The sequence below is a fragment of the Parvimonas parva genome, assembly GCF_016552165.1.
Classification (GTDB): Bacteria; Bacillota; Clostridia; order Tissierellales; family Peptoniphilaceae; genus Parvimonas; species Parvimonas parva.
Genome location: NZ_JACVDA010000014.1, coordinates 1 through 56,053, shown reverse-complemented (window position 1 = coordinate 56,053; position 56,053 = coordinate 1). Strand labels below are relative to the sequence as shown.

Sequence of the window (56,053 nt, the reverse complement as noted above, 5' to 3'; positions counted from 1 at the left end):
TTAGCAAATATGATGAGTAAATTAGGTAGAAAGAGACCTAATTTTTTAATTTTCAGAGAAATTTATATAAAATTTAAAATTTTAATAAATTCTAAAGTAATTTTTAACTAAAAACAAAAATACATAAAAAAAGCACAGACAAAATCAATGCTTTGTCTGCACTCTGAAGCAAGGTACTGCAATACCTTGCTTTTTATTTATTTTTTTTTCAACTATTGACTTTTAATTAAAATTTTATTATACTGTATATAGTTAAGTTTTAAAAAAATTAGAATTGTTAAATAATTTTAATTATTGACAATGAGGTTTTCCTTATAAAAAGAACAAGTTTTTGCCCACCTTGTTCTTTTTATATGTTGACTTTTTTTGTTTTTGTGGTATACTTTAAGTAAGATATATCGGATAGGAGACATGTTGACCGATTTTACTTAGAAATGCAAAAAGCAAGGTATTGGTACTACCTTGCTTTTTATTTATTTTTTGAGTTCTCTAATTAGTGTTATTAGTAACGCTATTAAAATTATTAACTCAAAAGGAGACATGAAATCACCTCCTTTTCTTAAAAATGCTACTTAATTATACATAAATTTATACTAAAATTCAATTAATTTGGTTGCAAATATTAACTTTTTTGTTTTATTTTTTCTTTTAAACTATTGACTTTTAATTAAAAGTTTATTATACTGTACATAGTTAAGTTTCAAAAAAATTAGAATTATTAAATAATTTTAATTATTGACAATGAGGTTTTCCTTATAAAAAGAACAAGTTTTTGCCCACCTTGTTCTTTTTTTATGTTGACTTTTTTTGTTTTTGTGGTATAATCGTTTTAGAGATTAATCTTGTCCGGGGACAAAAACCATCTAAAAATGAGACTAAAAAAGCAAGGTATTGCAGTACCTTGCTTTTTGTTTTTTATTCCTTGATTGCTTTGACTAAAACAGTCAATACAACAAGGAATGTTAAAAACTCTTCCGGAGACATTTTACCACCTCCTTCCTTGAGACCTTTTATATTATACTATCTACTATATAATTTATCAAATATAACAAAACATACTATATATGGTATGTTTTTTAATTTATATCATATTTAATCATTCTTATTATAAGAACGAAAAACAAGCATACTTTTTATTTTGTGTATGCTTGATATTTAATATAAAAAAACCTCACACTTTTGTGCAAGGTTTGTCTATATCTCTCTATTGTTTTTATAAAAATTTTTATTTATCTCTAAATTTTTTATTAAAGAATATTCTAATATTTTTTCTTTTCTTTTAGATATTACTAATTTTAAAAAATTCTTATGTAAATTAGTAATACAAGGTATATCGTCTATTATTTTGTTAATCTTATCAATATTAATACATTTTAATATATTTTTTAACTCTAAATACATAGTTCTATCATTATAGGTAGATAGAAAACTGAAATAATTTATTTTTTGATTTTCTAATTTTATTGCAGAATTTGGAAAAATATATATTCTTTTTTCAAGTTCTTCAGAATCTGCAATAACTTTTTTCATTAAGTCTTCATTTATTTTAGGATATAAACAAGAACCACAATCATATATTGGAGCTATTTGTTTTATTCTTAAATCTTCATTTATCAAAAATCCCCAATTACCATTGTGTCTATCAAAATTTCCAATTAAAGCGTCAACAATAAACATTCTCCAGAAAAATTTTAGTAAAATTTTTGTATCTACTATTTTCTGTTCTTTTATTGTTGATAATATATCAACTAATTCAGTTCCGTATCCATTATGTGAACTACTTATTATTGTGTTCTTTAAAAATGAAAATTCTTTTAAGGAAAATCCGTTTTTTTCAAAATCTTTACAAGCTACTACTATTTTATTATTAAAAGTTCCCAAAATAACATCTTGCACTTTAAATCCTAATTCTTTAAATACTTTACACCCTATATACTCACTTATACAACTATTAGTATAGCTCATATCCGGTAGTTTCATAGCTGATGAAGGAAATTTTATCATATAATTTTCGTTATTATACTTTATACAAATTTTCTTTCCGTTTCCTCCACCATACATCCTAAAACTATTAACTTCACAATTACTAAAATCTATCATAATTTTCTCCTAATAAAGATATTTAGCTCTTAAATATTCAGCTACTTCATTAGTAATTTTAAAATCCCAAAGTTGAGAATTTATCTCCCCATAAAGTTCGCACCAGTAACAATCTAATAAGCTACTATTTTCTTTCTTAGCCTTTTTATATTCATCTATATAAAAAATTAAAGTCTCCGGTAACTTTTTTTCATCATATAAATTTATCATAATAATCACATCCTAATATTAATTTAAAATTACCTTTATTTTATTATATCACATTATTATAAAAAAACAATATTAAGTATGCTTTTTATTTTGTGTATGCTTATTTTTTATAAATGTTGACTTTTTTTGTTTTTGTGGTATACTTTAAGTAAGATATATCGGTTTAGAGGTCATACCGAATTTCGTCAAGAAAAAAGCAAGGTACTGCTGATACCTTGCTTTTAATTTTTATTTCTTAATTTCTTTAATCAAAATGATTAGCAAAACCAAGAAAATGAAAATTTCTTTAGAGGTCATAAATTCACCTCCTTTCGCCAAGAACGTATATATTATAAACTAATTTCTGGTTTTAGTAAATAAAAAATAAGTATACTTTTTATTTTGTGTACGCTTATTTTTTTGAAAACAAAAATGAGAAGCTATAACACTTCTCATAATTTACTTGTATAAAATATTATATCAAAATAAAAAGTTTATATTTTGATTGTATCAAACTTCTAATATTTTCCCTTTATTTTTTGTCCTTCTTTCATCCATTCCATAAATAGCATATTTATATATAAAATTTTGCAATGCTACCTTTCTATCATTAGTATAATAATCACTTAATAATTCATTAAATTCTTTAATTTTTTCGATAGGTATAGATATTATTCCTTTACCATTTTTTATCAATTCTTTATTTGCAATTATCATTGCTGTCCTTTTATTTCCATCCCAAAATAATTGACTTTTCATAAGCCACATCATTAATGTTATTGCTCTTTCTGTAACTGATTCTACTTCTTTGATTTTTTGTAATTCATACTCTACTTGTCCTTTATCCGGGATTGGTGGAATATAATCAGTACCTGATATACCAACAGTTCCATTTCTTAAAACTCCCCATTCTAATGCTTCATCTTTACCTACTTCATTATGTATTTTCTTTATATATTCTAAATCTATTTCTTCTTCTATACTTGAAAACACAATTTGCCAAGCGTGTTTTAAATTTAGTATAGTATTAACATCAGATATATTTGCTTTATCTAAGTATGCTTTCTCATAAATAGCATAAGTTTCAGGAAATGTTATATTTATTCCTTCTAGATTTGCACTTTTCCATATTATATCTATAATCATTCTTTTAGCGATAAAAATATTTTCTTTCAAACTCATATTGTATTTATCATTCATATTTTTTATCCTCCATCATATCCTAATATTAATTTAAAATTATCTTTATTTTATTATATCACATTATTATAAAAAACAATATTAAGCATACTTTTTATTTTGTGTAAACTCTATTTTTTTTAAAAATAAAAGTTAGATATGTATAATCTAACTTTCATTTTTTTCTAAAATTTCCGAAATACATAAATTTAAATTAGTTTTACGTTTTAAAGAATTACTATCTTCTTTTATATAAGACCAAGATTCTTTAAAATTTCCTTTATAAGAAAAATCTGAATTAAAAATAAATTCTTTAAAACTGTCTATATCATCTGAATATTTTTTTGCAAATTCATAAGATAATTTTTCTTTTTCATCATCAGAAATATTTAATTTATTAAATAAAACATGGTCTAAATTACAAGACATATAAACCACTTTATACTTTATTTCTCCACAGATTTTTTCTAAATTACAAATAGTATCTAAATTTTCTCTTTTTCTAATATTACGTTCAATTATATCATCTACATTTTTTGTAATTATATTATTTGGCGAATATTCTACTTTGTTTAAATTAGTATTAGAACAAATATATTCATTAGAAACATAAGCCCCATCCATATCTACTATATGAATAATTTCCTTAAAATCTGATTTTTTAAAATATGATTTACTAATACTCTTATTTATTAAATCTCCAAGTTTCTTTTTTATATTTCTTGAATTTACTTTATTATCTGCTGTAATATCTCCACGAACAACTTCTATGTGTATTTCATCATTTAAAAAAAGCTCTTCAAAAATAGATTTTAAAGATATTTCATCAGAAATTCCTTCTACAATTACAAAAATTACTTGTCTTTTATTCATATATATCACCAGCTTTCAAAAATGCTAATGATATTTTTCCACTTTTAGTTGGTTTATAAATTTCTTCTTTCTGACCTCCTAATACAATATTATTAAAATACACATTTCTAAGATTATTATTTTCTTTTATATTTGAAAAACGAATATATCTGTTTTTAGGATTTGTTGTAGTAAAAGCTATAAATCTTTTATCTAATACTTCTAAAGGTCTTAAATTATGAGACGTAAATATTAATTGACCTTTTCCCTTTTCAGCAATAATTTTCAAAAGTTCTCCAAGTAGATATTCAAATATTCCTGAATCTAATTCATCTATAGCAACAGTTATAGATGAGTCATTATAAACAGCAATTAATAGTTGTAAAACGGATATTATTTTTTTTATCCCTTCTGATTCACATTTTAAAGGTATTTCTTTGCCATTACTACAAGATACTAATTCTACTTTTGTTCCTGATTCTCCGTCATTTAATAATGCTGAACCTAAACTTTTCATAGATATAGTAATACCCGGTATAATATTTTCTAAAACTATATTCAAACTTTTAATAATTTCCTCAAAAAAATCAAAAAGTTCATTAGGTATAATGTTTGTATTCTCAAGAGATAAAGGAATTTGTCCACAAATACCTTTAGTTGCACAACCATATCTAAAATATAACGGCAACATTTTTGAGCTAATCATTCCAGTATCTTTTGTCTTTATAACAAATAAACTAGAATTAGCATAATGAATTAAATATTTTAGTAATTCATATATCATTAAATATTCTTCATTTTTATTTTTATCATATAATACTTCTAATTTATTTATAAAATTTCGAGAAAAAATAAATGATGTTGAAGAGCTTTTAGCTACTCCCTTGTCTATTAGTAATTCTTTTTTCAATTCTTTATTTTTCCCAAATAATGAATTGTATTTAGTTGATGGTACAAAAACATCATCAGTTATAGTATCTATAACTTTACACATAGGCTTTTTTAATCCATCTTTCTCAAACGAACAACTTAAAACTTCATCATATACAACAACTTTTTTTGTTTTTTGTTCTAATTCTTTTAAATTTCCATTTAGGATTTCTTCTTTACGGATTTTAAATTCATATTTAGCATAGTATTTCCCATAATCTCCATCTAATTCAAAAGAATATTTTAATTGTGCATATTTTTCGTCAATATTTATTGAATCACAAAACTCATTTGAAACTGAATATCCACATAATATGGATTTTAATAATTCTATTGAATCAATTAATGCTGTTTTACCAGAACCGTTTTGTCCATATAATCCAAGTATGCTTGATTTATATAAATCTCCCGAATTTTTTAAATTAATATTTCCATATACAACATTCTTGAAATTTTCTATTGTAATTTCCCTCAATCTAAATTTAAAATCTTTCATATTAATCCCCCTTAAATTATATCAAATATTATCATATTTATTCAAAAAAGTCAATATATTTTTAAAAAATATACATTTTGTTCCGTTTATTGGTTTAGTAAAAATATTTTTATATTTTTTGTGTATGCTCTTTTAAAAGTGTTTACTTTTTATTTTGTTTTTGATATAATATATTTAAAGTATACTCTTTATTTTGTGTATACTTTAAAATATTTATTAGGAGATTTTTATGTTTGAAAAAAAAGATAGAAAAAATATAATAGAAAGATATGAATCTGAAAAATATATTATTAATAAAACCAAAAATACAAATAATATAAAAAAAAGAAGTATTTCTATTTATGAAGAAAATTTAGAAAAATTAATTAGTATAAATAACTATAAAGAATTTAATATGATTAAAAATGGATTTGAAATTCCGAACTTTAAAAAAACATTAGGATATATTTTTGATAATTTTGACTATGATTTAAAGATAGAATCAATAATTAACACTTGTCAAAATTCAAAGATGATTACTTTATATTTAGATAATGATACTATTAAAAATATTGAACATTTTGCTAATATAAATAATATTTTTAAAGGAGCAAAAAATATAAATATAAATCTTGCTTGTAATTATATAATAAAATATTTTAGTATTAAGGAGAATTAATATGGAACTTGTTTTAATTATGTTATTTATTCCTACTATATTAGCTATTGGATTAGCTATAGTTAAATTTGGTTTTTTCTTTTCTTTACTAATAACTGTAGGTTTTGATATTTGCTTTATATTTGTAGGTAGCATTGCTGTAATAGACCCTTATATGGGTAAGATTGCTGGTGGAAAATTTGGAAACGGATTGCTAAATATTATTTTTGCAATAATAGTTTTATGTATTTACTTTGTTTTATTATTCTTTTTAAGAGATAGTAAAAAACTAAAACCACTATTTTATGCCTGGAATTTAGGATTATCTGTATATGGTGGATATTATTTGTATGAAATAATAATGTATTGTTTATTAAAAGTTTTAGGAGCTAATGCTACAACAACAGTAATTCCTATTTTTAAATGGACTATATTAAATAAAGGAATATATTATTTTCTAATTCTTATAGTTAGTGGAATAATTATGAATTTAAGATTATCTTTTCTTTCTCAAGTTGATGAAAAAGAAGAAACTGAAGATGAAGAAATACAAAACTATAATGATAAAAATAATACTTATGTTACTTTTAAAAAAAGCAAGTAGATTTTACTCTATTTGCTTTTCTTAATTTATATATTTTTAATATATCATTTGTATCTTTTACATCTTTAATTTTGTAAATTTTAGAAGAAATATCTTTTATTATAAAATTTTTATCTAAAGTTTCTAAATTTTTAGAAATTCTTTTTGTTGCTTCCATACCTGGTTCATCATTATCTAAACACAAATTTATTACAATATTATTTAAATTACGTTCATTTATAAAATTAATCAATCCACTATCAGATAAGCCACTTAACGCTATATATGTATGTTTTTTTCCAAATAATTCATACATAGAAATAGAATCTATTTCCCCTTCAGTAATTACTAAACTAGAATTATTATTTTCTATAAAAAAAGGATATTTTTTAGATGAACCTGAAACTGTTGAAAATTCCTTATCAATTAAAGAACGTCTTTGAATATTTTTAACTTTACCATCTAAATTTTTACCAATAAAACACATATTATGATTAATATCTTCATAAATAATTTTTCTACTTATTAAATCAAATATGACTGATTTATTTATCTTTCTGATATTATGTAAATAATCTATCATCTTGTCCGAATTAACATTATGTTTGGGAAATTTTAAAAATTTACGTTCTTCTATAGTATCATTTTTTAAATGTTCAAAATCATTATTTAAAATGATATTTTCTTTTTTCAAAAATTCAATAGCTGTTTTAAAATCACAATTTAATGTATTCATAACTAAATTATAAATATTTCCACCTTCTTTTTGAGAATATCTATAATAACTATCTGTATGTTCAAAAAAAATTAAACTATCATGAACTTTATCTCTATAAACTCTACCACAACGAATAGGAGTATATCCTAATCTTTTAGCAACTTCTAATATCATAAATTATTCCTCCTATCTATATCTTATCAATTTTTTAATTATAAAAATTTAAAAATTATACATTTTTACACTTTATCTTTTTATTTTGTGCATACTCTTTTAAAAGTGTTTATTTTTTCTATCAATTTTGTTATAATTATAATATATTAAAAAGGAGTTTTAATAATGAAAAATTTCAATTTTTATATAACACATGAACATTATAATAAAATTTTAAATGTAAGTAAAAAATATGATTTTTTTAGAAAAATAAACAATATAATAATTCCGGATATTACTAAAAGTTTAAAATTTATAATATTAAATTGTAATAATATATCTATAGATGAATTAGATTTAAATATTTTTAAAATGATAAAATACAAACGTCTAGATAAAGAGAAAAATATTCACATATCTTTATCTAATGATGAATTAAAATTAATAGATAAATTTGCTAAAAAATTTGGATTTTTAAAATCAAATAACAATACTAACTACTACAAATGTATAAATGCTATGTTAGAATTAGGAGATTATTAATATGTGGAGAGAACCAAAAGAAGGTTATAATAAAGATGGAAAAGCTAGATATTGCGAACGTGTAAAAGACCCACTAACTGGAAAAGATGTTGTAAAGTCTCAAACTATAAAAAAAGATACTCCTCAAGGAAGAAAAGAAGCAATATATAAGTTAAATAAAAAAATTGAATCTGTTTTAAAAAATGATATTCAAAAGAAATCAATAAGTTTTTTTGAATTATGTGATTTATATTTAAATTATAAAAAGAAATTAATAACTACAACTGATGTAGATACAAAAAGTCATATAGGAAAAATAACGGAGCAAAGATATATTGTATTAAAAACATTTGTTAAAAAGGTAAAAGAATATACTTTTGATTTTCCAATAAATAATTTTAATTATATTATATACAATAAATTAATAGAATGTGATAAAATAAGCATTTCACATCATTCTATTATAAATCAAATAATTAATTTTGCTTACAAACAAGAACTAATAAAATCCAAAGCTTTTTTAATTTCATATAAAACAGGAATAAAAGATGTAAAAGATAAGTATTTAGAATATGATGAATTGTTAGAACTTATGAATTTAAATTTACCAAAAGATATTGAATTAAGTATAAATATTTTGTTAGAAACAGGAATTAGAATAGGTGAATTTATAGCCTTAGATATAGATGATATAAAAGCTGAAAAGTATAATGATAGGATAATATATTCAATAAGCATAACAAAAACTTACTCAAAAACATTAAAAAAATAGTTAATAATACAAAAAATAAAAAATCAAGAGAAATTGGTATAAATGAAAAAACATATAATAATTTAATGTTATTTTTTTCCTTAACAAATAAAACTAAACATGATTTAAATTATGGATATGGATATTACCATATATATAGAGAATTAAAAAAAATAAAATTAAGTACAGGTAAAAAAATAACACCCCATATATTTAGGCATACTTGTGCTTCTATTCTTGCTGAGAAAGGAATGTCTTTACAATCTATTTCAAATAGACTTGGAGATACATCAGAAGTTATAGAAAAAATTTATATACATGTAACAAAATCAAGAAAAAATAAAGAAATAATTTTATATAATGATATTAGTATAGTATAGATATTACTAGTTAAACTAGTAGTATCTATATTTAATTTTATTAAACAAAAAGTGGCTAAGATATAAACTTTGCCACTTTTTTGCCATTTTTATTATTCAAATATTAAATAAATATTGATTTTTCAATATTTATTTAATTATTTTTCTACTCCCATTCGATTGTTGCTGGTGGTTTGCTTGTTATGTCATATACGATTCTGTTGATGTGTCCTACTTCGTTTACTATTCTTACTGAAACTCTGTCTAGTACTTCGTATGGGATTCTTGCCCAATCGGCTGTCATAAAGTCGGTTGTTGTAACCCCTCTTAGGGCTAGTGTATAATCGTAAGTTCTAAAGTCTCCCATTACTCCAACTGTTCTGTTATTTGTTATAACAGCGAAATATTGGCTTATATTTTTGTCTTCTCCGGCTTTTGCAATTTCTTCTCTGAAGATTGCATCTGCCTCTCTTAAGATTTCTAATTTTTCTTCTGTTACTTCGCCCATTACTCTTATTCCAAGTCCTGGACCAGGGAATGGTTGTCTATAAACTAAATATTCAGGCATTTTAAGTTCAAGTCCTAATCTTCTTACTTCATCTTTGAATAAATCTCTTAACGGTTCGATTAAGTCTTTAAAATCTACTACGTCAGGAAGTCCTCCTACGTTATGATGTGATTTTATAACTTTTGCATCGCCAAGTCCTGATTCTATTACGTCAGGGTAAATTGTTCCTTGTCCTAAGTAGTCAACTGCTCCAATTTTCTTTGCTTCATCTTCGAATACTCTAATAAATTCTTCTCCGATTATTTTTCTTTTTTGTTCAGGGTCAGTAACGCCTTTTAATTTACCTAAAAATCTATCTTTAGCATTTACTCTAACAAAATTTAGTTCTTCATTTTTGAAGGCTTCTTCTACTTCATCACCTTCATTTTTTCTCATAAGTCCTGTATCTACGAAAACACAAGTCAGTTGATTTCCTATAGCTTTTGACAATAAGCTGGCACAAACTGAAGAATCTACTCCACCTGAAAGAGCTAACAATACTTTTTTATCTCCAACTGTTTGTCTTATTTTTAATATTTGTTCATTCATAAAGTTTTGCATTGTCCAATCGCCACTTGCATTACATATATCATATAAGAAAGATTTTATCAGTTCTTTTCCTTCTTCTGAATGATTTACTTCCGGATGATATTGAACTGCATAAATTTTCTTTTCTTCATTTTCTATTCCGGCATAAGGACAAGTAGATGTATGTTGAATACAATCAAATCCTTCTGGTAGTTTTACAACTTGGTCTTGATGACTCATCCAAACTATTGTTTCATTTTTCATACTTGAAACTAATTTTGAATTTTTATCTTTTATACATAAAGTTTTTCCAAATTCTTTTTTATCTGCTTTTTCTACAACTCCACCAAAAGTTCGAGATATTAATTGCATTCCATAACATAATCCTAAAATAGGTATATTAAGTTCAAAAATTTCTTTTTCAATTTTTGGTGCATTTTCCTCATAAACACTATTTGGACCACCTGTAAAAATTATTCCGATAGGTTTTTTATTTTTTACTTCGTTAACAGCCTTGTTATAAGGTATAACTTCACAATATACATTTAAATCTCTTACTCTTCTAGCTATTAACTGATTATATTGTCCACCAAAATCAACTACAAGAACTAATTCATTTTTCATCTAATACTCTCCTTAAATATATTTAATAATATTATATAATATTAACACAAAAAGGTAAATATCATTTCAAATAAAATTAATTAAAAAAGGAAGCTTTCGCTTCCTTCTAATAAAATCATTTATTTTACTTCTGTTGGTACTGTAACTTTACCTTCAGCAATACTCTTCTTTAATTCTTCAATTTTTTGTTTTAATTCATTAGGAATCTTGATTTTTAATTGGTCTTCTTTTCCGTAAGCAACGTCAACACCATTAGTCTTTAATGAAAATTCGATAGTTTCTCCACCTCTGAATTTTCCTTCAGCTAATTCTTTACCAACACTCTTAATGGCTTCATTTACTTTTTTGATTGTAGAAGCTATAACATATTCAGGAGCTAAGTAAGATTGGTCTCTATCTACACCAAATACGAATTTTTGATTTTCTTTTGCTGATTCAATAACACCATTACCAGTACCACCAGCTGCGTGGAAAATCATATCAACTCCAGATGTGTACATACTGTTAGCAATTGCTTTACCTTTTGTAGCATCTCCGAAACTTTCAGCATATTGAGCAACAACTTCTACTGTTTTTTTGTTATCTTTTGCTGCAAGTTCAACACCTGCTCTAAAACCAGCTTCAAATTTTTTGATTAATGGAGAAGTAACTCCACCAACAAATCCAACTTTGTTTGAAGTAGTTAATGTTCCAGCGATATATCCAACTAAGAATGAGTTTTCATTATCCGCAAAAATTGTTCCGATAAGATTCTTTGGAGTGTTTTCAAAAGCTGAGTCAATAATTACATATTTTTGGTCTGGGTTAGCTTTTGCTGCAGCTTCCATATCTTTTGCTAATGCAAAACCGATACCTGCAATTAAATCATTTTTAGAATCAAGTAAAGTTTCTAAGTTTCCTTTGTAATCAGATGCTTGTTTACTTTCAACATAGCTAATAGTAGCTAATCCTTCTTTTTCTAAATCTTTTAAGCCTTCATAAGCAGATTGGTTGAAAGATTGGTCATTAACACCACCAGTATCAGTTACCATAGCATACTTAATTTTCTTTCCAGTATTTTCTTTCTTTTCTTCTGTTTTTGTTTCTTTTTTTCCTTCAGGTTTAGAAGAACAACCTGTTAAAATCATAGCACCAACTAAAAGCGCTGCGAAAGTCTTTTTGAATTTCATACGAAACCTCCTAAATTATTTAATCTATTACATTATATATCAAAATAATTAAATTTTCAATACTTTTTGGCTAATCTCCAACTAAATTTCCACCATTTCCTGAATTATCATCATTTTTTTTATCAGACTGTAGATTTTCTCCAGATTCTGTTTTATTATCAATATATTGACCAACTATATCTCTAACAATAGGTCCACAAAATGCACCTGCTCCTCCTTGAAAAATTACTGTTGCTATTGCAATTTCAGGATTATTATATGGAGCAAAAGAAACTGTCCAAGCATAGTTATCGTAAAGTTGTCCTGTAACAGGATTGACTCCACTCTTTTGTGCAGTTCCTGTCTTTGTACCAATTTCTATTGGCAATTCTCTAAAAATTTTAGCATTTTCAGAAGTCTTTGATGCCATATTCATTCCTTCTAAAATATATTTTAAATTTCTAGGATTAAAACTTGATTTTTCAGTTTCAGGGTTATTTTGAAATGAAGTTATTTTGTTATCATAGCTAACAATTTTTTCAATTACAGAAGTTTTTAACTTTTGTCCACCATTTGCAATCATCGCCATATATCTTGCCATTTGTATAGGAGTATATGCATTTTGTCCTTGTCCGATTACAGTATTTAGTGAGTCTGCATTAGACCAAGATGCTTGATTTAAATAGTCAAACTTTATCATATCTGCTAAAGATACTTTTGAATTTGCAACAGGTTCTTCAGCATTTAATTGCATTTCTTTTAATCTGTTAATAACCTCTGTTCTTGATGGAACTTTTTCTTCTTCAGTCCAATTTACAATTGTATCAATTATTTTAGCAAAATCATAATCATCTTTATTTTTTCCAGCTAAAATATATTTTTCAATTTCTTTTTCCAATCTTTGTTTAAGCATAATTTTTGTTAAAGATTTTTTTGTATTTGAATCAGGAATAACACCCTTACTTTCTCTTGGAATGTTTATTTCAATTCCAGTTCTTTCTCCAAGTCCTAATTCACTAACAGTTTTAACCAAATCTTCAATCTCAACTTTAACACCCGTCTTCTTATTTGACTTAGGGTCTTTTCCTAAAGCTAAGGCATAAAAATAATAGTTACAACTATCTCTTAAAGCTGTTCTAAGATTTTCATTTCCATGAACTTGTTTATATTGATTCCATATCCAACAACCAAACTTTGTATCACCAACGTCCATTACACCTTGACAATTAATATTTTCACTTGGGTCCAATCCCTTTTCAAGCGCTGACAATGAAGTGGCTAATTTAAAAGTAGAACCTGGTTGTGAAACACTTTGTGTTGCAATATTATACAATGGTCTTGGCGCTAAAAAATCTCTAGGGTCTTCAGGAAATAAACTTATCCAATCACTATTAGAAATCCCTGTTACAAAAAGATTTGGGTCATAAGCAGGATAACTTGCAAGAGCTAAAACTTTTCCAGTCTTAACATCAAGCACAACTACTGCACCACTTGTTGCATTAGGATAGCTTTGATGAGGAGTATAACTTCCCCACTTGCTTTTATATTCACTAGCACCTCTAATTGATTCCAAAGTACGCTTTAAAGATTCTTCTGCAGTTTTTTGTAAATTTAAATCTAAAGATAAATATACATTTTTTCCTGGAACTGCTGAAGTTTCAGAAATAGTTTCTGTTCTATTTCCTCTGTTATCAACCATAACCTTTTTAAAGCCATCTTTTCCTTTTAAAGAAACTTCTTGACTTTCCTCTACTCCTGTCTTACCTATAAAGCTATCAGAAGAATATCCTTTTTCTTTATTATACTTTTCAATTTCATCTTGTTGAGAAATTTTTCCAATATATCCCAATATATGAGACGCTAACTCTCCATTAGGATAATATCTTATCGGTTCCATTGAAACAGTAATACCGTTATTATTTGCAAATTTTTCTTTTATGTTAGATATACAAGGCTCAGATATTCCATAAGTAAGAGTAATTGGAATATATGCCTTATCTCCTTGCAACTCAACCTTTCTACTCAATACCAAATAACTATATGCACTATAATCATTCAATTCTTCTATTGAATAAAGTTTCTTTAAAAGTGTAAATAAACTTTCAGCAGTATAATCATCTTTTATTTGGTATCTATTTTTTATATCTTTTTTGTTAATATTATATACATAATCAAAATCTTTTTTAGTAATAGAAATTTTTAAAATAATATTATTTTCTGTATTTACTTCCTGAGCAACAAATTTTATATCATCGGATAGAACAAAATCATAAAGTAGATTATTTTCTTCTGCAATGGAAATAAGATATGTTAAAGGTTCAACATCTTTATTTCCCTCATTTTTGTAAGAAAATTGAACTTTTTCTCTATCATTTTCATCTTTAACTAAAGTGTATTCAACATTTGCATTAAGTTTTTTTTCTTCTAATTTTTTAAGCAAAATTTCGGCAGGAATTATTTTTTTCCCGTCTTTATCAACTTTTACATAAGACAACAACTTATCCAAAGTAAATTTTCTAACCATATTATAAAAATCATCTTTAGCACTTGTTTCCAATGTAACCTTAGAATTTTGTTTATTTAATTCAGCTTTTATCAATAAAAAGTTATAATTATTCAAGTCTTCTAAAGGACTTAATTCAATATTTCCTAAAAGATTTTTACTTTTCAATTCATCAAAAATCAATTTTCTTGAAAGAGGTTGTTCTAAAATCTTTCTTAGAATTGACTTATCATCTTTTATTAAATCTGCAATATGTGAATATATCCCTTTTGAAAGGTCTTTATCTTTTGCATATTCATCGTATTCTTTTCCTTTAGTAAAAGCAATTTCTCCACTATCAACATCAAAAAAATCACTTGGAACATATATTCCTTTAAGTTGCAAATCTCTTATAACATTTTTTATTATATAGTATGAAAAATTTGAAGAGGAACTTTTTTCTATTTTCAATTTCAAAATATCTTCAACTAATTTATTTTCCATAATTATATCTAAAACTTTTTCTTTTGGAGTTTTTAATTCAGTAAAATAATCAACTTTTGAAGAATATACAAAGTAATTAATCCCTATAAAATAATCATCGGTATCCCAACTTGCGCCATCTTTATTAAGTATAGTTATTAATTCATCAACCTTTTTAATCTTTTCTTCTTTAGTTAATCTATTAAATTCATCTTTTAAAATCTGAACGGCAGGACTTGTCTTAACCCCTGCTAACAAATTTCCATTTTTATCATAAATATTTCCCCTTGGAGCTGTTATTTTAACATCTTTAAGTCTGTTGTTATCAGCCTTATTTCTATAATCATCTCCAGTTATAATTGTTAAATGAAATAATTTTATAACAAGTAATGACATCAAAAGAAATAGAACAGAATAAACTATTTTATATCTTAATTGTCTATCTTTAATTTTTTCTAATTTATTTTTATCAAAAATTTTCATAAACTTACCTACTAAAATCTAAATTTTTTCTTTTTAAACATCTTCTTCAAAGTATAATGACATACCAAGTACAATAAAACATTTAAAATCAATTCAATAATTATCGACCCTTTTAAATACTTTACAAGAGCAGAAGATGATGAACTTTCCAAGAACATATAAATTATTGTATTCATAACCCAATAAAATAAAGTTGCTACAACTGTAATTATAGAGCCGGAACGTATATCTCCTTTGTTTATGGAGTCCTCACTATATCCAACTATAAAACCTATAATGTAGTATATAAGAGCTCTTACACCTATTATTCTTGAAAATAAAATATCTTCAAAAAATCCAAGTACAATTCCGGAATATCCAGCAGAATAAGAACCAAAATTCATAGCTATTGCAACTACAAGAGCCAAACTTAGATTAGCCTTAGAGTTAAATATACTAAAATTAGGTAATATTGCTGTTTGTATCATTATACTTGCAAAAAACATTAACACAACCTTTAATCTATTCATTACTACCACCATTTCCTTTTAATACAAAAACTCTAAATAAAGTTGTAAAATCAACAGGAGATTTAACACTAATTTTCTTTTCAAGATTATTATCTGAAGACTTAACTTCTGTAACCTCTCCTATATATAAATCTCTGGGAAAAATTCCACCTCTACCTGAAGTAACTAACCTATCACCAACAACAACGTCAGCATCAGACTTATACATAAAACCTGAAAGAAGATTGTTTTCTTGTCCACTTATAGCTCCATAAGATTGACTTCTAACTATATTAAATGAAATATTACTTGTAGAGTCAACTAAACTTGAAACCTTGCTCCAATTATATCCAACTTCTATTACCTTACCAACAACAGCTTTAATATAAGTATTTTCTTTATCTCCAGCAGTTCCTTGAACGATAATATCTCCGACTTTTACGCCGTCTTTACTTCCCTTATTTATATTAAATCTTATGAATAAATTATTGTTATCTAATGCAATAACATTAGCACTTATAAGACTTTCCTTATTTTGTAAATATAAATTATATTCATTTTTCAAAAAATCTTCTTTGGCTATTATATTTTCCATATTAATATTTTTTTCTTTAAGTTCTGCATTTTCAATCTTCAATTTTTCATTTTCTTCTCTAATAGATTTAGAGCCGAAAATATTTGTAAAAACTTCTTTAGAACTTGCTATTGAAGAATAAACTAATCTTGAAACAGAACTTGTAACTGTTCCAATTGCATTTTCTCCAATATTCATAATAGAAGAAGTAGCACTGAAAAAAATTATAGAACTTAAAATTATAACAGTCATAAAAAAAGAAATTTTCTTTTTACGGGACTTAATATTTCTAAATCTATTCATTATTCTTTCTCCTATTGTTTTTAATCTTAATCTTATTAATCAATTTACTAGCACCTTCGCATGTGCAAGTTAATGGATTTTCAACAACATTTACAGCTATCCCTATTTCATTTTCCAAATATTCAACACAACCGTTAATCTTAGAACAGCCCCCTGTTAAAAAGATTCCATTTCTTAAAATATTACCTGTCATTGAAGGTGGTGTCTTTTCTAATATTACTTTTATTGCATCTGTAACTGCATTAAAAAGCGGGAATAGTGATGAAGTTATATCTTTTCCATAGATTATTGCATTTCTAGGCATACCACTATTTATATCTCTACCAAATATAGAAAGATTATTTGTGATATTACTTGTAATAAATGATGCCAAATTTATTTTTATATATTCTGCCGTTTCCTTGTCAATCATCAAATCATATTTGTTTTTAACGATATTTACAATATCATAATCAATTGAATCTCCACCAATATCAACAAATTTAGAGGCAACAACTCCTCCAAGACTTACCAAAGAAACATCAACAGTTCCCCCACCGATATTAACTACAATACTACCTGAAGGCTCCAAAACAGGAAGTCCCATTCCAACAGCTGATGCAACTGCAGTTGCTATAAATTCAACACTTCTCGCTCCGGAATAAATTACACAATCTTCTATCGCTCTTTTATCCACTTCGGAAATTCCACTTGATATTGTAATATAAACCTTAGGATTAAAAATTGAAAAACTTGATTTTGCTTTTTTAAATAAATTTGTCAACATTACCTGAGCAATTTCAAAATTTATAATTTTACCTCCCTTTATAGGTGCCAATGTTATTATATTATCTGGAGTTTTTCCCTCCATACTTTTTGCTTTTTCTCCAACGGCAACAATCTCATAATTATTTAAATCAACTGCAACAACAGAAGGCTCAATAATCTTACCGTCTTTTTTATTTGAGTATATTAAAGTATTAGACGTTCCTAAATCTAAGGCTAAATCTTCCCCAAAAATCCACGAAAAACTCATTTTTTCTACCTCTCTTAATTCATTATTCCTTTTTCTCTTAAACTAATATATTTATTGTATCCAATTATAATATGGTCTAACAATTTTATTCCAACTAAATTTCCAACTTCTTGTAATCTTTTAGTAATTTCTATATCCTGCATACTTGGTGTCGGGTCTCCACTTGGATGATTGTGCAAACAAATAATACTATTTGCACTATATTTTAAAGCATATTTAAAAACTTCTCTAGGATGAACGATAGATGAATTTAAATCACCTTTTGAAATTTCGTCCCAAGAAATTATTTTATTCTTTGTATCCAACAGAAGAACATAAAAATGCTCCTTCATTTCATCTCTTAATATATTCATAAAAATATCTGCAACACTCTTAGGTGATCCGACTGAAAAATTATCAACACACTCTCTAATATTTATTCTCTTAGAAAGCTCCAATGCAGAAATTATTGAACAAGCTTTAGATAATCCGATACCTTCTATTTCCATCAAATCATCTATTGCAATTTCACTTATCCTATGAAATTTACTCATATATTGCCACAATTTTTTTGAAAGTGTTAAAACATCTTCGTTTCTTGAACCACTTCCAAGTAAAATTGCTATAAGCTCATATTCACTCAATTTATCAGCACCAAATTTGTATAACTTTTCTCTGGGCTTATCATTATCATTTAAATCTTTTATTGAAGTAGTAAATATTTCAACATCTCTATATCCAATATTTTTTACACTATTTACTTCTTTTATCGTTTTATCTTCTAAAGATATATTTTCTTCTATAGATTTTTTTTCAAAGATTTTATTATTTTCAACATTATCATTATAATTTTTATCTAAATAAATCTGTAATTCTTTTAAAAAATCATCATAATCATTATTTGACATAATTACCTCTTAAAATTTTATACATATAATTAGCAAGAATACCAACTAAAATTCCTGTAAATATCCCTATTATTCCTAAAAACGGAATAAAATTAACTAAAGTTTTTGTATTTAAAAGTATCATTGAAATTAATATTTGAACCATTATATGAGAAACTGACCCTAAAACACTAACTCCCACTAAACTTAAAAATTTACTACAAAACTTATTTACTATATACATAACAACTATACTGGCAAACCCTGCTGAAAAATTATATATAAAACTTATTGGATTTCCTAGAATAATTACCAGTAAAATCGCCTTTAAAAATGAAATAAAAAATGTTTCTTTAAAACCAAAAATTAAAATCGCATTTATGATTATAACATTTGATAAACCCAATCGAACATTAGGAATAGGTATTGGAATATAATATTCTAAAAGAGATACAATTAAAGCAACAGAAACAAATAACGAAATCAACATAGTCTTTTTAGCACTCATTAGTTTACCACGTCCAAATCATTATTTTGTCTTGATTTTATCTGTATAACAAGTCTATTTGGCATACAGATAATAGCTTGTCCAACTTTACTAATTTTTCCAAACTTAACATCAAGTTTATCAGGACAGCTTGCCTCAATAACCCTGACTCCGTCTTTATCAACTTCTAAAATATTAAGTCCAAAAGACGTTCTTATCGGATAAATATTTTTTTTATTTCCAAAAGTTATTTGCTTAATCTCTTCTCCATTCACTTGAACACTTATATATTTATCTTCTGTCGATACAAAACTCTTGTTTATATAAACAAAAGAAAAACAAAAAATAACAAGTAAAGTAAATATTAAAATAAAATCTCCCTTTTTCATACACACTTCTCCATTTTTATTCAACTTTAATTTTATCAAAAAATTATTTATTTTTCAATGTTTTATAAATTTTTTCAAAAAAATAAAGCCCTAAGGCTTTATAAAAATTAATTAACTGAAGTAATGAAATGTCCCTTAAAGGCATTTGGAGAATTTATTCTATTTGAATTTTTTAGATAATCAATACATTCTTTTAAAATTTCATAAACCGTTTCGCTATCTTCATAAGTAAAATCAAGTCTTACCCTATCAATACCCAAGTCAAAAATCTCTTTCATATCTTCTCTCAAATCAAGAGGAATGTGATTTCTTATTTCCGTTCTACAAAAAATATCTTGAAAAAGTCTAAATTCTCTATTTTCCATATCTTTCAAAGCATAATCACTTCTTGCACATTCAGCACAACGTCTATCTTTATGGCAATCTTTTGTCAAAACTCCCATTGCACAATATTCTGTAAGCATTGACCTTGTATGTCCATATACAATCATATCTATGTTAATATTTTTTTCTTTTAAGTTTTCAACTAAATTTTTTATTTCAAATTTATTTATCTCCTGAGAAATGGTTATATCCTCTGCATTAAAATATTTTTCAAAAAATCTTACAGAATAAGAGTTATATATATTAAAATATGTATCTATATTAAATTTTTCAGTACCAAAATTTGATTCAAAAAAGTTTTTTGAACCCCAAGTTGATATTTGAACTTTTTTCAAAATTTCCCTATTTATTTTCGATAAATATTTTTTTACAGTATCATACTCTTCATTTCTGATGACACCTAAAGCACTATAAATTAAATCTATACCTTTACTTTTTAGTCTATCATAATACTTTTCAATCAAACTAAAATCTTCGGTATAAATTTCTTTTACATATTCTAATATGCTACAATCTTCTAAAAGATTATCAATCTGAGAATTTTTATGCACCTTTAAAGTAATTTTTCCATTATCAACTTTTTTTGTTTTTGAAGATGATAAATCATTAGAGGAACATATAATTCTTTCTTTTGAAAAATCTAATTTTTCTTTTTCATATTTTTCTATTGCACATCTTCTAAGATTATTCAAAACGGAAACAGGAACAAAAGCATTTTCATCGACAAAAACATTTTTGAAAATAAAATTAAAAGGAGTTTTGCCAGTTTTAGATAATTTTTCCAAAACACTTTTAATTTCAATTTTTTTATTATTTGACTTTTCGATTATTTCATCAGAATAAACTTCAAAATTTTCTAAAGTAAATTTTGCTTTTTCTCCAACAGAAATAAAAATTTCACAATTTAAGTCAATTTTTTTATTCTCGATTCCTTCTCTAAAAGATTTATTAGCATCATCAACCAATGACTTGTCGGAAGTTTTATAAACTATTGTCTTAGGCTTTACACTTTTAATAAAATCAATTTCTATAATATCTCCGGAAACTCCAAAGTCAAAAATTTCTCCATTTTTGATTATTCTACCAATATTTCCTCCACCTAAATTGATTCCATCTCCCTTAGACAATTTACTACATAATTTTATTTTTAATTTATTTTTCTTTTGATTGAAACTTAAAACCTCTCCAACCTTTACACCTATATTATTGGGTTTATCTAAATTAATTATATCCGAGCCATTTTTACTCATAAGATAACCTGAAGTGAATTTTCTATTAAAAATAGCCTCTAAATCATCTTTTAATTCTTTTTTGTTCGTTGTAACTTTATTTTCAATGTAATTATCTATTGCTTTTCTATATCTTGAAGTAACAACTGCAACATATTCAGGTCTTTTCATTCTTCCTTCAATCTTTAAAGACTTAACACCTGTATCCAAAATTTTTTCGATATTATCAATACTGCACAAATCTTTTGGACTTAAAAGATAATTTCCATTTACATCAATAATTTTTCCAGTTGTTTTATTTATTAACTTGTAGCTTTGCCTACAAGGTTGAGCACAACGTCCTCTATTTCCTGAACGTTCCCCAAGCATAGAACTCATAAGGCATTGTCCTGAGTAACTGACACAAATTGCCCCATGAATGAAAACTTCAATATCTATATCTACATTATCACAAATTTCCTTAATTTCTTCTACACTTAACTCTCTTGCAACAACAACTCTATCAAAACCTACTTTTTTCAATTCTAAAACATCATTTAAAGAATGAGTGGATATTTGAGTTGATGCGTGAAATTCCATATTTGGATAACGACTTCTTAAAAGACTTGCCATTCCAATATCAGAAAGAATTATTGCACTAACTCCAATTTTATATAAAAAATCTGTATAAAAAATTAATTCTTCAATTTCACTTTCCTTTACAGAAGTATTAACCGTAACAAAAATATTTACATTTCTAAGACTTGCATATCTTACAGCCTCTATCAATTCATCATTATCAAAATTTGTTGCAGAGGCTCTTGCCCCAAAACTGCTACCACCTAAGTAAATAGCATCTGCACCATTTTGAATTCCTGCTTTCAAAGCCTCCATAGACCCGGCAGGAGACAAAAGTTCAAATTTTTGCATAAATTCTCCTTAAACATAGGACCTCCACCCTTCCACGATGCTTTGCATCGGGTGGGTGCCCGGAAACCTTGTTATTTCATAATAAGAACTCCACCCTTCCACGATGCTTTGCATCGGGTGGGTGCCCGGAAACCTTGTTGTTTCACAATAACAAAGGCTACCGAAGTAGCCTACTTAATATATTTATTATATCATTATATTTCAAAATTGTCTAATGAATTACCATATCTTAATTCTTTTCTTAAGTCTTGCATAACATTATCCATTTTTTCAAGTTCAATAAGTAATTGTTTTTCTTTTTCTGTTGTTTCATGAATCGCAACTATTGCTCCATTATTTATTACAATTCTCTTATCGGCAATTAATGCAAGTATAGGGTCATGTGTTGCCATTAAAACTATTTTATTTTCACTAACCAACAAATCTAATGCTTTTTTTCTGTCGATACCAGCATTTTCGATTTCATCAATCAAAACAATTGGTGATGAGCTTAAAATTGCAGTATCAGCAATCATAAGCGCTCTTGATTGTCCACCACTCAAAGAGGTAATCGGCGTTGAAAGGTCAAATTTTTCTCCTGCAAGTTTATTTGCCTCTGTAATTATTTTATTTATAACTTCTTCTTCATTTTCAACCATTCTGCTCTTTGCATGAAGTTCTATAAATTCATAAGCAGTTAAGTCCATAACAAAATTCATATTTTGAGAAAGTTGTGAAACTAATTTGTTATTTGCGCTTAATCTCCATTTTTTATCTGCATCTTTTCCATTAATTAAAATTTTTCTATTTGTTGGAGTATCCCTATCTGCGACCCATTCAATATCCCCTAAAAGTCTTGACTTTCCACTTCCGGTAGGTCCCACGATTGAAATTATTTCAGACTTATTTACTTGTAGTTCATCGTAATTTTCTTTATTGCCAAATTTATCTGTCCCTGCAAGTAAAGTTATCGAATTAACTTCATTATCTTCAACTCCAAGGAAATTTTTCATCTGCTCAATATAAATTTCTAAAGATTCACAAAGCAAATTTTCATCTATTGCAAGCTCCTCTTTTTCTTCTTCTGAAAAAGAATTTAAAAATTCTACAAAAGATAAATCAAAAACATTTGAAATATCAAAATTATTTTCTTCAAAAAACACTTCAGCAAAAGGATATTTTTCAATTAATTTACCAATTTTTAAATTACGCATTTTTATCCTCCAACTTCATCTTTTTAATATTTCCCATTTGATATTTTGCTCCTATTTTCTTTTCTCCTAAACAATAAGAACAAAGAGCTGTCGGCATAGCAAATTTTAATTCCATACCATTTACCGTATTGATTGATTTACTTTCATCATATAACAATGTACTTAACTCAAAAGTTCCCTGTCCTGTAAGTCCGTTTATATTCATTACAATGGCGCTTGGATTAACAGATGCAACTCTTGAAGAAAAAACTTCTCTTTCAGCTTGTGAAACAATATCCCCCTTTGTAATAACTACATAATCTGCACTTTTTAACATCGGCCCTATCTTTTTAGGTGTATTTATTCCTGATAAATTATCTATAACACATACAGCTTTTATATCTTTAATGTAGGGAGAACATCTATTACAAAGTCCTGCTGACTCTGTAATTAAAATATCCAATTCATTATTAACGCCCCATTGAACAACCTCTTCTATGTTTGAAACAAAGAAATGGTCAGGACACAAAGCACCGGATAATCCCTTTCTAACTAAAATATTATTTTTTTTATATATTAAATCATCATCTGTATATAAACAGTCAAACTTTACAACTCCCGCTTTAATACCTCTTTTTTTCAAATTTTCAATTGTCTTAACTATAACACTGGTCTTTCCTGATGAAGGAGGACCGGAAACTACTACCAAATTCATATAAACCTCTATTTTAAAATTTCTTCATTAAAAATCTTTTCTGATTCTTTCATAACCTTCACTATATCATTGTTATGGATATAGTCCCAACCACAGAACATAAATTTAAAATTTTCATCTAACATATTGTCAACACCAAAAATTGTTGTAGGGAATTTTCCATTTGAAGAAAGTAATTTTCCAACATTTTCATCTCTAAAAAATTCAACAACTTTTTGTGCTTTTTCGTTATCTTTCTTAGCCATTACAAATATCGGACTGATAATTGAACCATCTTTTGGCCATACAACTTTAAGAGCTGAACTTCTTGATACCATTTGCGTAAAGAAATATGGAGTTATACTAACTATCGGATTATTTTTTGAATCTCCTTTTTTCTTAACCATTTCAGCAGGGTGTAAACTTTTTTTATAAACTCTGGCAAGAGCCTTTATTCCTTCAACTCCCCATTTTGAATAAATTGTTACAACTAATGCATTAAACATATCTAAATCAGCTAAAGGAATTGCAACACTATCTGTATAATCTCCACTAAAAAGTAAATTTTCCCAAGAAGTTGGAACTTCTTTACCATTTAAATTATTTTCGTTTACTAAAAATACACAAGGCACTACTCCAACAATATTGTAAATATTTTTAGGGTCTCTCAAACAAATTTCTTCATTATCAAAATCTTTATTCATTTTCTTATTTTCAATATAAAATTTTTCTTCTTCAAAAAATTTACCGAATTTCTCTTTATCGAAGAATAATTCAAAACCGGCTGAAATCATAATATCAGAAACTTTATCAATATCGCCTGAATTAATATCATTTTCAATCCAATCAACACCTAAATTAGCAGATTTTAATTCATAACCTATATTTATTCCTTTAGTTTTTTCTTCCTCAACAAATTTGTCAAAAGCCTCTAAAATAGGAATTTTCAACGGACAAGGTAAAACCCCTTTAACAATGACATCACCTGTAATTTCTTTTTCTTCTTCTAAAGATTTGTCAACTGAAGTATGCTCATCATTTAAAAATAAATCTAATTTTTCTTCAAAAGCAGATTTATTTATTCCTCTAACCTTTAAAGCCATATTTAAAGAAACCATTTTTCCCATTGTTTTCAACATTTTTTCATTTTTTAATTGGTCAAAACCATTATTTATAAAAAACTGTAAAAGTTTTTCATTTCCATTTAAAATATTATATAATTTATCATCAAAATTTATTTTACTCATAATTACCTCCTAACAATATATTAATTTTATAATAATTTTCAAAATATTTCTGTTGCAAATGCAATAAAATAAAAGAAAAAGAAAAAACTAGAATAAAATTCTAGTTTAGTTTCTATCTTCTTATATTTATTTTTTTACCTTTAAAGTAAACATTTTTTAAATACAAAACTCCTACAACTTCAGCAATACCTAACACAATAAGCGCATAATTAGTATAAGATTTTGCCTCTTTTTTACTAATTCCTTTAACATAGCTTTCTTTATGAACTAAATTTGTTATAAGCTCAACAGGTGCTTTTGTTAATGTAATCTCTGAACCGTTTTTAGTATTTTTATACTTTGTATTTGAATTTATAATAAATTTATAATCATCATTTCCAACAAATGTATATTTAAAATTTTTAAAATTATCAAAAGTTGAAAAAGGAGATGCTTCTAAATTTAATTTCATAATATTCACATCATTTACAGTAGTAAGAGTTGCAGAAATTGGATAATTAATATTTAACTTTTTCTCAACTTTCGGCTCAATAGGAAATTCAAAAGTCGCAACAATTTGTTTATCAGAAGACGGCTTTAAAATTCCTAAAGTATCATAACCACTTCCACCCAAAATTTTATCAAAATTTTCAACAAAGATTTCATATAAATTATCTTCAGAAAATCTTTGACGAACATTTTCAGGAACTTCACCTAAAAATATATTTTTCAAAAAGTCCTTAACATTGACTGACGATTTTTCAATATTTTCTTTATATCCTGAATTTATTTCCTTTTCGCCTAAAAATATTTTAGTCGTTATATTTACATCATCACCTATTGTATATAAAATAGGTGTTTTACTTTTTCCACTTAGTTCATGAGTTAATACTATGGTCTTATTATTTTTATTTTCATCAATTTTTATATCTTTACCACCTGACAAAAATAACTTTGTCTTATCTATGGAATATTTTATAGTAATTTCATATTTTAAATTGTCAACCTTATCTGCCTCTAAGTTAAATTTTCTAAGAGTTCCAACATCTTCTTTTTTAAAATTAACCGGTTCATAAATTGGTGAGTCAATATTTGAAATAATTTCTTTATAAAACTCACTTCCCGTAGGAGATTTAAACTTATCATTTAAAAACTTAAATGAATATGGAACATCTGCCCCGTCCAATTTAATTGAAAAATTACTCAACTTTTCAATACTACTACTAAAAGTTATTCCCATTTTTAAAGTAGAATTTCCCTTGTTTGTACTCTTTAAATTATAATTAGCTTTATACATTCCGTCTATTTTATTTTCATTAGCCGTTGATTTTGAAAAATCTATCGTAGATTCTCCGGTTAATTCTAAGTTTTTTGTATCGGATAAATTAAAAGGTTCATATATTCTATAATTATCTGTCAAATTATTTTCTTCTGCTCTAACCTTATATGTACTTCCAAGCAAAAAACTACATAATGTTAATGTGAGTAAAAATTTATTTTTCATAATTTCCTCCAGTGTATATATAAATCATTATATCATTTTGTGATATTATTGTAAAGTTTTTACACACAAAAAAATCACAGACATTTTATCTGTGATTTTTAAACATTATTTTAATTCTATTGTATATGTTTGTTTAATATTACTATCTACTGCAATATTAACCGTACAGAACTTACTAGCAAGTTCAATTACTTTATTAATTTCCTCTACACTTGCTTTTGTCTTTAAAGAATATTTTGTTCTTATTTCTGAATACTCTTGATTTTTAAATGGAGTATCACCAATATTATCTGTATTTATCACATCAGCCTCAACTTCTATGCTCAAATCTTCAAAATCAATTTTATAATATTTTGCAGATTTTGAAAAAGTTAAAACCTTACAACCTGCAAGAGCACCCATAAACATAGCACCCGGAGTCATATATCCGGAATTTACTTCTTTACATTTTGTACTATGAGTTACAATCTCTTGTCCGTTGTTAGATAAAATCATTTCTCCATTTTTTTCAAGTTTTATACTACAAATCATAATTAGAATAATTTTAATATATTACCGATAAATACTCCATAGTAGTTACCAATAACATATCCTAAAATACCAACTAACATTGCAGGTACAACTAATTGATTCCAACCTCTTGCGATTGCAAGTGCAGCAGCAGTTGTTGGTCCACCTATATTAGCATTTGAAGCAATACAAACTTCTTCGATTGAATATCTGAAAATCTTACCAAAAATAAATGAAATAATCATATTTATAACTACGATAATAACGCAGAATACTAATAACCATGGAGCTTTCTTTAAGATAATTTCAATTGATGCAGGTGCCCCAATTGCTCCAAAGAAAATGTGAATTAAGAATGTTCCTATTTCTTCAGCTCCGGAAACTTTAGTTAAAAACTTAGTATAAGTTGCTAAAATAACTGTAATTGTAGTCATTAATAAATATTTACTTCCTAACAAACCAAAGAATAAATCCATAAAGAATTTCATGGCTGTTCCCATTTCTTTAGTATCAGGTTTAAAACTTGAAATATAATTACCTAATTCTGTTGAAATTGCAACGATTACAAATGCAATAGAAATAACTTTGGCAACATCTAATAAAGAAACGTCTTTTTTAGCCCAGAATTGAGCAGCTTTATTTTCACCAGCAGTACCTAATTTTTCCATTTCATCTTCATAAGGGTGAGAATAATGTTTTCTAAAGAATTTCATTGTAGGAATAATTGTTAAACTTACAAAGTAAATTCCCATAAACAAGTTATCAGCTACAACTGCAGAACCTAATAAACCTTTATCATCTAGTGGGAATGCATCTGCCATAGCAGTTAAATTAAGACTTCCTCCTGTATAAGTACCAACCATCATTGCACTTAATTTATAAAGTTCAGGAATAAAATTCCTTAATAAGAAAAACGCAACGAATGCACCAGCGATTGTACCAAGACCACTAAGTAAATAAATTCCTAATACTTTACCAGATTCTTTCCAAACCTTCTTTAAATCGGCTTTGAAAAGCAACATAGGAATAGCAAGTGGAACTACCCAACCCCATACTATATCATATGCCTTTGTGTCTTCTGCCGGAATAATTTTCGCATTTGATAAAACCATTGTAAAAGCTAAAGCTAAAATACAACCTGTGATTTTACCTGCCCAGCTATAAGTTTGTTCAAGATAAATACTGAATGCTGCTATTGCACATAGAATAGCTAATAATACTAAAGTGTTATCTATCTTGATAAGTGACCAATATTTTTGTTTTGCCACTTCTTGAGCGAATAAACTCATAAAAAATACCTCCTTAAAAATATATGGAATGCTTTTCACATTCTTCTACATTATATACCTATTTGTTTTATTTGTCAAATCTTACTTTTTAACATTATCTTTCAATTTTAAGACATATAATATTCTATATGAAGTTTTACGTATATCTTTAAAAGTTTCAAAGTCAATAATTTCTAAAATTTCATATCCACATTTTTCAATTAATTCAGATATATCATTTTCCGAGTGTATATATTGTCTTTGCCTTTCTGTTATTCTTTCATAAGTATTTTTTTCGTTTTTTACAAAAAAGTCTATTTCAAAGTCTATATATTTTTTATATAAATAATTTCTCCAAGTATAAAAAACATTATCTTCTTCAACAACAAAAGTATTATCTGCTAAATATTCTTTTAGTTTGTATTCTGAATTTACATCAAACATTAAAATTGAATCTTCAGTCATTTGTTTTTTAGAATTTTGTAAAAACATTTCAATTTCATCTAAAGATTTTATATAATTTAAAACATCAAAAAAGCAACATATCAAATCATATTTTTTATTTGATACAAAAGTTCTAATATCTCCTTTTAAAATATTAACATTTTCATAATCAACCAATTTGTCATAAGCAATAGATAACATATTGTCAGAAATATCAAATCCGTCAACGGAGATTTTTTTTTCTAAAAATTTTTCAGTTAAATTTCCACTACCCATTCCACATTCTAAAATATTTTTCACTTTTACATTATGCTTATCACATATTTGGATAACATTAGAGGCAAGTAGATTGTAATCCACTTGCCTTTTCATAAGTTCATCATAAATATAAGAAAATTTATCGTACATATTAGTCCTCATAAGAAAAAATGTATGGAATATTTCTATACTTATCTCCGTAATTAAGTCCATATCCAACTATAAACCAATCTTCGATTTCATATCCAAAATAATCAGGTACTATATCTACTTCCCTTCTGCAAGGTTTGTCCAACATAACACAAGTTTTAACACTATTCGGTTTTTTAGTCAAAATATATTCCCTAACATTTTTTAAAGTATTTCCTGAATCCATAATATCATCTACAAGAAGGACATCTTTTCCTTCAATATTCTCTCTAATATCTGAAATAATATTAACTGTACCACTTGAAATTTCGGAATTTTCATAAGAAGAAGTTGTTAGAAAATCAACCACAATAGGTCTATCTATCTCTCTAACTAAATCTGCAAGAAATACAAAACTACCTCTTAAAAGTCCAATAGCAACAAGTTCTTTTCCCTCATAGTCTTTTGTAATTTGTTTTCCAAGTTCTTTTACTTTACTTGCAATTTCTTCTCTTGTAAATCTAGTAACCTCTCTTTTGTTCATCAAAATAGTCCTCCTTTGGAATTTTTTTATTATTTTTTTCAAATTCGAGTTTTTTCTTTTCAGAGTCTTTAATTTCTTTTAAAATTATTAATATTTTATTTAAAGTGTATTGAATACTAACGAGTATTACAATCAAAAATGTCATAAATATAACATTAAAATCTATATTCATAAAATCACCTAATTATTCTTTATTTTTTCAATACTTGATTTTATTTCATCATATATATTTTGATACTTTTTAAGTTTTTCCTTTTCTTCATTTACAACTTTTTCAGGAGCATTATTTACAAATTTTTCATTTGAAAGTTTAGAAGATGCTCTTTTTATTTCAGATTCATATTTTTGTAAATCAGCATTTAGTTTTTCCAATTCTTTTTCATAATCTACAAGCCCGTCTAAAGGAATATAAATCTTTTGATTATTACAAATTACAACCATAGAGTTTGCAATTTCTTCATCTTTATCCATTACTATAACTTTAGAACAAGATGCTAAAAATCTATATAAATGTTCTAAAGAATTAGTGTATTCTTTAGTAAGTTCATTACTTGAAACAAAATATAAATCAGATTTCTTTGAAGGTGGAATGTTCTTTTCACTTCTCTTATTTCTAATTGCAGTAACAGTTTCGATTAAATTTTCAATTTCTGTTTCTTCTTGTATAAACATACTATTTTCATCATATACAGGGAAACTTGCATTGATTAATTTTTCATTTACATTAGGAATAAAAGAGTAAATTTCTTCTGTAATGAATGGCATAAATGGATGTAATAATTTTAAAATATTACTTAAAACATATACTAAAACTGATTTAGCAACAAGTTTTTTATCAACATTATCTCCATATAATCTAGTCTTAGAAAATTCAATATACCAATCACAGAATTCATTCCATATAAAATCGTAAATTTTAGCTGATGCCAACCCAAATTCAAATTTTTCAAGATTTTCAGTTAGTTCTTTAACAGCTCTATTTAATCTTGTTAAAATCCATTTATCTTCAATTTCTAATTTTTCAAAATCAATACTGTATTCTTCATCATCATTTAGATTCATAAGAACAAATCTTGATGCATTCCAAAGTTTATTAGCAAAATTTCTATTAGCCTCAACTCTCTTTTCGTAGAATCTCATATCATTACCCGGAGTATTACCACCAACCAATGTAAATCTTAAAGCGTCAGCACCATATTTATCAATTATTTCAAGTGGGTCAATTCCATTACCTAAAGACTTGCTCATCTTTCTTCCAAGCTCATCTCTAATCAATCCTGTGAAATACACATTTTCAAATGGAACTTCATCAAGATTATATAAACTTGAGAACACCATTCTAATAACCCAGAAGAATAAAATATCATAACCGGTAACTAAAGTATTTGTTGGGAAGAAATATTTTAAGTCCTCAGTTTCATTAGGCCAACCCAAAGTTGAAAATGGCCATAACGCTGATGAAAACCAAGTATCTAAAGTATCTTCATCTCTAACAAAAGTTTTTCCTTCTTCTTTCGGTTCAGTTCTACTTACAACAACATCTCCACTTTCCTTGCAATAATACACAGGAAGTCTATGTCCCCACCACAATTGACGAGAAATACACCAATCTTTGATATTATCTAACCAATTTATATAAACTTTTCCAAATCTCTCAGGAATTATATTTAATTTTCCGTCTAAATATGCTTGTTTAGCTGGCTTTGCCAATTCTTCCATTTTGACAAACCATTGCTTTGAGATAATCGGTTCAATAGTAGTTTTACATCTTTCACAATGCCCAACAGCATGATTATGTGGCTCTATTTTAATTAAATATCCTTGTTCTTCAAGTTCTTTTACAATTTCTTTTCTTGCAAGCTTTCTTTCCATACCGGAAAATTTCCCAAAACCTTGAGCAATCTTTCCGTCATAGTCCATTATAAGTTTTTGTCCTAAATTATGCCTACTACCAACTTCAAAGTCATTAGGGTCATGAGAAGGAGTAATCTTTACACAACCAGTTCCAAATTCCATATCAACATATTCATCTGCAATCAAAGGAATTTCTATATTTAAAATAGGTAAAATTAAAGTCTTACCAACTTTATCCTTATATCTTTCATCATCAGGATGAACTGCAACAGCAAGGTCTCCAAGCATAGTTTCAGGTCTTGTAGTAGCAATAGTTAAATATTCATCACTATCCTTAAAGAAATATTTAATATGATAAAAATGTCCATCTTCATCAACATGTTCAACCTCAGCATCTGAAATGGCAGTTCCACAATTACAACACCAGTTTACAATTCTATCTCCTCTATAAATCAATCCTGCATCATACATTTTTATAAAAACTTCTTCAACAGCCTTTGATAAATTATCATCTAGAGTGAATGCATCTCTTGACCAATCACAAGAAACACCTAAAGTTTTTAATTGGTTCTTAATATTTCCACCATATTTTTCAGTCCAATCCCAAGCCTCTTTTAAGAAACCATCTCTTCCTAATTTTTCTTTGGAATTTCCATCTTTTTTAATTTTTTCAACAACTTTTGCCTCAGTTGAAATAGACGCATGGTCAGTTCCCGGAACCCAAAGTGATTCATATCCACTCATTCTCTTCCAACGAATCAAAATATCTTGAATAGTATTGTTAAGAGCATGCCCTAAATGTAAATTTCCAGTTACATTTGGAGGTGGCATAACAATAGTATATGGTTTTTTATCAGGATTTACTTTTGCAGTAAAATCTTCATCTTTTATCCAATTATCATAAATTTTCTTTTCAAAATCTTTTGGATTATAAGTTTTTTCTAAATTTTTCATAAAACCTCCTAAAAATAATGTAAAAATTAAATATATCTAAGCAATTTAATTATAAAAAAACTTCGTCCAACATATAGGACGAAGTTATCGCGGTACCACCTAATTTTCATAAAAATGACTCTCTAAATTTATAACGAAATTACCCGTTTTTCAAAACTAAAAAGCTACCTTCACAAAAAACAAATTGAATTTTTTCACCAAACAAATTCTCTCTAAAAATTTCTTTTAAGTTACTCCTCTTTTATACGCCTATATTTAATTTTATACTTACATAAAAATATTAGGTATATTATATCACGAAAACAATTAAATATCAATAAAAAAGAATACTTTTTCAACTTAAAACTTATGTGGCTAATTTATTCTTGCAATTTAGGATATAGCCTTTTGTTATAAAAAAGACTAGAAATTTCTTTCTAGTCTAAATATCTTTAATTAAATTTTACCAACTAAATCTAATCCTGGAGTTAAAGTGTCATCGCCTGGTTCCCATCTTGCTGGACAAACTTTATCACCATGTTTAGCAACGAATTGAGCTGCTTGAACTTTTCTTAATAATTCTTTAGCATTTCTACCAATTCCGTTAGCATTTACTTCATAAAGAACTATTTCACCTTGAGGATTTATTACGAAAGTTCCCCTTAATGCTTGTCCTTCTCCTTCAATTAAAACACCAAATTGTTCTGATAAAGCTAATGCTCTATCTGAAATCATTGGATATTGGATTTTTCTGATAGTTTCAGATGCGTCCCACCATGCTTTGTGAACAAATTCAGAGTCAGTAGATACTGAATAAATTTCACAACCAATTGCTTTAAATTTATCATAGCTTAATGCTAAATCTTCTAATTCAGTTGGACATACAAATGTAAAATCTCCTGGATAGAAGAAGAAAACACTCCATTTACCTTCTAAATCTTTGTCTGTTACAGTTATTAAATCCCCATCATAATATGCAGGAACATTAAATTCTTCAATTTTCTTTCCGATTAAACTCATATTCTTTACCTCCTATATTTGCCTTTCTATTAAGACAATATATTTATACCACTTTTTAAAAAGTCTAAACAAAAAAGAGAGCAAAAGCTCTCTTTTAATTTTTTATATTAACCAATATATCCTTCTTTAGCTAAAATTTCTTTAGATTTTTCAAGATTTGCATCGTTAACCATTACAACAGGTCCAGTACAACCCATTCCAGTCTTAGCAAATATATTGTTTTTCCATAAAGCAACCTTAGCATCTTCAAGTTCAAGAATATCAATTCCACCAATAGTAGCAGTAGCTTGTTCTTCAGCAGGACATTTAATTTCTTCTTCCGGTTCAGCTTTTTTAGCTCCAGCAGAAGTGATTTTTTCTAAAATAGCTTTTAATCCAGCTTTATTAGCTTTTTCAAATTCTTTCTTAGAAACTTCTTTAATATTTCCTTTAACTAATTGTCCAGCATAAGTCATAGCATTAGCTATTACAGGGAATCCTGATGCTCTTGATACGATAAGAACTAATCTATCATATCCTTCGCCAATTCCAGGACCATATCCATAACCCATTGCTTCAAATCCACCACCAGTAGTGTATGATGAGAATACTTTCATTAAAAGATTTCCTGTTAAAGTATCATTAACCATAACATCAGGAACACCTTGTAATAAGTCATTTCCTCTCATTAATACTCCACCATCAGCTCTATTTGATTCAGCAAAGTTCATATCATATCCATTTTCTTTTAATTCTTTAAATGCTCTTTCAACAGAAACTGCATTATCAACATTTAAAATACCAACAGTTGGATTTTCAATTCCTAATGCTTTAGCAACGATAACACCATAGATACCGTTTTTAACCATACCTTCTACTCTATGTGCAGAAGAAGTTCCAGTAGTTGTAGCTATAATCATTTCTTTTGCAGCAGCAGGAGTTACAACTCTACCTACAGTAGAAACTCCAATTGGGAAACTGTAATGCATTGTTACACAACCATCAACTTCTCCACTGTCCAAAAGTTGTTCCATTTTCTTATAGCCTTCTTCTTCATTTTCAACAACATATTGTTTTAAAGAAGTTTTTACTTCCGGTCCAATTATACAATATTCAACACTCTTATCTCTTGATTGAGCAAGTTCTGCCCCTTTAACAACATTTTCTAGTCCGTGTTCACTGCCTAAAGTTGTAACAGCAATTCTTGGTCTTGATGTAAAAGCACCTGTTTCTAATCCAGTAGCGATTTCTTCGAAGATATTACCAATTACGTTTTTTATATCAGACATGAAATCACCTCTATTCTTCAATTAAAGAAGATGCAAAATTTCTCATTGCTTCAGCAACTAATTTCTTAACTTCTTCCTTAGAAACTCCAGAATTTTCTTCAACTTTACCTGAATTTCTTTCTAAAACAATTGATACACCGTCGAATAAGTTAGTCATTCTTCCTAAGAATAAAGAACCTTTACCAATAATCATAGCTCTATTTAATTCTCCAGAAGTTAAATCTTCACGACAGAATCCTAAGTAAGGAACCCCTGAGGGAATATGTCCTTGAGTTGGAGCCCAACCTTCCATACCATGATCTTCAATAAAGCTTGCAATTTCAGCTTTTTCTAATTGTTTTTTCATTACTCCTAATGCACCAATCATCTTGAAGTTTGCATTTGGAACATCTCCAGCTCCAGCTGGTTTAGTAATATCTGGGTTTTGCATTTCAGCTGAATATTTATCAACATCTTTAACTGTTAAATTAGCTTTTTCTAATGGAGCAGTAACTAATGCTGACATTACAGCTTGTGGTGAAGAACCAGTTCCTACTGTATGTCTTCCAACTATATCAGTTCTTAATACTGGGTTAACTCCATCATTTTCAGAAATTAATGCAGCAAATCCACCGATACAATCTTCTAATATTGGTAAGCCTTTCTTTAAGTGGTCTTTACCATTCATACCTAATTTAGCAGTACATCCACCTGCAACTATAACAACATGTTTAAAAGTTCCAGAATGAACATGAGAAGATGCAGCGATTAATGTATGAGTTGGAGCTGCACAGAATCCTCTTAAGTCAGAACCTGAAGCATTGTCAAATCCAGCTAATTCAGCGATAGATTTAGCGAAGTTACCACCACCTCTTTGGTTCATATCTCCACAAGCTTCTTCTGAACATTCAATAACATATTCAACATCATTAGGATTTAAATCATTTTTAGCAACTAAATGTAAAGCAGCTAATAATCCTGATGCTTTAGTAACTAAGTTTTCTAACATAACATGAGCTGATAAGTTAACATCAACATCATGAGCTCTAGTAACAACCCCTACTAATTTATCTTCAAAATATAAACCTTCAGCATGGTTTTCCATATGTCCTTCAAGAACAGATTGTTCAACACCTTCTTTTAATCTAGCAACTAATGCATCACTAATTAATGGGTGTTTTTCTAAATCAGCTTTAACAGATTCAGTAAATTCTTTATTAAGTGAAACTAAATCAAAAGCGTCACAGATTTTCATAAGTCCAATGAATTCATGTTCTGGCATTATTTCACCATATTTACCATCTCTTGGAGCTCCTGATAAATATTTATCAGCATCTGACCATGGTTGTGGTACAGCTTTTAAATCTTCTGGTCTTTTGTTTCCAATGTAAACTTGATTTGGTAAATAATTTAATACTTCTTCATATTTTCTAATATGATTTGGTATTTCCTTTAAATATTCTGAATCAGGATTTAAAGCCTTTTCAGTAGTTTGAGTTGTTCCATTTTGGATTATCATGTCTGGTGCATGAACTAATACGTAAGAAGTTCCTTTTAATACAGGAAAATTCATCTTAATTACCTCCTTTAATATAAAAAACAGATAGCATAGTATGTATTCCATATAAGCCAACTACCCTTATGTAATAGAATACCATTAAATTAAAAAGGTGTCAATACCTGACACCCTTTTTATTTAAAAATTATTCGAATATTGTTTGTCCTTCAACTTCAGTTGCTAAAGCATTTAATGCTTTTTTAACAATTTTCATTCTTAATGCATATTCTTCTTCAGCAGTTAATTTAGGATTTCCTAATGGGTGAGGAATTGCTATAGCAGGAACAATTCTGTTAGCTCCTACTGTCATTGAAATTGGAGTTACAGTACATACGTGTACTACTGGAATTCCAGCTCTCTCAACTTCTTTAACCATCGTTGCACCGCAACGTGTACAAGTACCTCAAGTAGATGTTAAGATAACTGCATCTACTCCATCAGCAACTAATTCTTTACTGAATTCTTCAGCAAATCCTTTTGAAGAAGCTACTGCTGTACCATTTCCTACTGTTGTATAGAAATATCTATGAAGACTTCCGATTTCGCCAGCTTTTTCTAATTCTCTTAAAACGTCAACTGGTAAAACTCTGTCTGAATCTTGGTTAGCATAAACTGGGTCATAACCACCGTGAGCTGTTTCCCATTCGCCTTCTTTAAGATCCATAACACCTTCAATGTCATATTTTCCATATTTCGAAGCAGAAGATGATTCAATATGATCTGGGTTAGCATGAGGAACTATACCACCTGAAGTTACTAAAGCAATTTTAGCTTTCTTAATGTCCTTAACAGCTGGATTTGGATCTACTCTGTCAAAGTTTGGCATTGGGAATTCAGTTTCGAATTCTTCACCCTTTAACTTTTTGATCATCATATTTACAGCTCTCTTACCACCGAAATCTTCTCTAAATATATTTTTTCTAACTCCTCTTTCAATGTATCCTTCTTCAGCTGGAGAACCAATTTCTTCTCCTCTAACAAGTTTCATTGCAAGTGGAACCATTTTAGTAACTGCATCTTTCATACCCGCAGCACTATTTTTAGTTGAAATTACATATACGCTCTTCTTGAACATATCTGCACCTGGGTTTTCAATATACATACCAGTTAAAGCTGGAATTCCTAATTCGTTTTGAACAGCTTCAGTAATTGTACCAGCAGCAACTCCATAACGTCCAGCATTGAATGCAGGTCCTGCTATGAATAAATCTGGATTGTATTTTTTAACCATTTCTAAAACTTCTGCTTTAGCTTGGTCCATATTTTCACCAAAATAGCTATCTCCACAGATAACTGTAGCAACTATTTCAGCTTCACCTTTAAAACCAGCGTTTAATGCTAAACCAGGTCCGATTTTTTCTTCTCTAACTTCTGGTTTGTAGTCTGCTTTTTCTTCTCCACCGATACCAGCAAAGAATTGGTTTATATAGTGAACTACTCTTAATTTTTCCACACTAATCACCTCTCTATCATATATTTATATATGATTTTATCTTAATTAATTATAATGAGTTTCTAATTTCACTTACAGCTTCAATGATAGCATCACAGTCAAGAACCATTTCCATCATACCAATTTGGTCATCGTAAACTGATTCATCAACTTCTGCTTTAAATTCAGGTTCAACTGCGTGATAAACTTTAAGTCCTAACTGAACTCCTGCTAATGGACCTGCATAAGTAGGGTCTCCTGTTGTAACAGTTTCACCAGCTAATGCTGCTGATTCTGCTTCAGATGCTCCTAAAAGAACTACACAGTTTTCTACTCCATATTTTTCTGCTAATTCTTTTACCCTTCTTTGATTTTCTAAGTCCATTGCTCCTGCTGCAGTTCAGACAAAACATTCAGTTGCTGAAAATACTATTTCTGCAGGAGTTGTAGCGACACATTCTTCCATAGCTGGTCCTGGGATACCATCTCTATCGCCGATTATGATTACTTTTGTGTTTTCTGTAAAAAGTGCCATATCGCTTACACTTCCTTTCTTTAAATTTTTATTTTCGTTTTATTTTATATAATATTCCTATTTTATATAATATTCCGTTTGATTAATAAATTTTAATAGCCAGTAGCTGATAATCTATTAAATCCTAATTCGTTAGTTGCTCCAGTGATTGCTTGTAATTCAACCATGATTGAACCATCTTCTCTTAATGATCCGTCAAATCCACCTGCAATAATGTCAACATAATCTAAAGTTCCAATAACTTTATCCATCTTAGGTAATACGATAGTTTCGTTAGCATTACCACCAGTTACTACTGCATTTGCAGCAACGTCAGCATCTGCTAAAGATTGGCTCGCACCGTCTCTACCAGCATATTCATCAGTGATGATAACTGTTTTAACGCCTTTACCTTCGATTTTCTTACAGTTCATTATTAAGTCTGTATCTGGGTTACCGAATCCTTCTTGTGATACGATAGCTCCGTCAAGATTTAAGAATTCACATAATTTAGCAGTCCAGTTTGATGATCTTTCTTTATCTGCTAAGTATACATTTTCGTTAGTGATAATAACACCAACAAAGTTGATTTCTTTTCCATGTTGTTCGTACATTGCTCTAACAACTGGGTTGTTTAAGTGATGGTAAGTTGTATTCTTATCGCAAGAAGATACACAGTTACCACTTAAGATAGCTCCGTCCATTAATTCAGTTGGATATAATAGTGTTGGAACTATTTGTTTAGCATCTACACCATATACATATGTATCATGTAATAATCCTTGAGATTGTAACATTTGTACATAAGCTACTTTTGGTAAATGTTTTAATTCTTCAGCTTGTTCGAATAATGGTTTAGTTTCGAATACTTCTACTTCATCTGGTTCAACTTCTTTACCAGCTAATCCTAAATAAGTAGCAGCTTTTAAGCCAGCCATTCTAACAGCCTTTTCATAAGCATGAGTTGCAACTCCTTCAGCTGGTTCCACGATTAAAACTATGTTATTAGTTTTTGAGAATGGAGTATATTCAGCTCCTGGTCCTTGCATATCAACAATACCTTCTTGGAAACCTACTATTTTACCAACTGTCATTACTGCAGCTCCCTTAAGAACATGAGTTCTTCCTGAACCAACTACATCAACTTTTGAAATCATTCCAGGGAATACTCCACCTTGTCCATTAACCTTTACTCTTGGTTCTACAACATCCTTAATTGGAGTAATTCTTACACTTTCACCTGGTTTTGCAAGATCTACGTCTACTGATTTTAAGTGTTCATCATCCATTAAATGAGCGATTAATTCTTCTTTATTAATGTATAAAACACCTTTGTCAACTTTTGTTTCTGAACAAAATTGAACATCGTTAATTAAGATTTTTCCTAATTCTAGACGCATATACTCACCTCCTTAAAATTTATATATTTAATCCTTTTGGAATTAAATTCAATTAATTTAAACTTTCAACATATTTTCCAGCATTAACAGCAGCAATCGCGCCATCATTAACAGCTGTAACAACTTGTCTTAGTTCTTTTACTCTAACATCTCCAGCAACAAATACACCTTCAACATTAGTTTTCATAGATCCATCTGAAACAACATAATTTCTATTTGTTTCAATCTTTCCTTCAAAGATACTACTTTCCGGAACATATCCTATAAAGATAAATACTCCAAATATCATATCTCCTTCTCTTGGAACAATTTTAGTTTTTTCTCCAGTTTTATTATTTACTATATTCATAGCACCTAATATTCCTGCTCCTTCAAAACTTTCAACTTCGACATTCCACATAATATTTAAGTTTTCACATTTAAATGCCTTTTCTTCTATTGATTTAGCAACTGATAACTTATCTTTTCTAACTAATAGTGTTACACTTCTACCAAATTTAGTAAGATACATAGCCTCTTCAACTGCAGCCTCTCCAGAACCTACAACATAAATATCCAAACCTTGGAAAAATGGTGCATCACAAGTAGCACAATAAGCTATTCCTTTACCTGTAAATTCCTTTTCTCCTGGAACGTCTAATAATCTTGGATTTGACCCTGTAGCTATAATAACTGATTTCCCTTCGTAAGTATTATTTTCTCCAACAACTACTTTTGTAGTATTTGAAAAATCTCCATTAACAACGGTATCCGTAATAAATTCTGCACCGAATGATTTTGCTTGTTTAACCATTCTTTCTATTAATGCAGGACCAGTTGGAACATCTTCCGCTCCTGGATAATTTGCTATTTCATCAGTCTTAGCAATCAATCCTCCCGGTGTTCCTTTTTCAATTATTATAGTTTTCATACTTGACCTTGCAGCATATATCCCTGCACTTATACCAGCAGGACCAGCTCCGATTATTATACAATCGTACATAATTTACCTCCAATTACATTATTAGAATAATAAACTGTACTGAATCATTAACCGTTTATTATTATATCTTAAGTTTACCCAATTGTAAAGCCTTTTTTGACAAATTTCTAATAAAACTTTTTTATAACTTTAAGTATTTGTATATTAAATTAACAATGTCTTATAATTCCTTTCCTAATGTGTAATTTGCAATGTTTACACTATGGTCAGCAATTCTTTCAAAATTAGAAATAATGTCTAAGAATTTAACCCCGGCATTTATTTCACAAATTCCTCTGTTAATTCTATCCATGTGATTTCTTCTATATGTTTCTTCTAAAATGTCAACTTCCTCTTCAATGCTAATACAATTCTTTGCCAAATCCAAGTCATTATTTTTATATGCATTGGTTGTATCTCTAACAATTTTTAGAATATCTGATGAAATTTTTTCGTATTCATCAAAAGCTGTCTTACTAAAAACAGAATTTTCATCCTTTATTTCTTGAATTAACTCAATTATATTTTCGCAATGGTCTCCTATTCTTTCATAGTCATTTATAGAATACATCATTACAAATACCTTATGCTTTTCTTCATCAGATAAATTTTTATCAGCTAAAGGAACTAAATAATCAATTATTTCTTTTTCCAGACCATTAATCATCTTTTCTCTTTCAAGTACAAATGATATATTTTTACTACTCTTTGTTTTGAATGCTTCTATTGTCTTTTCAAGAGATTCAATTACTACCTCGCCCATTCTGACAACTTCTTTTTGAGTTTGAATAATAGCTATACTTGGAGTTTCCAAAATTCTCTTATCTAAATGTTCAGAATAACGTTCTTCAAGATTATCTTCTCCTTTAATAACTGCTTGAGAAATTTTTACTAAGAAATTAGCAAATGGTAACTGAATAAAAACATTAATTACATTAAATAATGTATGAGCATTTGCAATTTGTCTTTGAACATTTCCCGGAGATATGTACTCTACCAAATATTGAACAGGTATTCTCAATATAGTCAAAAATAATATAGTACCAATTAAGTTAAATAAGAAATGTATAAACGCAGCTCTCTTTGCATTTTTACTTGCACCTATGCTTGAAATCATAGCTGTTGTAGTTGTTCCTATATTATCTCCAAACAAAATACCAAATGCTTGATTTATATTAATTGCACCTTGCATTCCAAGCGCCTCTAATAAACCTATTGAGGCTGATGATGATTGTAAAATAGTTGTTAAGAAAATACCAGCTAAAACTCCTACAAAAGGATTATTTAATTTTATAAGTATATCTTTAAACCATTGTTCTTTAGATAATGGTGCTAAACCATTACTCATAATGGACATACCTAAAAATAAAATACCAAAACCGATTAAAATTTCAGCAATATCTTTCTTCCTATCATTTTTAGCTCTCATCCATAAAAAAACTCCGAGTGATATAACCAATGGAGCATATTTTGAAATATCAAACGCAATAAGCTGAGCTGTAACAGTAGTACCTACATTAGCTCCTATTATTATTCCAACTGATTGTGCTAAAGTCATAAATCCGGCATTTACAAAACCGATAGCCATTACAGTAGTAGCTGAACTTGATTGGATAATCATAGTAACAAATATACCTACTAAAACTGCATAGATTCTATTTTTAGTTATTGCAGCGATTATTCCTTTTAATTTTTCTCCACAAGACTTTTGAAGTCCTGCCCCCATTAGATTCATTCCGTATAAAAACAAACCTAATCCACCTAAAACCGAAATAATGATTGACATAATTCCTCCAAAATAATTTAAAAATAATTAAAAGATTAGCCCATATATTCATATAAGCCATACACTATTATTATATCATATTTCAAATAAAATGTTTAATTAATTTAAACTAATTTAAAATAATTTTTATAATATTTTTGCTCACACGAAAAATGGGCTAACAAAAATTTAATTTTTTATTTTTATTTTCTGCCTATATTGTAGAATGCTGATAATCCTAAAAATTTTGAATCTTCACATAATCTATCTTCTATTCTTAGTAATTGATTATATTTACAAATTCTATCTGTTCTTGATGCAGAACCAGTTTTGATTTGTCCGGCATTTACTGCAACTGCTAAATCGGCAATAGTTGTATCTTCTGTTTCTCCGGACCTATGTGAAATTACACAAGTATATCCATGAGTTTTAGCAAGTTCTATCGCATCTAAAGTTTCTGTAATTGTTCCAATTTGGTTTAATTTTATCAAAATTGAATTAGCAATATCCTTTTCAATTCCCATAGCTAATCTTGAATAGTTAGTAACAAATAAATCATCTCCAACTAATTGAACTTTATTTCCGATTTTTTCAGTTATAAGTTTCCAACCGTCCCAATCATCTTCTGCCAATCCATCTTCAATAGAAATAATTGGATACTTTTCTACTAATTCACAATAATAATTTACTAATTCTTCTGAAGAATAAACTTTTCCTTCACCTTTGAAATTATATTTTCCGTTTTCATACATTTCACTTGATGCAACATCTAGCGCTAAGAAAATATCTTTTCCAGCTACATAACCAGCTTTTTCAATCGCCTCCATAATTGTTTGTAACGCCTCTTCGTTAGAGTTCAAATTAGGTGCAAAACCACCTTCATCTCCAACTGCAGTATTATATCCCTTTGATTTTAAAACAGCCTTTAAATTATGGAAAACTTCTGTTCCCATTCTAAGAGCCTCTTTAAATGAACAAGCTCCTGCAGGCATAACCATAAATTCTTGAATATCTACATTGTTATCTGCATGCTCTCCACCATTTAAAATATTCATCATAGGAACAGGTAAAGTTTTTGCGTTCACTCCTCCTATATACTCATAAAGTGGTGTACATGATTCTATTGACGCAGTTCTAGCAACAGCCATTGAAACCCCTAAAATAGCATTAGCTCCTAATTTAGATTTATTTTCTGTTCCGTCTAATTGAATTAATGCTTTATCAATACCAACTTGGTCAAAAACATCAAATCCGATTAATGCCTCAGAAATAATTTCATTAACATTATTAACAGCAGTTAAAGTTCCTTTTCCTAGATATCTACTCTTATCTCCATCTCTAAGTTCAACAGCCTCATGAATACCAGTTGATGCTCCTGATGGAACAATAGCACTACCCATTGTACCTTCTTCAGTTGTAACTTCAACTTCAACAGTAGGATTTCCCCTTGAATCTAAAACTTCTCTTGCATAAATATCAACTATTAAGCTCATAACATTCTCCTTATAAATTATAATTTACTAAAGCACAAAAACTTGTACTTTCTAAACAAGCTCCACCAACCAAAGCTCCATCTACATTTTCTTTTCCCATCAATTCTTTTATATTATTCGGTTTAACACTTCCACCATATTGAATTCTTACTTTTTGAGATAAATAACCATAAATATCATTTAGTATATTTCTTATGAATTTAATCATATCTTCAGCATCATCAGAAGATGCAGTAAGACCAGTTCCAATTGCCCAAATAGGCTCATAGGCAATAATAACTTTTTCAATATCATTTTTGTCAATTCCATCTAAAGCACTTCTTATTTGTTTTTCAACGATTTCTTTTTCAACTTTAGAATTTCTTTCTTCAAGTGTTTCTCCACAACATAATATAGGAATCAAATCATTTTGTAATGCAGATTTAACTTTTTTATTTATCATTTCATCAGTTTCTTTAAAAATAGTTCTTCTTTCTGAGTGGCCTAATATGACATAAGAAACCCCACAACTTTTTAACATCATTGGAGAAATTTCTCCGGTAAATGCACCACTATTTTCAAAATACATATTTTGAACACCAAGTCCTATATCAGTTTCTTCTAAAAGTTTTTTTACTTCAGTAACATATACAAAAGGAACACATACAACTTTTTCTACATTAATATCCAAATTTTCTGATGAAATATTTTTAATTAAAAGTTTAGCATCATCTAAACTCTTATTCATTTTCCAATTTCCAATAATAACAGGTTTTCTCATATTACCTCCATTATTTATTATCTATCGCATCAATTCCAGGTAAAATTTTTCCTTCTAAAAATTCTAAAGATGCTCCACCACCAGTTGAAATATGAGTTATTTTATCTTTATAACCTGATTTTTCAGCAGCAGATGCACTATCTCCACCACCTATGATACTTATAGCATCAGTTTCAGCAATTGCTTTTGCCATTGCAAATGTACCTTTTGCAAAGTTTGACATTTCAAAAACTCCCATAGGTCCATTCCAAACAACAGTTTTAGCGCTTGCAATTTCAGTTTCAAATAATTTAACAGTTTCTTCTCCAATATCAAGTCCCATATAATCTTTTGGAATTGAATTCACATTAACAGTTTTAAATTCAGAATCATTAGAGAACTCTTTACTTATAACTACATCAACAGGTAACAACATCTTAACATTTTTAGCTTTAGCTTTTTCCAATAATTCCTTAGCTAAATCAATTTTATCTTCTTCCAATAAACTTTTACCTACTGAATATCCTTGAGATTTCAAGAAAGTAAATGCCATTCCGCCACCGATTATAATAGTATCAACTTTTTCTATTAAATTTTCAATTACAGTAATCTTATCAGAAACTTTTGCTCCACCTAAAATTGCAACAAAAGGTCTTTCAGGATTAGAAAGAGCTTTTCCCATAATAGAAATCTCTTTTTCAACTAAAAATCCAACTGCTGATGGTAAAAATTTACAAAGACCTGCGTTTGAACAATGTGCTCTATGACTTGTTCCAAAAGCGTCATTAATATATACTTCTCCAAGTTCTGCTAATTCTTTAGAAAATTCATCAATATTCTTAGTTTCTTCAGCTCTAAATCTTGTATTTTCTAATAAAACAACTTCTCCATCTTTTAGATTTAAAACTTCATTTTTAACATTTTCATCTACAACTATATCGCTTTGTAAAAATTTAACTTCTTTATTTAAAAGAGTTGACAATTCTTTAGCAACAGGTTCTAAAGAAAATTCTTTTTTAGCCTCTCCCTTTGGTCTGCCTAAGTGAGATAATAAAATTACTTTTGCATTGTTTTCAATTAAATACTTTATTGTAGGTAAAGCTGCTACAATTCTAGCATTATCTGTAATTTTTCCCATTTCAGTTTTTGACATGGGAACATTAAAATCAACTCTTACAATAACTCTTTTTGAGATAACATCTAAATCAGTAATAACTTTTTTATTCATAATTACTCCTTACTATACAATATGAGGTGAAAATCTTCACCTCATATCATCTATTTGCATACTATTTTGAAAGATTAACTAAATATTGGAAAGTACGGATTAAATTTGCAGTATATGACATTTCATTATCATACCAAGCAACTGTTTTAACTAATTGTTTTCCGTCAACTTCAACAATTCTAGTTTGAGTAGCATCAAATAAAGAACCATATTTAATTCCAATTACATCTGTTGAAACAATTGGGTCTTCAGTATATCCGAAAGATTCACTTGATGCCTCTTTCATCGCATTATTAATTTCTTCAACTGTAACATTCTTTTCTAAAACTGTTACTAATTCTGTTAATGAGCCAGTAGCAACCGGAACTCTTTGAGCAGAACCATCTAATTTTCCTTTTAATTCAGGAATAACAAGACCGATAGCTTTAGCAGCACCTGTTGTATTTGGAACAATATTTATAGCAGCTGACCTTGCTCTTCTCATATCACCCTTTCTATGTGGTGCATCTAGAGTATTTTGGTCTCCTGTATAGGCATGAATAGTAGTCATTATACCTTGAACAATACCAAATTTATCTTGTAAAACTTTAGCCATTGGAGCTAAACAGTTAGTAGTACAAGAAGCGCCTGATAAAATTTGTTCAGAACCGTCTAGTATATCATGGTTTACTCCATAAACGACAGTTTTCATATCTCCTTTTCCCGGAGCAGAAATAATAACTCTCTTAGCTCCAGCATCTATATGAAATTGTGCTTTTTCTTTTGCTACAAAGAAACCAGTACATTCTAATACAACATCTATATCCAATTCCTTCCAAGGTAAATTTTTAGGGTCTGCATCAGAAAATACTTTAACTTCTCTTCCGTCGATTACAAAGCTACCTTCATTTACGATAACTTCCTTTTCAAATCTTCCTTGAGTTGAATCATATTTTAACAAATGAGCTAACATATTTGCATCTGTTAAGTCATTTATAGCAACTACTTCAACTCCTTCTAAATCGTGCATTAATCTAAATGCCAATCTACCTATTCTTCCGAATCCATTAATCGCAACTCTCATCTTGATTCCTCCTTAAATTTTTATAAAAGAATTTTCTTAAAATAGATTAATTAAATAATAAAAAATTATTAAAAAATCATATACCTAGATTATACTTCAATGTTAGTTAAAAATCAACCTATTTTTATTCATATAATGATTGGTCTGTTAAAATCAAAGGACCATCTTTTGTAATTACAAATGTATGTTCGTATTGACATGAAAGTCCCCCATCTATTGTTCTTGCAGTCCAACCGTCATCATCAATAGTACATCTCCAATCTCCTGTATTTATCATAGGTTCAACAGTTATTACCATACCTTCAACAAGTCTAACACCTCTTGTTGCAGTAATATAATGTGGAACTTGTGGGTCTTCATGCATTTCAACACCAATCCCATGACCACAAAAATCTCTAACTATTGAATAGCCTTTTGGCTCAACAAAATTTTGAATCGCCTTTCCAATATCAACAATTCTATTTCCAATAACAGCAGCCTCTATTCCCTTATACATAGCCTCTTTTGTTACTTCCATAAGATTTTTAACTTCATCTGAAACTTCACCTACTGCATAACTCCAAGCACTATCTGATAAATATCCATCTAAATCTACAACCATATCAACTGTAATTAAATCTCCGGATTTTAATTTTTGTTTACTCGGAAAGCCATGGCAAATTACATCATTTACAGAAGTACAAGTTGCATAAGGATATCCATGATATCCTATTTGCTTAGGTGTAGCTCCATGCTTTAACATAAAGTCATGACAAAATTTATTTACTTCTAAAGTAGTAACTCCGGGTTTTATAAAATCTCTCAATCCTATATGAATTTTTGATAAAATCTCTGCAGATTTTTTCATTCCTTCAATTTCTTGTTTACTTTTTATAGTTATCATATTATCCCCTCCAAATTTAAAAATATTCAACAAAAAGACATACCAAAATAGTATGCCTTTTTCATTTTTAGTCTTCCAATTTTATATATGGAACTCCTGCTGAAGAAGGTCCTTTTGATTTTCCAACAAAGAAAATAAGTACTAACAATGTACTAATATATGGAACCATTGGTAATATAGATTCTGGTATATTAACACCCAATCCAGGTAATAAAATCGCCAATTCTTGTGCAGCTCCAAAGAATAAACAAGCTCCCAAAACTCCGTAAGGTTTCCACTTACCAAAGATTACAGCAACCAAAGCTATGAAACCATGTCCTGAAACAAGTGATTGTGAAAAGTTGGAAACTGTCGCTAAACTCATAGTAGCTCCACCAAATCCAGCTAATAATCCTGAAACTACAACTGCAAAATATCTATATAAATATATATTAACATTTAATGTTTCAGCAGCCTTTGGATGTTCTCCAACAGCAATTAGTCTTAATCCAAATTTAGTTTTATATAAATATATTGACATCAATACTACAAAAGCTATCGCTACATAAGTAGTAACATATTGTCCTAAAATTTTATCAATAATTTCAACACCTGTTAAATTATCAAAAATTTTAGCCATTTTACCGGCACCAGATGATACAGGTATTGTTTGTTTTGCACCGTCAAAGAATAATGAACATACAAACAATGAAACACCAGGTCCTATAAAGTTTATAGCTATACCGGAAACAATTTGGTCTGCACCAAATGTTATACTAACAATCGCGTGAATAAGAGCAACTAAAGATGCTGCCAATCCACCTGCTAAAAATCCTAACAATGCACTCTTTGTAAAATATCCAACAGCAGCGCCAAAGAAAGCTCCTATTGTCATCATTCCTTCTAAACCGATATTTGTAACACCTGCTTTTTCTGTGAACATACCACCCAAAGCAGCAAATAATAATGGAGTTGCAAATAATAATGTATCAGATATAAATAAAGCTATTTTTAATAAACTCATTACTTTTTACCTCCAACTTTTTTGAATTTTTTTGAAATAATTTTTATAACTAAAGGCATTGAAATGAATAAAACTATAATACCTATAATAATTTGTACAACTTCGTAAGGAACGCCTAATAATTGTTGAACTCTAAATCCTCCTCTTTTTAGAACACTAAAGAAGAAACCTGAGAATATTGAGCCTATTGGATGACTATTTGCTAAAAGCGCAACAGACATTGAGTCAAAACCATTACCTTCAGCAACTGTAAGTCTTGCAACATTTCCTGCAAATCCAAGAACTTTAACAGCACCAGCAACAGCACACAAAGCACCTGACAATCCCATAGATAAAACTAAATTACTTCCAACATTTATTCCACCAAATTCGGCAGCATAAGGATTTAGTCCTACTGCTTTTAATTCATAACCTTTTGAAGTTTTATTTAATAAATAATAAACTGCAAATGCTAAAACAACAGCAAGAATAATACCAAAGTTTATATCAGCTGAAAAGAAATCTTTAACAAATGGAATTGAAGAATTTCTCAATCCTCCAAACATTTTTATGCTAGCAGTTGATTGAATATCGTTTGATGTTTGTCCTGTTTCGTTGTAAAATTTACCAAAAGTTACAACTAAATTTGAAAAATAAAGTGCTATCCAGTTCAACATAATTGTAGTAATTACTTCGTGAACACCAAATTTTGATTTAACCCAACCTGCAAATCCACCCCAAGCCATTCCAGCTAAAGCAGCTAATAAAATACAAACTATTGGATGAATTATTGGTGGTAATTTTAAAAAGTACCCAAAAAATGCAGCAGTTAAAGAACCGATTATGAATTGCCCTTCAGCACCGATATTGAAAGCTCCAGTTTTAAAAGCCAATGAAACCCCAATACTACCTATGATAAGCGGTACTGCATCTACCAAAGTTCTTGCAAAGAATTTTGGTCTTGAAAAAGTTGTTTCTATCATTATTTTATAATATTTAATAGGGTTAAAACCTGCTACCATAATAACAATAGACCCTACTATAAATCCTATTAATACAGAAAATAAAAGCATTAATATCTTTTTTCTATTGTTCATTATTAATAACACCCCCTGCCATCATAAGTCCTAATTCATTTTCGTTAGCATCTTTTGCAAGTTTTTCTCCAACGATTTTTCCTTTATAGATAACAGCAATCCTATCTGACAAGTCCATAACTTCATCTAATTCAAATGAAATCAAAAGAACCGCTTTTCCTTTATCTCTTTGTTCTACAATATATTTATGAATAATTTCAATAGCTCCAACATCAAGACCTCTAGTAGGTTGTGCAGCTATTAATAAATCAGGGTTGTTATCAATTTCTCTTGCTAAGATTACTTTTTGTTGGTTTCCCCCGGAAAGTCCTCTAGCAACAGCGTGAATATCATTTGGTCTTATATCAAATTTGTCAATCATTTCTTGAGTATAAGATTCTATCTCTTTAAAATTCAAAATACCTTTCTTTGAAAAAGGATCCTTTCCTCTTTTTTCTAAAATCATATTTTCAGAAACAGAAAAATCCAACACTAAACCACGTTTATGTCTATCTTCCGGAATCGTACTTATTCCACTTTCAATAATATCATAAACAGATTTATTTGTTATGTCTTTTCCAAGAATTGAAATACTTCCTGATTCAACTTTTCTAAGACCTGTTATAGCCTCTATAAGTTCTGATTGACCATTGCCGTCAACTCCGGCTATCCCTAGAATTTCACCTTTTCTAACATTTAAACTAAGTCCATTTAAAATTGGTAAATCTCTATTATTTAAAACATTAATATCCTTAACATCTAAAACAACATCGCCAACTTCAGATTCTTTTTTATTAACACTAAAGCTGACTTCTCTACCAACCATTTTTTCGGCAAGTTCTTTTTGTGAAGATTCAGCGACAGTAACTTTATCAATAAATTTACCACGACGAATAATTGTACAGTAATCTGCCATTTTCTTGATTTCATCTAATTTATGTGTAATTATTATGATAGATTTTCCTTCATTTCTCAAATTATTACAAATATTTATAAATTCATCAATCTCTTGTGGCGTAAGAACAGCTGTAGGCTCATCAAAAATAATAATTTCAGCACCCTTGTAAAGAGCTTTTAAAATTTCAACCTTTTGTTGAGAACCAACAGTAATATCTTGAATTTTTGCATCTAAATCAATATTAAAACCATATTTTTCAATTATGGAAAGAACTTTTTTTCTGGATTTTTCAATGTCAATAAATATTCCTTTAGTATCTTCAGTTCCTAAAACTATATTTTGAATAACACTAAAAGGTTCTATAAGCATAAAATGTTGATGCACCATACCAACTCCATTTTCAACAGCCATTTTTGGAGTCATCGCTGTATATTTATTAGAATTGATATAAATTTCTCCTCCATTTGGAGAATAAAGTCCATAAAGAATATTCATCAAAGTAGTTTTACCAGCACCATTTTCTCCTAAAAGAGCATGAATTTCTCCTTTTTTCAATTCGAAATTAACTTCATCTAAAACTTTATTTTTTCCAAAAATTTTAGTAATGCCTTTCATAACTACAATATTATCATTTGTTTTATTGTCAGACAAGTCAAAACCCTCCTATAAATAATATGTAATTTTTGTATCACAACAATTATTATACAATAAAAATCGTTTTAATACAAGAAATAAATTTAATAAAAATGTAAATTTCATAAAACATAATTTATTGACTAAACATTAGTTTATTAAATCTTGAAGTTTGTTAATTTAAAAATACAGAGCCATATTTTTCTCCATTAATTTTTACAATACAATTATCCGAAGTTTCATTAATCATAATATTTTTTAATCTTTCAAACTCTTCTTTTTTTACAGACAAATTTATTTTTACATTTTCAAGATATTCTATATTTAAAATTTCAAGTCCAAAATTTTTTAAAATATTTTCAATTTTCCCCCAGAAAATATAATCCAAAATTATATCTACATTGTAGAAAAGTTCTTTTCTAACAATTTTTGCCTCATCTAAAGCACCTACAACAGATTTTGTATATGCTCTAACAAGTCCACCTGCGCCAAGTAAAATTCCTCCAAAATATCTTGTAGCAATTACAAGACAATTTGTTATATCTTTTTTACGCAAAACTTCAAGCATAGGTACTCCTGCAGTTCCTGAAGGTTCTCCATCATCAGAATATTTTTGTGTTAATTTATCCATACCGATAATATATGCAAAACAATTATGTGTTGCATCTTTATATTTTTCCCTTATCTCAGAAATATATTTTTCAGCCTCATCTACACTTTCAACATAAAAAGCATGACCAATAAATTCAGATTTATTTACTATAAAACTATAAGATTTATTACTATGAATACTTAAAAAACTTTCTTTATCCTTCATTTACCTCATATCCTTTATAAATTTCATAATCATCCTTTTTTAAGATAACTTCTAAAAAAGTTCCATTTTCAAGATGCTCTACAAGTTCCGGAGTATAATCATTTAAAATATTACTCATAATTTTTTGTTTATCATAAGGAATTAAAAGTTTAGTTTTAATAGATGATGAAAATAAAACTTTTTCAATTTCCTTCAAAAGAAAAACTATATCCTCATCACTCTTAGCACTTATAAACACCTTATTTTCAACATTTGCATACTGTAACTTTATATTTTCATCTTCCAACTTATCAACTTTATTAAAAACATAAATTACTTTTTTATCTTCACATTCAAGTTTTTTTATCATATCATTTGTTATTTTGATTTGTTCATCGACATTAACATTTGAAATATCCACAACATGAAGAATCAAATCTGAATATTTAATTTCCTCCAATGTACTTTTAAAACTTTCAACTAAATTATGTGGAATATCGGAAACAAAACCAACGGTATCTACATACATAGCCTTTGATCCACTAAAAAGAATTCCTTCTCTAACATAGGTATCCAAAGTCGCAAACAACATATCTTTAACAAAAACTTCTTTAATTTCAGTATTTTCATCTTTTCCATAAGCTATTAACTTATTTATTAAAGTGGATTTCCCTGCATTTGTATATCCAACAAGAGAAATCATGGGCTCTTTTGAATTTATTCTCTTTTTTCTAATTTCATTTCTATTTTTTTCAATTTCTTTAAGCTGTGCAGTAATACTTGATATTTCCCTATTGATAGTTCTTCTATCAAGTTCTATTTGTTGTTCACCTACACCCTTACCACCAATTCCACCTTGTTGTCTTGAAAAACCACTTCTAAGTGCAGACAATCTTGGTAATGTATATTTTAATTTTGCAAGTTTTACTTGTAACTTAGCCTCTTTTGTTCTAGCTCTTTCGTTAAAAATATCCAAAATTAAATTTGTCCTGTCAATAACTCTAACACCTATAATTTCTTCTAAGTTTTTAACTTGAGAACCTGTCAATTCATTATTAAAAACAACTACTTTTACATCTAACTTTTCACAATAATCTTTTATTTCACTTACTTTACCTTTTCCTATATAAAAGGCTTTATCTATACTAGATTTATTTTGAGTTAAATTTAAAACAACTTCACCATCTAAAGCCTCAACCAATTTTTCAAGTTCAAAAACTTTATCCTCCAAAGTTTTTTCATCCATATTCATATTTACAGTAACTGTAATAACTTTTTGTTCCATAAAAACTCCTTTATTAATATTAACTTAATTGTATCATAAATTAATATATAAAAACAAATATAATCTAAGCTATTTATCAGAGACACTTTAAAAATTATTATTATATAAAAAATACACTCAAACGAGTGTACTTTAGTTAAAATATTTTACAATCAATATTGAAGAAGAAAACCTCTCCAAATTTTTTATTTAATGCGGTAGATATGGTAAGAGCAAGTCTTATGTCAGGAATTAAACTTCCATTTTCTATTGAAACGATAATATCGGTTGAAACTCCAATCAAATTAGCTAATTCCCTTTGTGAAAATTCCTTTTCAACTCTAAATTTTTCAACATTATTATTTACGGATAATTTATTATTCATAAGCTCACCTCTTTCTCAATAAGCATATTATCAAATTAAAGTCTTATTATACATTCATTTTATCATTAATAGTTTTAAAAGTCAATTGATTTAAATATCAATATATTTATAAGCTAAAAATAAAAATGAAATTCCGCTTAGTGATAGTGCAAATCCTAATCCTGTATAGAAGAATTCAAAGAAAAAATTTGGTAACAAACCACTAAATCTTAATACCATTCCAAAAGTCATCATTGAGATCATCAAAATATAACTTGTTTTATCAAAAAACTCCCAAATTTTCATTAGTTCTCTTTTATCATTTAAAATTCTGTTCTTATGTTTATTTACATACTTAGAAAATATCATTATATAAAATATCAAAAATATTACTATTGCACCAAGTAGTCCCAATAAAAAATTTTTATCATCATTTATCAAAAAAGGAACTCCTACTTTCATAACCATTATTCCGGCTATTAACCATAATATCCCTGCAATAAGAAACAAGTTTCTTTTTTAGTATTCATAAATTCTCCTAACAATAAAAAAAGGGAGATTACTCTCCCCATTAATTACAAACTATTCAGCACTATATGGTAATAATGCAACTTGTCTAGCTTTTTTAATTGCTGCTGTGATTTCTCTTTGTTGTTTAGCAGTAGCACCTGTTACTCTTCTTGGTAAAATCTTACCTCTTTCACTAATGAATTTTTTTAGAGTATTTACATCTTTATAATCAAGTGGTTTACTGTTATCTGAGAAATATGCAACAACTTTTTTTCTTGGTCTAAATTTTCTTTGCATATTCATTCTCCTTTAAAAATTAAAATGGAATTTCTTCATCTGATGCATCTTGGAATGGTAAATCAAAACCATCGTTCATACCTGTATCAAACGAACCAAATCCTTGTGTTGTAGCAGATTTTTGAACTCTATCGCCCCAGTCGATGAATTGAACTCTTTCAGCCCAAACTTCTGTAACGAATCTTCTAGTTCCATCTTGTGCAGTATAACTTCCTGATTGAAGTCTTCCTTGTATTGCTACATTTCTACCTTTTTGCAAATATTTTTGGCAATGTTCAGCTTGCTTACCCCAAACAACTATATTTATAAAATCAGCTGTTTGTTGTCCTTTAGCTTCTAATTCTTGTTTCTTTTCCTTAGACATTCCCTTATCAACTGCAATGGTAAATCTGGCATAACTGCTACTAGATGTTTGAGTATATCTTAATTCTGGATCCCTAATTAATCTACCTATCAAAATTACACTGTTCATAAAGTTCCTCCACTAAGCTTCTTGCTTAACAACCATATATCTAATGATAGCATCAGATATTCTTGATCTTCTTTCTACTTCTGCAACTACTTCAACAGCAGCTTCAAAATTAACTATGATATAGTATCCTTCTTTAATGTAGTTAATTTCGTAAGCAAGTTTTCTATTTCCCCATTCATTAATTTCAGTAATAGTTCCATTAGCTTCAATAGCTGATTTGATTCTGTCAAATGCTTGGTTTCTTACTTCATCTTCTAAATTTGGTTTAAAAATAAAAACTCCTTCGTATTTTCTCATTACATTCACCTCCTTATGGTCTCTGGCTCTTTTTATCGAGCAAGGATTTACCGATATATTATATCACAAAAAAAAATATATGTAAAGTTTTTACATAAAAAATTACATATATTTCCTTTAATTTTACATTTTTCCGATATCCCCATATTGTAAAATTAAGTTAGCCAGTAAGAATAGAAAAAAACATCTCAAAGAGGTATAATAGTAATTGACAAAA

General features: G+C 28.0%; 54 protein-coding genes and 1 other annotated feature. Of the genes, 5 read left to right on the top strand and 49 right to left on the bottom strand.

The features are described 5' to 3' along the window. Positions 1-1,194: 1,194 nt before the first annotated feature. The 5 genes from IBJ83_RS05795 to IBJ83_RS05775 form a co-directional block, all read right to left on the bottom strand. Positions 1,195-2,100 carry a HipA domain-containing protein gene (locus IBJ83_RS05795; RefSeq protein ID WP_201275727.1) on the bottom strand — a complete coding sequence of 302 codons (906 nt, stop codon included), beginning with the start codon at positions 2,098-2,100 and terminating at the stop codon, positions 1,195-1,197. 9 nt (positions 2,101-2,109) lie between these two features. After that, positions 2,110-2,310 (bottom strand): hypothetical protein, encoded by a 201-nt coding sequence (locus IBJ83_RS05790; RefSeq protein WP_201275726.1) that lies wholly within the window; start codon positions 2,308-2,310, stop codon positions 2,110-2,112. Between the two features lie 489 nt (positions 2,311-2,799). Beyond that, positions 2,800-3,489 carry a Fic family protein gene (locus tag IBJ83_RS05785; protein WP_201275725.1) on the bottom strand — a complete coding sequence of 230 codons (690 nt, stop codon included), beginning with the start codon at positions 3,487-3,489 and terminating at the stop codon, positions 2,800-2,802. A gap of 147 nt (positions 3,490-3,636) precedes the next feature. Continuing rightward, a complete protein-coding gene (locus tag IBJ83_RS05780; protein WP_201275724.1) occupies positions 3,637-4,341 on the bottom strand; it encodes a hypothetical protein in 705 nt (234 codons plus the stop codon). Next, positions 4,334-5,746, bottom strand: coding sequence for an AAA family ATPase (locus IBJ83_RS05775; protein WP_201275723.1), 1,413 nt, complete (start codon positions 5,744-5,746; stop codon positions 4,334-4,336). The genes IBJ83_RS05780 and IBJ83_RS05775 overlap by 8 nt, the downstream gene beginning before the upstream one ends. A 229-nt stretch (positions 5,747-5,975) precedes the next feature. Between IBJ83_RS05775 and IBJ83_RS05770 the strand changes: the two genes are divergently transcribed. Together IBJ83_RS05770 and IBJ83_RS05765 are read left to right on the top strand one after the other, a co-directional pair. After that, positions 5,976-6,404: a hypothetical protein gene (locus tag IBJ83_RS05770; RefSeq protein ID WP_201275722.1), complete on the top strand. Its 429-nt coding sequence runs from the start codon at positions 5,976-5,978 to the stop codon at positions 6,402-6,404. Between the two features lies 1 nt (position 6,405). Next, positions 6,406-6,987 (top strand): hypothetical protein, encoded by a 582-nt coding sequence (locus tag IBJ83_RS05765; protein ID WP_201275721.1) that lies wholly within the window; start codon positions 6,406-6,408, stop codon positions 6,985-6,987. Here IBJ83_RS05765 and IBJ83_RS05760 read toward each other — a convergent pair. Beyond that, the gene (locus IBJ83_RS05760; protein WP_201275720.1) at positions 6,971-7,858 is read right to left on the bottom strand and encodes a DUF3991 and TOPRIM domain-containing protein; all 888 of its coding nucleotides are present in this window, start codon (positions 7,856-7,858) and stop codon (positions 6,971-6,973) included. The two genes, IBJ83_RS05765 and IBJ83_RS05760, sit on opposite strands and share 17 nt — an antisense overlap. Positions 7,859-8,023: 165 nt before the next feature. Between IBJ83_RS05760 and IBJ83_RS05755 the strand changes: the two genes are divergently transcribed. The 3 genes from IBJ83_RS05755 to IBJ83_RS05745 are packed head-to-tail and all read left to right on the top strand — an operon-like array spanning position 8,024 to position 9,490. Next, complete coding sequence (locus tag IBJ83_RS05755; RefSeq protein ID WP_201275719.1) at positions 8,024-8,380, top strand: hypothetical protein; 357 nt, start codon at positions 8,024-8,026, stop codon at positions 8,378-8,380. A gap of 1 nt (position 8,381) precedes the next feature. Beyond that, the gene (locus tag IBJ83_RS05750) at positions 8,382-9,131 is read left to right on the top strand and encodes a hypothetical protein (protein WP_201275718.1); all 750 of its coding nucleotides are present in this window, start codon (positions 8,382-8,384) and stop codon (positions 9,129-9,131) included. Further along, on the top strand, positions 9,083-9,490 hold the full coding sequence (locus tag IBJ83_RS05745; protein ID WP_201275730.1) for a tyrosine-type recombinase/integrase: 408 nt from the start codon (positions 9,083-9,085) through the stop codon (positions 9,488-9,490). Before IBJ83_RS05750 ends, IBJ83_RS05745 begins: the two co-directional genes overlap by 49 nt. A 145-nt stretch (positions 9,491-9,635) precedes the next feature. Here IBJ83_RS05745 and guaA read toward each other — a convergent pair whose 3' ends face one another. The 43 genes from guaA to rpsF all read right to left on the bottom strand — a co-directional run bounded on the left by guaA (position 9,636) and on the right by rpsF (position 55,836). Beyond that, complete coding sequence (guaA, locus tag IBJ83_RS05740; protein WP_201275717.1) at positions 9,636-11,168, bottom strand: glutamine-hydrolyzing GMP synthase; 1,533 nt, start codon at positions 11,166-11,168, stop codon at positions 9,636-9,638. Between the two features lie 119 nt (positions 11,169-11,287). Continuing rightward, positions 11,288-12,337 (bottom strand): BMP family ABC transporter substrate-binding protein, encoded by a 1,050-nt coding sequence (locus IBJ83_RS05735; protein ID WP_068472206.1) that lies wholly within the window; start codon positions 12,335-12,337, stop codon positions 11,288-11,290. A gap of 70 nt (positions 12,338-12,407) precedes the next feature. Next, positions 12,408-15,764, bottom strand: a complete 3,357-nt coding sequence (locus IBJ83_RS05730) for a penicillin-binding transpeptidase domain-containing protein (RefSeq protein WP_201275716.1) — start codon at positions 15,762-15,764, stop codon at positions 12,408-12,410. Between the two features lie 11 nt (positions 15,765-15,775). Further along, entirely contained in the window at positions 15,776-16,273 is a 498-nt protein-coding gene (gene mreD / locus IBJ83_RS05725; protein ID WP_201275715.1) for a rod shape-determining protein MreD, read from the bottom strand. Next, on the bottom strand, positions 16,266-17,129 hold the full coding sequence (gene mreC / locus IBJ83_RS05720) for a rod shape-determining protein MreC (protein WP_068472200.1): 864 nt from the start codon (positions 17,127-17,129) through the stop codon (positions 16,266-16,268). The genes mreD and mreC overlap by 8 nt, the downstream gene beginning before the upstream one ends. Next, positions 17,122-18,144 (bottom strand): rod shape-determining protein, encoded by a 1,023-nt coding sequence (gene mreB, locus IBJ83_RS05715; protein WP_201275714.1) that lies wholly within the window; start codon positions 18,142-18,144, stop codon positions 17,122-17,124. The genes mreC and mreB overlap by 8 nt, the downstream gene beginning before the upstream one ends. Positions 18,145-18,158: 14 nt before the next feature. Further along, the gene (radC, locus tag IBJ83_RS05710) at positions 18,159-19,031 is read right to left on the bottom strand and encodes a RadC family protein (protein ID WP_201275713.1); all 873 of its coding nucleotides are present in this window, start codon (positions 19,029-19,031) and stop codon (positions 18,159-18,161) included. Then, positions 19,021-19,518: a Gx transporter family protein gene (locus tag IBJ83_RS05705; protein ID WP_068472194.1), complete on the bottom strand. Its 498-nt coding sequence runs from the start codon at positions 19,516-19,518 to the stop codon at positions 19,021-19,023. The genes radC and IBJ83_RS05705 overlap by 11 nt, the downstream gene beginning before the upstream one ends. Beyond that, positions 19,518-19,886 carry a NusG domain II-containing protein gene (locus IBJ83_RS05700; RefSeq protein ID WP_068472189.1) on the bottom strand — a complete coding sequence of 123 codons (369 nt, stop codon included), beginning with the start codon at positions 19,884-19,886 and terminating at the stop codon, positions 19,518-19,520. Before IBJ83_RS05700 ends, IBJ83_RS05705 begins: the two co-directional genes overlap by 1 nt. A 107-nt stretch (positions 19,887-19,993) precedes the next feature. Next, positions 19,994-22,408 (bottom strand): U32 family peptidase, encoded by a 2,415-nt coding sequence (locus tag IBJ83_RS08425; protein ID WP_231698882.1) that lies wholly within the window; start codon positions 22,406-22,408, stop codon positions 19,994-19,996. 194 nt (positions 22,409-22,602) lie between these two features. Beyond that, complete coding sequence (locus IBJ83_RS05690) at positions 22,603-23,601, bottom strand: ATP-binding cassette domain-containing protein (RefSeq protein WP_201275712.1); 999 nt, start codon at positions 23,599-23,601, stop codon at positions 22,603-22,605. Then, complete coding sequence (locus IBJ83_RS05685; protein WP_068472185.1) at positions 23,594-24,295, bottom strand: GTP-binding protein; 702 nt, start codon at positions 24,293-24,295, stop codon at positions 23,594-23,596. The genes IBJ83_RS05690 and IBJ83_RS05685 overlap by 8 nt, the downstream gene beginning before the upstream one ends. 8 nt (positions 24,296-24,303) lie before the next feature. Further along, positions 24,304-25,521, bottom strand: coding sequence for an ABC transporter substrate-binding protein (locus IBJ83_RS05680; protein ID WP_201275711.1), 1,218 nt, complete (start codon positions 25,519-25,521; stop codon positions 24,304-24,306). Between the two features lie 112 nt (positions 25,522-25,633). Continuing rightward, positions 25,634-27,004 (bottom strand): hypothetical protein, encoded by a 1,371-nt coding sequence (locus IBJ83_RS05675; protein ID WP_201275710.1) that lies wholly within the window; start codon positions 27,002-27,004, stop codon positions 25,634-25,636. Between the two features lie 105 nt (positions 27,005-27,109). Then, on the bottom strand, positions 27,110-27,499 hold the full coding sequence (locus IBJ83_RS05670) for an OsmC family protein (protein WP_231698881.1): 390 nt from the start codon (positions 27,497-27,499) through the stop codon (positions 27,110-27,112). Between the two features lie 38 nt (positions 27,500-27,537). Continuing rightward, the gene (locus IBJ83_RS05665; protein WP_201275708.1) at positions 27,538-28,803 is read right to left on the bottom strand and encodes a DUF819 family protein; all 1,266 of its coding nucleotides are present in this window, start codon (positions 28,801-28,803) and stop codon (positions 27,538-27,540) included. An 81-nt stretch (positions 28,804-28,884) separates the two neighbouring features. Beyond that, the gene (locus IBJ83_RS05660) at positions 28,885-29,634 is read right to left on the bottom strand and encodes a class I SAM-dependent DNA methyltransferase (protein WP_201275707.1); all 750 of its coding nucleotides are present in this window, start codon (positions 29,632-29,634) and stop codon (positions 28,885-28,887) included. Position 29,635: 1 nt separating this feature from the next. Further along, positions 29,636-30,157, bottom strand: a complete 522-nt coding sequence (hpt, locus tag IBJ83_RS05655) for a hypoxanthine phosphoribosyltransferase (RefSeq protein ID WP_201275706.1) — start codon at positions 30,155-30,157, stop codon at positions 29,636-29,638. After that, positions 30,135-30,329 carry a hypothetical protein gene (locus IBJ83_RS05650; RefSeq protein WP_201275705.1) on the bottom strand — a complete coding sequence of 65 codons (195 nt, stop codon included), beginning with the start codon at positions 30,327-30,329 and terminating at the stop codon, positions 30,135-30,137. The genes hpt and IBJ83_RS05650 overlap by 23 nt, the downstream gene beginning before the upstream one ends. A gap of 8 nt (positions 30,330-30,337) precedes the next feature. After that, entirely contained in the window at positions 30,338-32,965 is a 2,628-nt protein-coding gene (locus IBJ83_RS05645) for a valine--tRNA ligase (RefSeq protein ID WP_201275704.1), read from the bottom strand. A 71-nt stretch (positions 32,966-33,036) separates the two neighbouring features. Next, positions 33,037-33,220 (bottom strand) — a binding site (T-box leader). Between the two features lie 180 nt (positions 33,221-33,400). Further along, positions 33,401-33,964 carry an alkyl hydroperoxide reductase subunit C gene (ahpC, locus tag IBJ83_RS05640; protein WP_201275703.1) on the bottom strand — a complete coding sequence of 188 codons (564 nt, stop codon included), beginning with the start codon at positions 33,962-33,964 and terminating at the stop codon, positions 33,401-33,403. Positions 33,965-34,071: 107 nt separating this feature from the next. Then, the gene (gene grdD / locus IBJ83_RS05635; RefSeq protein WP_201275702.1) at positions 34,072-35,232 is read right to left on the bottom strand and encodes a glycine/sarcosine/betaine reductase complex component C subunit alpha; all 1,161 of its coding nucleotides are present in this window, start codon (positions 35,230-35,232) and stop codon (positions 34,072-34,074) included. 10 nt (positions 35,233-35,242) lie between these two features. Next, the gene (gene grdC, locus IBJ83_RS05630; RefSeq protein ID WP_068472163.1) at positions 35,243-36,784 is read right to left on the bottom strand and encodes a glycine/sarcosine/betaine reductase complex component C subunit beta; all 1,542 of its coding nucleotides are present in this window, start codon (positions 36,782-36,784) and stop codon (positions 35,243-35,245) included. A gap of 130 nt (positions 36,785-36,914) precedes the next feature. Continuing rightward, positions 36,915-38,222 carry a glycine reductase complex selenoprotein B gene (grdB, locus tag IBJ83_RS05620; protein WP_333473020.1) on the bottom strand — a complete coding sequence of 436 codons (1,308 nt, stop codon included), beginning with the start codon at positions 38,220-38,222 and terminating at the stop codon, positions 36,915-36,917. Between the two features lie 49 nt (positions 38,223-38,271). Next, positions 38,272-38,736, bottom strand: coding sequence for a glycine/sarcosine/betaine reductase complex selenoprotein A (gene grdA / locus IBJ83_RS05615; protein WP_269902524.1), 465 nt, complete (start codon positions 38,734-38,736; stop codon positions 38,272-38,274). A 92-nt stretch (positions 38,737-38,828) separates the two neighbouring features. Continuing rightward, a complete protein-coding gene (locus IBJ83_RS05605) occupies positions 38,829-40,115 on the bottom strand; it encodes a glycine/sarcosine/betaine reductase component B subunit (protein ID WP_068472155.1) in 1,287 nt (428 codons plus the stop codon). Between the two features lie 52 nt (positions 40,116-40,167). Continuing rightward, positions 40,168-41,097 (bottom strand): NAD(P)/FAD-dependent oxidoreductase, encoded by a 930-nt coding sequence (locus IBJ83_RS05600; protein ID WP_201275698.1) that lies wholly within the window; start codon positions 41,095-41,097, stop codon positions 40,168-40,170. Between the two features lie 160 nt (positions 41,098-41,257). Beyond that, a complete protein-coding gene (locus IBJ83_RS05595; RefSeq protein WP_201275697.1) occupies positions 41,258-42,862 on the bottom strand; it encodes a Na/Pi cotransporter family protein in 1,605 nt (534 codons plus the stop codon). Positions 42,863-43,044: 182 nt separating this feature from the next. After that, positions 43,045-44,334, bottom strand: coding sequence for a phosphopyruvate hydratase (eno, locus tag IBJ83_RS05590; protein WP_201275696.1), 1,290 nt, complete (start codon positions 44,332-44,334; stop codon positions 43,045-43,047). 10 nt (positions 44,335-44,344) lie between these two features. Then, positions 44,345-45,094 carry a triose-phosphate isomerase gene (gene tpiA, locus IBJ83_RS05585; RefSeq protein ID WP_201275695.1) on the bottom strand — a complete coding sequence of 250 codons (750 nt, stop codon included), beginning with the start codon at positions 45,092-45,094 and terminating at the stop codon, positions 44,345-44,347. A gap of 10 nt (positions 45,095-45,104) precedes the next feature. Then, entirely contained in the window at positions 45,105-46,301 is a 1,197-nt protein-coding gene (locus IBJ83_RS05580; RefSeq protein WP_201275694.1) for a phosphoglycerate kinase, read from the bottom strand. A 61-nt stretch (positions 46,302-46,362) separates the two neighbouring features. Continuing rightward, positions 46,363-47,364: a type I glyceraldehyde-3-phosphate dehydrogenase gene (gene gap / locus IBJ83_RS05575; protein ID WP_068472143.1), complete on the bottom strand. Its 1,002-nt coding sequence runs from the start codon at positions 47,362-47,364 to the stop codon at positions 46,363-46,365. 124 nt (positions 47,365-47,488) lie between these two features. Beyond that, positions 47,489-48,247 carry a type I methionyl aminopeptidase gene (gene map / locus IBJ83_RS05570; RefSeq protein WP_201275693.1) on the bottom strand — a complete coding sequence of 253 codons (759 nt, stop codon included), beginning with the start codon at positions 48,245-48,247 and terminating at the stop codon, positions 47,489-47,491. 67 nt (positions 48,248-48,314) lie between these two features. Further along, positions 48,315-49,250 carry an ABC transporter permease gene (locus IBJ83_RS05565; RefSeq protein ID WP_068472139.1) on the bottom strand — a complete coding sequence of 312 codons (936 nt, stop codon included), beginning with the start codon at positions 49,248-49,250 and terminating at the stop codon, positions 48,315-48,317. Next, the gene (locus tag IBJ83_RS05560) at positions 49,250-50,326 is read right to left on the bottom strand and encodes an ABC transporter permease (RefSeq protein ID WP_068472137.1); all 1,077 of its coding nucleotides are present in this window, start codon (positions 50,324-50,326) and stop codon (positions 49,250-49,252) included. The genes IBJ83_RS05565 and IBJ83_RS05560 overlap by 1 nt, the downstream gene beginning before the upstream one ends. Continuing rightward, positions 50,316-51,854: an ABC transporter ATP-binding protein gene (locus IBJ83_RS05555; RefSeq protein ID WP_269902523.1), complete on the bottom strand. Its 1,539-nt coding sequence runs from the start codon at positions 51,852-51,854 to the stop codon at positions 50,316-50,318. The genes IBJ83_RS05560 and IBJ83_RS05555 overlap by 11 nt, the downstream gene beginning before the upstream one ends. Before the next feature lie 157 nt (positions 51,855-52,011). Continuing rightward, positions 52,012-52,653 (bottom strand): YigZ family protein, encoded by a 642-nt coding sequence (locus tag IBJ83_RS05550; RefSeq protein WP_201275692.1) that lies wholly within the window; start codon positions 52,651-52,653, stop codon positions 52,012-52,014. Next, positions 52,643-53,917, bottom strand: a complete 1,275-nt coding sequence (gene hflX, locus IBJ83_RS05545; protein ID WP_068472133.1) for a GTPase HflX — start codon at positions 53,915-53,917, stop codon at positions 52,643-52,645. Before hflX ends, IBJ83_RS05550 begins: the two co-directional genes overlap by 11 nt. A 136-nt stretch (positions 53,918-54,053) precedes the next feature. Beyond that, complete coding sequence (locus IBJ83_RS05540) at positions 54,054-54,281, bottom strand: helix-turn-helix transcriptional regulator (protein WP_201275691.1); 228 nt, start codon at positions 54,279-54,281, stop codon at positions 54,054-54,056. A 90-nt stretch (positions 54,282-54,371) separates the two neighbouring features. Then, the gene (locus IBJ83_RS05535; protein ID WP_201275690.1) at positions 54,372-54,701 is read right to left on the bottom strand and encodes a hypothetical protein; all 330 of its coding nucleotides are present in this window, start codon (positions 54,699-54,701) and stop codon (positions 54,372-54,374) included. Positions 54,702-54,842: 141 nt separating this feature from the next. Next, entirely contained in the window at positions 54,843-55,067 is a 225-nt protein-coding gene (gene rpsR, locus IBJ83_RS05530; RefSeq protein ID WP_004833472.1) for a 30S ribosomal protein S18, read from the bottom strand. 19 nt (positions 55,068-55,086) lie between these two features. Further along, complete coding sequence (locus tag IBJ83_RS05525) at positions 55,087-55,539, bottom strand: single-stranded DNA-binding protein (protein ID WP_201275689.1); 453 nt, start codon at positions 55,537-55,539, stop codon at positions 55,087-55,089. A gap of 12 nt (positions 55,540-55,551) precedes the next feature. Then, positions 55,552-55,836, bottom strand: coding sequence for a 30S ribosomal protein S6 (gene rpsF, locus IBJ83_RS05520; RefSeq protein WP_201275688.1), 285 nt, complete (start codon positions 55,834-55,836; stop codon positions 55,552-55,554). Positions 55,837-56,053: the final 217 nt, after the last annotated feature.

Bases quoted from the DNA above. Each gene is read 5' to 3' on its own strand.
- IBJ83_RS05795 (WP_201275727.1), bottom strand. From the start codon at position 2,100: ATGATAGATTTTAGTAATTGTGAAGTTAATAGTTTTAGGATGTATGGT.
- IBJ83_RS05790 (WP_201275726.1), bottom strand. From the start codon at position 2,310: ATGATAAATTTATATGATGAAAAAAAGTTACCGGAGACTTTAATTTTT.
- IBJ83_RS05785 (WP_201275725.1), bottom strand. From the start codon at position 3,489: ATGAATGATAAATACAATATGAGTTTGAAAGAAAATATTTTTATCGCT.
- IBJ83_RS05780 (WP_201275724.1), bottom strand. From the start codon at position 4,341: ATGAATAAAAGACAAGTAATTTTTGTAATTGTAGAAGGAATTTCTGAT.
- IBJ83_RS05775 (WP_201275723.1), bottom strand. From the start codon at position 5,746: ATGAAAGATTTTAAATTTAGATTGAGGGAAATTACAATAGAAAATTTC.
- IBJ83_RS05770 (WP_201275722.1), top strand. From the start codon at position 5,976: ATGTTTGAAAAAAAAGATAGAAAAAATATAATAGAAAGATATGAATCT.
- IBJ83_RS05765 (WP_201275721.1), top strand. From the start codon at position 6,406: ATGGAACTTGTTTTAATTATGTTATTTATTCCTACTATATTAGCTATT.
- IBJ83_RS05760 (WP_201275720.1), bottom strand. From the start codon at position 7,858: ATGATATTAGAAGTTGCTAAAAGATTAGGATATACTCCTATTCGTTGT.
- IBJ83_RS05755 (WP_201275719.1), top strand. From the start codon at position 8,024: ATGAAAAATTTCAATTTTTATATAACACATGAACATTATAATAAAATT.
- IBJ83_RS05750 (WP_201275718.1), top strand. From the start codon at position 8,382: ATGTGGAGAGAACCAAAAGAAGGTTATAATAAAGATGGAAAAGCTAGA.
- guaA (WP_201275717.1), bottom strand. From the start codon at position 11,168: ATGAAAAATGAATTAGTTCTTGTAGTTGATTTTGGTGGACAATATAAT.
- IBJ83_RS05735 (WP_068472206.1), bottom strand. From the start codon at position 12,337: ATGAAATTCAAAAAGACTTTCGCAGCGCTTTTAGTTGGTGCTATGATT.
- IBJ83_RS05730 (WP_201275716.1), bottom strand. From the start codon at position 15,764: ATGAAAATTTTTGATAAAAATAAATTAGAAAAAATTAAAGATAGACAA.
- mreD (WP_201275715.1), bottom strand. From the start codon at position 16,273: ATGAATAGATTAAAGGTTGTGTTAATGTTTTTTGCAAGTATAATGATA.
- mreC (WP_068472200.1), bottom strand. From the start codon at position 17,129: ATGAATAGATTTAGAAATATTAAGTCCCGTAAAAAGAAAATTTCTTTT.
- mreB (WP_201275714.1), bottom strand. From the start codon at position 18,144: ATGAGTTTTTCGTGGATTTTTGGGGAAGATTTAGCCTTAGATTTAGGA.
- radC (WP_201275713.1), bottom strand. From the start codon at position 19,031: ATGTCAAATAATGATTATGATGATTTTTTAAAAGAATTACAGATTTAT.
- IBJ83_RS05705 (WP_068472194.1), bottom strand. From the start codon at position 19,518: ATGAGTGCTAAAAAGACTATGTTGATTTCGTTATTTGTTTCTGTTGCT.
- IBJ83_RS05700 (WP_068472189.1), bottom strand. From the start codon at position 19,886: ATGAAAAAGGGAGATTTTATTTTAATATTTACTTTACTTGTTATTTTT.
- IBJ83_RS08425 (WP_231698882.1), bottom strand. From the start codon at position 22,408: ATGCAAAAATTTGAACTTTTGTCTCCTGCCGGGTCTATGGAGGCTTTG.
- IBJ83_RS05690 (WP_201275712.1), bottom strand. From the start codon at position 23,601: ATGCGTAATTTAAAAATTGGTAAATTAATTGAAAAATATCCTTTTGCT.
- IBJ83_RS05685 (WP_068472185.1), bottom strand. From the start codon at position 24,295: ATGAATTTGGTAGTAGTTTCCGGTCCTCCTTCATCAGGAAAGACCAGT.
- IBJ83_RS05680 (WP_201275711.1), bottom strand. From the start codon at position 25,521: ATGAGTAAAATAAATTTTGATGATAAATTATATAATATTTTAAATGGA.
- IBJ83_RS05675 (WP_201275710.1), bottom strand. From the start codon at position 27,004: ATGAAAAATAAATTTTTACTCACATTAACATTATGTAGTTTTTTGCTT.
- IBJ83_RS05670 (WP_231698881.1), bottom strand. From the start codon at position 27,499: ATGATTTTATCTAACAACGGACAAGAGATTGTAACTCATAGTACAAAA.
- IBJ83_RS05665 (WP_201275708.1), bottom strand. From the start codon at position 28,803: ATGAGTTTATTCGCTCAAGAAGTGGCAAAACAAAAATATTGGTCACTT.
- IBJ83_RS05660 (WP_201275707.1), bottom strand. From the start codon at position 29,634: ATGTACGATAAATTTTCTTATATTTATGATGAACTTATGAAAAGGCAA.
- hpt (WP_201275706.1), bottom strand. From the start codon at position 30,157: ATGAACAAAAGAGAGGTTACTAGATTTACAAGAGAAGAAATTGCAAGT.
- IBJ83_RS05650 (WP_201275705.1), bottom strand. From the start codon at position 30,329: ATGAATATAGATTTTAATGTTATATTTATGACATTTTTGATTGTAATA.
- IBJ83_RS05645 (WP_201275704.1), bottom strand. From the start codon at position 32,965: ATGAAAAATTTAGAAAAAACTTATAATCCAAAAGATTTTGAAAAGAAA.
- ahpC (WP_201275703.1), bottom strand. From the start codon at position 33,964: ATGAGTTTAATCGGAAAGAAAATTGAAGAATTTAATGTTCCTGCATAT.
- grdD (WP_201275702.1), bottom strand. From the start codon at position 35,232: ATGTCTGATATAAAAAACGTAATTGGTAATATCTTCGAAGAAATCGCT.
- grdC (WP_068472163.1), bottom strand. From the start codon at position 36,784: ATGAATTTTCCTGTATTAAAAGGAACTTCTTACGTATTAGTTCATGCA.
- IBJ83_RS05605 (WP_068472155.1), bottom strand. From the start codon at position 40,115: ATGCGTCTAGAATTAGGAAAAATCTTAATTAACGATGTTCAATTTTGT.
- IBJ83_RS05600 (WP_201275698.1), bottom strand. From the start codon at position 41,097: ATGTACGATTGTATAATAATCGGAGCTGGTCCTGCTGGTATAAGTGCA.
- IBJ83_RS05595 (WP_201275697.1), bottom strand. From the start codon at position 42,862: ATGTCAATCATTATTTCGGTTTTAGGTGGATTAGGTTTGTTTTTATAC.
- eno (WP_201275696.1), bottom strand. From the start codon at position 44,334: ATGAGCTTAATAGTTGATATTTATGCAAGAGAAGTTTTAGATTCAAGG.
- tpiA (WP_201275695.1), bottom strand. From the start codon at position 45,094: ATGAGAAAACCTGTTATTATTGGAAATTGGAAAATGAATAAGAGTTTA.
- IBJ83_RS05580 (WP_201275694.1), bottom strand. From the start codon at position 46,301: ATGAATAAAAAAGTTATTACTGATTTAGATGTTATCTCAAAAAGAGTT.
- gap (WP_068472143.1), bottom strand. From the start codon at position 47,364: ATGAGAGTTGCGATTAATGGATTCGGAAGAATAGGTAGATTGGCATTT.
- map (WP_201275693.1), bottom strand. From the start codon at position 48,247: ATGATAACTATAAAAAGTAAACAAGAAATTGAAGGAATGAAAAAATCT.
- IBJ83_RS05565 (WP_068472139.1), bottom strand. From the start codon at position 49,250: ATGAGTTTATTAAAAATAGCTTTATTTATATCTGATACATTATTATTT.
- IBJ83_RS05560 (WP_068472137.1), bottom strand. From the start codon at position 50,326: ATGAACAATAGAAAAAAGATATTAATGCTTTTATTTTCTGTATTAATA.
- IBJ83_RS05550 (WP_201275692.1), bottom strand. From the start codon at position 52,653: ATGAAGGATAAAGAAAGTTTTTTAAGTATTCATAGTAATAAATCTTAT.
- hflX (WP_068472133.1), bottom strand. From the start codon at position 53,917: ATGGAACAAAAAGTTATTACAGTTACTGTAAATATGAATATGGATGAA.
- IBJ83_RS05540 (WP_201275691.1), bottom strand. From the start codon at position 54,281: ATGAATAATAAATTATCCGTAAATAATAATGTTGAAAAATTTAGAGTT.
- rpsR (WP_004833472.1), bottom strand. From the start codon at position 55,067: ATGCAAAGAAAATTTAGACCAAGAAAAAAAGTTGTTGCATATTTCTCA.
- IBJ83_RS05525 (WP_201275689.1), bottom strand. From the start codon at position 55,539: ATGAACAGTGTAATTTTGATAGGTAGATTAATTAGGGATCCAGAATTA.
- rpsF (WP_201275688.1), bottom strand. From the start codon at position 55,836: ATGAGAAAATACGAAGGAGTTTTTATTTTTAAACCAAATTTAGAAGAT.